The sequence below is a fragment of the Pseudomonas sp. AFG_SD02_1510_Pfu_092 genome, assembly GCF_003331055.1.
GTDB lineage: Bacteria > Pseudomonadota > Gammaproteobacteria > Pseudomonadales > Pseudomonadaceae > Aquipseudomonas.
The window spans coordinates 1-57,671 of the sequence record NZ_PUQD01000006.1 but is presented as its reverse complement, the minus strand read 5'-3'; the positions used below and the strand labels follow the sequence as shown (position 1 = coordinate 57,671).

47 protein-coding genes and 1 pseudogene are annotated in these 57,671 nt (G+C 64.2%); 32 read left to right on the top strand and 16 right to left on the bottom strand.

Going from position 1 to position 57,671, the window contains the following annotated elements:
- Positions 1-84 precede the first annotated feature (84 nt).
- Positions 85-1,338 (top strand): aspartate aminotransferase family protein, encoded by a 1,254-nt coding sequence (locus C6A77_RS04590; RefSeq protein ID WP_114168212.1) that lies wholly within the window; start codon positions 85-87, stop codon positions 1,336-1,338.
- A gap of 12 nt (positions 1,339-1,350) precedes the next feature.
- Here C6A77_RS04590 and C6A77_RS04585 read toward each other — a convergent pair whose 3' ends face one another.
- Complete coding sequence (locus C6A77_RS04585; RefSeq protein ID WP_056803283.1) at positions 1,351-1,653, bottom strand: hypothetical protein; 303 nt, start codon at positions 1,651-1,653, stop codon at positions 1,351-1,353.
- A 230-nt stretch (positions 1,654-1,883) separates the two neighbouring features.
- Between C6A77_RS04585 and C6A77_RS04580 the strand changes: the two genes are divergently transcribed.
- Positions 1,884-2,309, top strand: coding sequence for a hypothetical protein (locus C6A77_RS04580; RefSeq protein WP_114168211.1), 426 nt, complete (start codon positions 1,884-1,886; stop codon positions 2,307-2,309).
- 73 nt (positions 2,310-2,382) lie between these two features.
- Positions 2,383-4,494 carry an elongation factor G gene (fusA, locus tag C6A77_RS04575; RefSeq protein WP_114168210.1) on the top strand — a complete coding sequence of 704 codons (2,112 nt, stop codon included), beginning with the start codon at positions 2,383-2,385 and terminating at the stop codon, positions 4,492-4,494.
- Positions 4,495-4,697: 203 nt separating this feature from the next.
- Here fusA and C6A77_RS04570 read toward each other — a convergent pair whose 3' ends face one another.
- Complete coding sequence (locus tag C6A77_RS04570) at positions 4,698-6,140, bottom strand: SulP family inorganic anion transporter (protein WP_114168209.1); 1,443 nt, start codon at positions 6,138-6,140, stop codon at positions 4,698-4,700.
- Positions 6,141-6,222: 82 nt separating this feature from the next.
- A complete protein-coding gene (locus C6A77_RS04565; RefSeq protein ID WP_114168208.1) occupies positions 6,223-7,932 on the bottom strand; it encodes a S8/S53 family peptidase in 1,710 nt (569 codons plus the stop codon).
- Positions 7,933-8,104: 172 nt separating this feature from the next.
- Between C6A77_RS04565 and C6A77_RS04560 the strand changes: the two genes are divergently transcribed.
- The 16 genes and pseudogenes from C6A77_RS04560 (at position 8,105) to nuoN (ending at position 26,820) form a co-directional block, all read left to right on the top strand.
- Entirely contained in the window at positions 8,105-8,869 is a 765-nt protein-coding gene (locus tag C6A77_RS04560; protein WP_178082371.1) for a secretin N-terminal domain-containing protein, read from the top strand.
- 491 nt (positions 8,870-9,360) lie between these two features.
- Positions 9,361-10,686 (top strand): isocitrate lyase, encoded by a 1,326-nt coding sequence (gene aceA / locus C6A77_RS04555; RefSeq protein WP_114168207.1) that lies wholly within the window; start codon positions 9,361-9,363, stop codon positions 10,684-10,686.
- Positions 10,687-11,229: 543 nt separating this feature from the next.
- Positions 11,230-11,400, top strand: a pseudogene (locus C6A77_RS04545) (lysoplasmalogenase); the annotation flags it as partial.
- A gap of 463 nt (positions 11,401-11,863) precedes the next feature.
- Entirely contained in the window at positions 11,864-12,277 is a 414-nt protein-coding gene (locus C6A77_RS04540; RefSeq protein ID WP_003251427.1) for an NADH-quinone oxidoreductase subunit A, read from the top strand.
- Between the two features lie 9 nt (positions 12,278-12,286).
- Positions 12,287-12,964 (top strand): NADH-quinone oxidoreductase subunit B, encoded by a 678-nt coding sequence (locus C6A77_RS04535; RefSeq protein WP_003251429.1) that lies wholly within the window; start codon positions 12,287-12,289, stop codon positions 12,962-12,964.
- A gap of 78 nt (positions 12,965-13,042) precedes the next feature.
- Positions 13,043-14,824, top strand: a complete 1,782-nt coding sequence (gene nuoC / locus C6A77_RS04530) for an NADH-quinone oxidoreductase subunit C/D (RefSeq protein ID WP_114168206.1) — start codon at positions 13,043-13,045, stop codon at positions 14,822-14,824.
- Between the two features lie 2 nt (positions 14,825-14,826).
- Entirely contained in the window at positions 14,827-15,324 is a 498-nt protein-coding gene (gene nuoE / locus C6A77_RS04525) for an NADH-quinone oxidoreductase subunit NuoE (protein ID WP_003251433.1), read from the top strand.
- Complete coding sequence (gene nuoF / locus C6A77_RS04520; RefSeq protein WP_114168205.1) at positions 15,321-16,685, top strand: NADH-quinone oxidoreductase subunit NuoF; 1,365 nt, start codon at positions 15,321-15,323, stop codon at positions 16,683-16,685. Before nuoE ends, nuoF begins: the two co-directional genes overlap by 4 nt.
- Before the next feature lie 133 nt (positions 16,686-16,818).
- The gene (gene nuoG / locus C6A77_RS04515) at positions 16,819-19,533 is read left to right on the top strand and encodes an NADH-quinone oxidoreductase subunit NuoG (protein WP_114168204.1); all 2,715 of its coding nucleotides are present in this window, start codon (positions 16,819-16,821) and stop codon (positions 19,531-19,533) included.
- The gene (nuoH, locus tag C6A77_RS04510; protein ID WP_003251440.1) at positions 19,530-20,537 is read left to right on the top strand and encodes an NADH-quinone oxidoreductase subunit NuoH; all 1,008 of its coding nucleotides are present in this window, start codon (positions 19,530-19,532) and stop codon (positions 20,535-20,537) included. Before nuoG ends, nuoH begins: the two co-directional genes overlap by 4 nt.
- An 11-nt stretch (positions 20,538-20,548) precedes the next feature.
- The gene (gene nuoI, locus C6A77_RS04505) at positions 20,549-21,097 is read left to right on the top strand and encodes an NADH-quinone oxidoreductase subunit NuoI (RefSeq protein WP_016488223.1); all 549 of its coding nucleotides are present in this window, start codon (positions 20,549-20,551) and stop codon (positions 21,095-21,097) included.
- 10 nt (positions 21,098-21,107) lie between these two features.
- Complete coding sequence (gene nuoJ, locus C6A77_RS04500; protein ID WP_114168203.1) at positions 21,108-21,608, top strand: NADH-quinone oxidoreductase subunit J; 501 nt, start codon at positions 21,108-21,110, stop codon at positions 21,606-21,608.
- 3 nt (positions 21,609-21,611) lie between these two features.
- The gene (nuoK, locus tag C6A77_RS04495) at positions 21,612-21,920 is read left to right on the top strand and encodes an NADH-quinone oxidoreductase subunit NuoK (RefSeq protein ID WP_003251446.1); all 309 of its coding nucleotides are present in this window, start codon (positions 21,612-21,614) and stop codon (positions 21,918-21,920) included.
- The gene (gene nuoL, locus C6A77_RS04490; RefSeq protein ID WP_114168202.1) at positions 21,917-23,770 is read left to right on the top strand and encodes an NADH-quinone oxidoreductase subunit L; all 1,854 of its coding nucleotides are present in this window, start codon (positions 21,917-21,919) and stop codon (positions 23,768-23,770) included. Before nuoK ends, nuoL begins: the two co-directional genes overlap by 4 nt.
- Positions 23,771-23,810: 40 nt before the next feature.
- Entirely contained in the window at positions 23,811-25,343 is a 1,533-nt protein-coding gene (gene nuoM, locus C6A77_RS04485; RefSeq protein WP_114168201.1) for an NADH-quinone oxidoreductase subunit M, read from the top strand.
- A 7-nt stretch (positions 25,344-25,350) separates the two neighbouring features.
- The gene (gene nuoN, locus C6A77_RS04480; RefSeq protein WP_085625354.1) at positions 25,351-26,820 is read left to right on the top strand and encodes an NADH-quinone oxidoreductase subunit NuoN; all 1,470 of its coding nucleotides are present in this window, start codon (positions 25,351-25,353) and stop codon (positions 26,818-26,820) included.
- Positions 26,821-26,899: 79 nt separating this feature from the next.
- Here the strand turns inward: nuoN and C6A77_RS04475 are convergent, their stop codons facing one another.
- A complete protein-coding gene (locus tag C6A77_RS04475) occupies positions 26,900-27,163 on the bottom strand; it encodes an ogr/Delta-like zinc finger family protein (protein ID WP_114168200.1) in 264 nt (87 codons plus the stop codon).
- A gap of 200 nt (positions 27,164-27,363) precedes the next feature.
- Between C6A77_RS04475 and C6A77_RS04470 the strand changes: the two genes are divergently transcribed.
- Entirely contained in the window at positions 27,364-27,744 is a 381-nt protein-coding gene (locus tag C6A77_RS04470; RefSeq protein WP_114168199.1) for a helix-turn-helix domain-containing protein, read from the top strand.
- Here C6A77_RS04470 and C6A77_RS04465 read toward each other — a convergent pair.
- From C6A77_RS04465 to C6A77_RS04455, 3 genes are read right to left on the bottom strand one after another with little or no spacing between them, the layout of a single operon-like run.
- A complete protein-coding gene (locus tag C6A77_RS04465; RefSeq protein ID WP_114168198.1) occupies positions 27,741-28,103 on the bottom strand; it encodes a hypothetical protein in 363 nt (120 codons plus the stop codon). The genes C6A77_RS04470 and C6A77_RS04465 overlap by 4 nt on opposite strands.
- Positions 28,096-28,443 carry a head completion/stabilization protein gene (locus C6A77_RS04460; protein WP_114168197.1) on the bottom strand — a complete coding sequence of 116 codons (348 nt, stop codon included), beginning with the start codon at positions 28,441-28,443 and terminating at the stop codon, positions 28,096-28,098. The genes C6A77_RS04465 and C6A77_RS04460 overlap by 8 nt, the downstream gene beginning before the upstream one ends.
- Before the next feature lie 10 nt (positions 28,444-28,453).
- On the bottom strand, positions 28,454-28,702 hold the full coding sequence (locus C6A77_RS04455) for a helix-turn-helix domain-containing protein (RefSeq protein WP_114168196.1): 249 nt from the start codon (positions 28,700-28,702) through the stop codon (positions 28,454-28,456).
- Positions 28,703-28,919: 217 nt separating this feature from the next.
- Between C6A77_RS04455 and C6A77_RS04450 the strand changes: the two genes are divergently transcribed.
- A complete protein-coding gene (locus C6A77_RS04450; protein WP_114168195.1) occupies positions 28,920-30,983 on the top strand; it encodes a TonB-dependent receptor in 2,064 nt (687 codons plus the stop codon).
- A gap of 137 nt (positions 30,984-31,120) precedes the next feature.
- Here the strand turns inward: C6A77_RS04450 and chrR are convergent, their stop codons facing one another.
- Entirely contained in the window at positions 31,121-31,681 is a 561-nt protein-coding gene (gene chrR / locus C6A77_RS04445; protein WP_112252939.1) for a class I chromate reductase ChrR, read from the bottom strand.
- 157 nt (positions 31,682-31,838) lie between these two features.
- Between chrR and C6A77_RS04440 the strand changes: the two genes are divergently transcribed.
- Entirely contained in the window at positions 31,839-32,057 is a 219-nt protein-coding gene (locus C6A77_RS04440) for a hypothetical protein (protein WP_114168194.1), read from the top strand.
- On the opposite strand, the gene C6A77_RS04435 is transcribed toward C6A77_RS04440, so the two are convergent.
- From C6A77_RS04435 to C6A77_RS04415, 4 genes are all read right to left on the bottom strand, one after another.
- The gene (locus C6A77_RS04435) at positions 32,041-34,290 is read right to left on the bottom strand and encodes an Orn/Lys/Arg decarboxylase N-terminal domain-containing protein (protein WP_114168265.1); all 2,250 of its coding nucleotides are present in this window, start codon (positions 34,288-34,290) and stop codon (positions 32,041-32,043) included. The genes C6A77_RS04440 and C6A77_RS04435 overlap by 17 nt on opposite strands.
- Before the next feature lie 174 nt (positions 34,291-34,464).
- Entirely contained in the window at positions 34,465-35,247 is a 783-nt protein-coding gene (gene dnaQ, locus C6A77_RS04425) for a DNA polymerase III subunit epsilon (protein WP_114168193.1), read from the bottom strand.
- A 30-nt stretch (positions 35,248-35,277) separates the two neighbouring features.
- Positions 35,278-35,724, bottom strand: coding sequence for a ribonuclease HI (gene rnhA / locus C6A77_RS04420; protein ID WP_114168192.1), 447 nt, complete (start codon positions 35,722-35,724; stop codon positions 35,278-35,280).
- A 13-nt stretch (positions 35,725-35,737) separates the two neighbouring features.
- Complete coding sequence (locus C6A77_RS04415; protein ID WP_114168191.1) at positions 35,738-36,511, bottom strand: methyltransferase domain-containing protein; 774 nt, start codon at positions 36,509-36,511, stop codon at positions 35,738-35,740.
- A gap of 85 nt (positions 36,512-36,596) precedes the next feature.
- Between C6A77_RS04415 and gloB the strand changes: the two genes are divergently transcribed.
- From gloB to C6A77_RS04380, 7 genes are all read left to right on the top strand, one after another.
- Entirely contained in the window at positions 36,597-37,376 is a 780-nt protein-coding gene (gloB, locus tag C6A77_RS04410) for a hydroxyacylglutathione hydrolase (RefSeq protein ID WP_114168190.1), read from the top strand.
- A gap of 100 nt (positions 37,377-37,476) precedes the next feature.
- Positions 37,477-38,907: a lytic transglycosylase domain-containing protein gene (locus C6A77_RS04405; RefSeq protein ID WP_114168189.1), complete on the top strand. Its 1,431-nt coding sequence runs from the start codon at positions 37,477-37,479 to the stop codon at positions 38,905-38,907.
- A 222-nt stretch (positions 38,908-39,129) separates the two neighbouring features.
- Positions 39,130-40,959, top strand: a complete 1,830-nt coding sequence (locus tag C6A77_RS04400) for an extracellular solute-binding protein (protein WP_206605915.1) — start codon at positions 39,130-39,132, stop codon at positions 40,957-40,959.
- Positions 40,956-42,791: an extracellular solute-binding protein gene (locus tag C6A77_RS04395; protein WP_114168187.1), complete on the top strand. Its 1,836-nt coding sequence runs from the start codon at positions 40,956-40,958 to the stop codon at positions 42,789-42,791. The genes C6A77_RS04400 and C6A77_RS04395 overlap by 4 nt, the downstream gene beginning before the upstream one ends.
- A 1-nt stretch (position 42,792) precedes the next feature.
- Positions 42,793-43,866, top strand: a complete 1,074-nt coding sequence (locus C6A77_RS04390) for a microcin C ABC transporter permease YejB (protein WP_016488245.1) — start codon at positions 42,793-42,795, stop codon at positions 43,864-43,866.
- A gap of 1 nt (position 43,867) precedes the next feature.
- Positions 43,868-44,887, top strand: coding sequence for an ABC transporter permease (locus C6A77_RS04385; protein ID WP_114168186.1), 1,020 nt, complete (start codon positions 43,868-43,870; stop codon positions 44,885-44,887).
- Between the two features lies 1 nt (position 44,888).
- Positions 44,889-46,508 carry an ABC transporter ATP-binding protein gene (locus C6A77_RS04380; protein WP_114168185.1) on the top strand — a complete coding sequence of 540 codons (1,620 nt, stop codon included), beginning with the start codon at positions 44,889-44,891 and terminating at the stop codon, positions 46,506-46,508.
- A 113-nt stretch (positions 46,509-46,621) separates the two neighbouring features.
- Here the strand turns inward: C6A77_RS04380 and C6A77_RS04375 are convergent, their stop codons facing one another.
- The 4 genes from C6A77_RS04375 to C6A77_RS04360 form a co-directional block, all read right to left on the bottom strand.
- Complete coding sequence (locus C6A77_RS04375) at positions 46,622-47,047, bottom strand: hypothetical protein (protein ID WP_114168184.1); 426 nt, start codon at positions 47,045-47,047, stop codon at positions 46,622-46,624.
- A gap of 87 nt (positions 47,048-47,134) precedes the next feature.
- Positions 47,135-48,247 (bottom strand): PAS domain-containing methyl-accepting chemotaxis protein, encoded by a 1,113-nt coding sequence (locus C6A77_RS26070; protein ID WP_114168183.1) that lies wholly within the window; start codon positions 48,245-48,247, stop codon positions 47,135-47,137.
- Positions 48,248-48,285: 38 nt separating this feature from the next.
- The gene (locus C6A77_RS04365; RefSeq protein ID WP_114168182.1) at positions 48,286-50,067 is read right to left on the bottom strand and encodes a GGDEF and EAL domain-containing protein; all 1,782 of its coding nucleotides are present in this window, start codon (positions 50,065-50,067) and stop codon (positions 48,286-48,288) included.
- A gap of 169 nt (positions 50,068-50,236) precedes the next feature.
- Positions 50,237-52,366 carry a TonB-dependent siderophore receptor gene (locus tag C6A77_RS04360; protein WP_241507388.1) on the bottom strand — a complete coding sequence of 710 codons (2,130 nt, stop codon included), beginning with the start codon at positions 52,364-52,366 and terminating at the stop codon, positions 50,237-50,239.
- A gap of 241 nt (positions 52,367-52,607) precedes the next feature.
- On the opposite strand from C6A77_RS04360, the gene C6A77_RS04355 reads away from it, so the two are divergent.
- The 3 genes from C6A77_RS04355 (at position 52,608) to C6A77_RS04345 (ending at position 57,597) form a co-directional block, all read left to right on the top strand.
- Positions 52,608-55,535: an aminotransferase gene (locus C6A77_RS04355; protein ID WP_114168180.1), complete on the top strand. Its 2,928-nt coding sequence runs from the start codon at positions 52,608-52,610 to the stop codon at positions 55,533-55,535.
- Between the two features lie 74 nt (positions 55,536-55,609).
- Positions 55,610-56,515, top strand: coding sequence for a LysR family transcriptional regulator (locus C6A77_RS04350; protein WP_114168179.1), 906 nt, complete (start codon positions 55,610-55,612; stop codon positions 56,513-56,515).
- 122 nt (positions 56,516-56,637) lie between these two features.
- Entirely contained in the window at positions 56,638-57,597 is a 960-nt protein-coding gene (locus tag C6A77_RS04345; RefSeq protein WP_114168178.1) for a hypothetical protein, read from the top strand.
- The last annotated feature ends 74 nt before the right edge of the window (positions 57,598-57,671 follow it).

Below are 57,671 nucleotides of genomic sequence, written 5' to 3'. Positions count from 1 at the left end.
TGACCGCAATCGAATAATTCGTTTGCGGAATAACCTGCCGACACGCTTGGATAATAAGAAACTCGAACAAGGTCCCGCGTGCTCATGAACCAGGAAAGTATCAGCCAGTCCATTGCCATCGTTCACCCGATCACACTTTCCCATGGCCGTAACGCCGAAGTCTGGGACACCGACGGCAAACGTTACATCGACTTCGTCGGCGGTATCGGCGTACTCAACCTGGGCCACTGCAACCCGGCGGTGGTCGAGGCGATCCAGGCCCAGGCCAGCCGCCTGACCCACTACGCCTTCAACGCCGCCCCACACGGCCCGTACCTGGCCCTGATGGAGCAACTGAGCCAGTTCGTGCCGGTCAGCTACCCCTTGGCCGGCATGCTCACCAACAGTGGCGCGGAAGCGGCGGAAAACGCCCTGAAAGTGGCCCGCGCGGCTACCGGCAAACGCGCCATCATCGCCTTTGACGGCGGCTTCCATGGGCGCACCCTGGCCACCCTGAACCTCAACGGCAAGGTCGCCCCGTACAAGCAACGGGTGGGTGAACTGCCCGGCCCGGTGTATCACCTGCCCTACCCCAGCGCCGACAGCGGGGTTACCTGCGAGCAGGCGCTCAAGGCCATGGAGCGGCTGTTCAGCGTCGAACTGGCGGTCGAAGACGTGGCGGCCTTCATCTTCGAACCCGTGCAGGGCGAAGGCGGCTTCCTCGCCCTTGACCCAGCGTTCGCCCAGGCCCTGCGCCGCTTCTGCGACGAGCACGGCATCCTGATCATCATCGACGAAATCCAGTCCGGGTTCGGCCGCACCGGCCAGCGCTTCGCCTTCCCGCGCCTGGGCATCGAACCCGACCTGCTGTTGTTGGCCAAGAGCATTGCCGGCGGCATGCCGCTGGGTGCAGTGGTCGGGCGCAAGGCGTTGCTGTCGGCACTGCCCAAGGGTGGCTTGGGCGGCACCTATTCGGGCAACCCGATTGCCTGCGCGGCAGCCCTGGCCAGCCTGGCGCAGATGACCGACGAGCACCTCGCCACCTGGGGTGAACGCCAGGAACAGGCCATCGTGCGCCGCTTCGAGCGCTGGAAGGCCACCGGGCTGAGCCCGTTCATCGGCCGCCTGACCGGGGTCGGTGCCATGCGCGGGATCGAGTTCGTCAACGCCGACGGCAGCCCGGCGCCCGCGCAACTGGCCAAGGTGATGGAAACGGCGCGGGCCAAGGGCCTGTTGCTGATGCCGAGCGGCAAGGCGCGGCACATCATCCGCCTGCTGGCACCGCTGACCATCGAGGCCGAGGTGCTCGAGGAAGGCCTGGATATCCTCGAGCAGTGCCTGGCCGAACTGGGGGCGTAAGAAGAACGGGGTTTACAGGCCCAGTTCCTGCGGGGTGAGCATGTCGGATTCGAAGGCGATCCAGCCGCCTTCGAGTTCGGCATGGCCGTTGACGATCGGGCCGTAGTAGGTCAGGCCGTTCTCCAGGGTCACGCAGATGTGCGTGGCATTCTTTTCGGGCGCCGCGAGCGTACCGACGAAATGCACCTTCTTCAGGGTTTCGGTCACCGCCTCCAGGCCAACGCGCATGTTGGGGTTTTCCGAAGCCTCGGTATCACCGCCACGGTCTTCGGCGCTGATGGTGACGGTGGCGATGTACGGGTACTTGGTGCTCAAGCGGGGTTACCTCGGTGACTAGGTAGACGAATGGGCGCGTAGAGTACGGCAGGCGGTCTCCGTTGTCTCTAGCGGCCTCTTCGCGGGCATGCCCGCTCCCACAAAGGTTCGGCGCGATCACTGTGGGAGCGGGCGCGCCCGCGAAGAGGCCAGGCCTGCAAAAGATGATCTGCCAGGCCCGATCTGTTAGGGTGCCCGCCGATGCACGCCACACCACACGAGGATCCCCAGTGAGCGCCGAAGAACCCCTGATCGCCGACCTGTTCGATGTCGACAAACGCCTGTCCCTCAAGCCTGTGGTGGACTTCAACAACTACCTGCGCAACGCCTTCGGCGAAGGCCCGTGCCGTTGCCACCGTTGCGCCGAGGGTGGCGACGCAAGCACCTACAGCCACGCCCACAGCTTTACCTTCGACGGCCGCCAGTGGCACCGCCGCTTCGCCAGCACCTCCGGCAGCGACGTCGCCCAGGTGCTGAAAAAGGCCTGGCTGTCATACACCAAGGCCGAACTCAACCTGGTCGGCGCGCTGGACCTGGCCACCCTCAAGACCTTCACCGAAGCCGCCCTGCACACACGCCTGCTGGCCCTGTTGCCGGCCAGCGGCCTGGCCCGCGAAGTGGATGGCCAGTGGCTGCTGCAGGCCCAGGCCGACTGACGGCCGGGCGGCACGGCAGGATTCTGCCGGTCTGCTAACGTGGGAGAATCCGCCCATCCGCAGGTAGTCCGCCATGGCCCGCACAACGCCCATCGAGCTGTACCGCAATATAGGCATCGTCGCCCACGTGGACGCCGGCAAGACCACCACCACCGAGCGGATCCTGTTCTACACCGGGGTCAACCGCAAGATGGGCGAGGTCCACGACGGCGCCGCGACCATGGACTGGATGGCCCAGGAGCAGGAGCGCGGCATCACCATCACCTCGGCCGCGACCACTGCCTTCTGGCAGGGCTCGACCAAGCAGTTCGCCCACAAGTACCGCTTCAACATCATCGACACCCCGGGCCACGTCGACTTCACCATCGAGGTCGAGCGCTCGCTGCGCGTGCTCGATGGCGCGGTGGTGGTGTTCAGCGGCGCGGACGGGGTCGAGCCGCAGTCCGAGACCGTCTGGCGCCAGGCCAACAAGTACCATGTACCGCGCCTGGCCTACATCAACAAGATGGACCGCCAGGGCGCCGATTTCCTGCGTGTGGTCCGGCAGATCGACCAGCGTCTGGGCCACCACCCGGTGCCGATCCAGCTGGCCATTGGCAGCGAAGAAAACTTCCAGGGCCAGATCGACCTGGTGAAGATGAAGGCCATCTACTGGAACGACGCCGACAACGGCACCAGTTACCGCGAAGAAGCCATCCCCGCCGAGCTGCAGGCGCTGGCCGACGAATGGCGTGCGCATATGGTCGAAGCAGCGGCCGAGGCCGATGACGAACTGACCTTGAAGTTTCTCGATGGCGAAGAGCTGAGCATCGAAGAAATCAAGGCCGGGCTGCGTAAACGCACCCTGAACAACGAGATCGTACCGACCATTCTCGGGTCGTCGTTCAAGAACAAGGGCGTGCCGCTGATGCTCGATGCGGTCATCGACTACCTGCCCGCGCCGTCGGAAATCCCGGCCATCAAAGGCACCGACCCGGATGATGAAGAAAAGCACCTCGAGCGCCATGCCGACGACAGCGAACCATTCTCGGCGCTGGCGTTCAAGATCGCCACCGACCCGTTCGTCGGCACCCTGACCTTCGCCCGGGTCTATTCCGGCGTGCTCAGCTCCGGCAATGCGGTGCTCAACTCGGTCAAGGGCAAGAAGGAACGCATCGGCCGCATGGTGCAGATGCACGCCAACCAGCGCGCCGAAATCAAGGACGTGTGCGCCGGCGACATCGCCGCGCTGATCGGCATGAAAGATGTGACCACCGGCGACACCCTGTGCGACATGGACAAACCGATCATTCTCGAACGCATGGACTTCCCCGACCCGGTGATTTCCGTGGCGGTGGAGCCGAAAACCAAGGCCGATCAGGAAAAAATGGGCATCGCCCTGGGCAAGCTGGCCCAGGAAGACCCGTCATTCCGCGTGCGCACCGACGAAGAGACCGGCCAGACCATCATCTCGGGCATGGGCGAGCTGCACCTGGACATCATCGTCGACCGCATGCGCCGCGAGTTCAACGTCGAAGCCAACATCGGCAAGCCACAGGTGGCCTACCGCGAGAAGATCCGCAACACCTGCGAGATCGAGGGCCGTTTCGTCCGCCAGTCCGGCGGACGTGGCCAGTACGGCCACTGCTGGATCCGCTTCGCGCCTGGCGACGAGGGCAAGGAAGGCCTGGAGTTCATCAACGAGATCGTCGGCGGCGTGGTCCCCCGCGAGTACATCCCGGCGATTCAGAAGGGTATCGAAGAGCAGATGAAGAACGGCGTACTCGCCGGCTACCCGCTGATCAACCTCAAGGCGGCGGTCTTCGATGGTTCGTACCACGACGTCGACTCCAACGAGATGGCGTACAAGATTGCCGCTTCGATGGCTACCAAGCAGTTGTCGCAGAAAGGCGGCGCGGTGTTGCTGGAGCCGGTGATGAAGGTTGAGGTGGTGACACCCGAGGAGTATCAGGGCGACATCCTCGGCGACCTCAGCCGGCGCCGCGGGATGATCCAGGACGGTGACGAAACGCCGGCTGGCAAGGTGATACGCGCCGAAGTGCCGTTGGGCGAGATGTTCGGCTACGCCACATCGATGCGCTCGATGACCCAGGGCCGGGCCAGTTTCTCGATGGAGTTCACCCGCTATGCCGAGGCCCCGGCGAGCATCGCCGACGCCATCGTCAAGAAGAACCGCGGGGAGTAATTCAGTCGCCTGTGCCGGCCTCTTCGCGGCTAAAGCCGCTCCCACAGGTACTGCGTGAGCCCTGGGCCTGCGCGATCGCGCCAGCTTTTAGAAATTGACCAAGACAATTGCTCTCCCAGGGACAACACAGCCAGTGAATACTGTGCCGTCCCTGTGGGAGCGGCTTTAGCCGCGAAGAGGCCGGCACAGCCAACAACCAACCCTCAGTGCTGCTCCCCCGCCCGCTTCAACAGCTTCTTGCACCGCTCCGACAAATGCACCACGCGCAGATGCTTGCCCGCCTTGGCATAGCGCTCACGCAGGGTCTGCAACGCCGCAATCGCCGAATAATCGACAAAGCTCAAGTGCTGGCAGTCCAACGTGACCCTGGCCGGGTCGCTGGCCGCGTCGAACTGCTCGAGGAACGAGGCAGTCGAGGCGAAAAACAACGTGCCATGCACCTGGTAATATTTGCCGCCTTCGCCATCCTCGCGGCTGTCGGCATACAGCTCCCGCGCATGCTGCCAGGCAAAGTTCAGCGCCGCGATGATGATGCCGAACAGCACCGCCACGGCCAGGTCGGTAAACACCGTGACCACCGTCACCGCAATGATCGCCAGCACATCGTTCAGTGGCACCTTGTGCAGCACCCGCAGCGAGGCCCAGGCGAAGGTCTGCTGCGCCACCACGAACATCACCCCGACCAGCGCCGCCAGCGGAATGCGCTCGATCAGCGGCGCCAGGAACAGCACGAACAGCAACACCATGCCCCCGGCCACCACGCCCGACAGCCGGCCACGGCCAGCGGAGCTGAGGTTGATCACCGTCTGGCCGATCATCGCGCAACCGCCCATGCCGCCGCACAGGCCTGAGACCATGTTGGCCGCACCCAGCGCAACGCACTCACGGTCCGGGTAACCACGGCTCTCGGTGATTTCATCGGTAAGGTTGAGGGTGAGCAAGGTTTCCAGCAGGCCGACCATGGCCATCAGCACCGCGTATGGCGCCACGATTTTCAGGGTTTCCAGGTTCCACGGCACATCCGGCAGGGCCAGGTGCGGCAGGCCACCGGCGATGCTCGCCATGTCGCCGAGGGTGCGCGTGGGCAGGTCGAGCAGGTACACCAACAGGCCGACACCGAGGATCGCCACCAGCGCCGGCGGCACCGCGCGGGTCAGCTTCGGCAGTACGTAGACCACCAGCATGGTCAGCGCCACCAGGCCGATCATCAGGTACAACGGCATTCCAGTGAGCCAGTGTTCACCCTGCTTGAAATGCTCGAGCTGGGCCAGCGCGATCACGATTGCCAGGCCGTTGACGAAGCCGAGCATGACCGGGTAAGGCACCAAGCGCACCAGCTTGCCCAGGCGCAACAGGCCGAACAGCATCATCACCACGCCGCCCAGCAGCACGGTGGCCAGCAGGTACTGTGCGCCGTGCTGCACCACCAGCGCGACGATCACCACCGCCATCGAACCGGCGGCCCCGGAAATCATCCCCGGCCGGCCGCCGAACAGCGCCGTCAGGGTGCAGATGATGAAGGCGCCATACAGGCCCATCAGCGGGTTGAGGTGGGCCACCAGGGCGAAAGCGATACACTCGGGCACCAGGGCGAACGAGGTGGTCAGGCCGGCGAGCAGGTCGGCGCGGAGTCGGGCGGGTTTCATGAGCATCCTGGGGGCGGTCCGGGCGGACGGGACAAAAACAAGGGCCGCGATGTTACGGAATTTGCCCGTCAACAGCCACCGTTCAACGCACCCGGTCGCGACTCTGTACGGCCAGGTCCAGCGCCCGCTGCATGTCCAGCCGCGCAGAGCGGCCAAGGTCGGGGTGATGCAATTGGCCGTTGCGCTCCGACGGCAGAATCGGCGCGGTCAGGTCCTCGGCATCCATGGCTTCGAAATCCTGTTCGGCGCCCAGGGTAAGGGCGCTGCGCCGCAACAGCATGCGCACCTGCTGCGGGGTCAGGGCCGGGTTGATCGCCAGCATGGTCGCCACGGTGGCGGTCACCAGCGGGGTCGCATACGACGTACCGCAATGCGCCTCGGCGGCCGGCGCCGGGCGGATGCAGGCAGCCGCACTGATGTCCACGCGCATGTCGATGTTGGAACTGTGGCGTTTGCGCACATGGCGCGGGTCTTCGACCGGCACCGGTCTGTCACTGCGCTGGTGGCCGCCCACCACCAGCAATTGCTCGGTGATGAACGAGGACGGCAGCCGATACTCATCGGTCCCCGACCAGGACGCACCATTACCGGCCGAGTTCACCACGACCACGTCAGGATGCTTGGCCCGCAACCAGAGGAAGAACTCTTCGAGCAGTTCTTCATAGCCGCTCATCGCCAGCCCGGAACGCACCAGCGAATCGACCTCGTCACCTTTCACGTTCTTCGCCCCGACCCGGTGAATCCCCCAGCTCCAGTTCAACACCCGCACGCCGTCTTCGACCAGGTTCACCGAGGCAGCGATGTTCGCCGTGATGCCGGCATCGGAGTTGCGCTCGACGATGACATCGAAGCCGGGGTTTTGCTTGCCCAGCCCCGGCAGAAAGCCGTCGCCCTGCGCTGCCAGGATGCCGGCCACATGGCTGCCGTGGCTGGTCGGGCGGTCGCCGTCGCGGCCGTACAGGCAGGTCCGGCCCGTGTCGCAGCGGCCGCGATAGCTTTCGAACGCCGGCGCGTCGAAGTCGAGATCGCGCTCGATCACCCCCACCCGCACCGGCTGTACCGGCACAGCGGCGGCAGCGATACGCCGCTGGAAGAAGTACAGGGCGTCCATGAAGCGGTTGGCAGCCCATTCATCCGCCTGAACGATGGCCGCCTGCGCGCGCCCGCCACCCTCCTCGCCGCGCTCCGGGGCGGACTCCTCGACGATCACCGCATCCACGCTGACTTCGCTGCCCATGCGCAGGATCAGCGCGTCGCGCTGCACCAGGTCACGCACTGGCAAGCGCAGCTGGTAGACATTCAGCGGCGGGATGGCGCCGACGACCTGCGCACCGTACTTATCGGCAATACGTCGGGCCTCGGCGGCGCCATCGTGTTTTTCCTCGATCAACAGGCTGACCAGATCGAGGTAGGTGGCAAGCCCGTCCATGTTCCTGGCCACTTCGCTCGGCCCCGCGGCCACCACGTGGCTGCGCCGACGGGTCAGCCACACCGGGTTGCTGCTGCGGCCACCCGCCTCCAGCCACAGCGGCGCGCTGTGTTGCGCGCCCTTGGCGAGTTTCAGCGTCAGCCTGTCACCCTGGCGCTCGACATCCGTTGCCGGCAACTGCACCCCACCCAACCAGATCGCCGGCATGCCCGCTGTCAGCCCTTGCGCACGCAGGCACCATTGCTGCTGATCGTCATCAAGCAGGTCGCCGCAGCGCTGCAGCTGGGTGATCCGCAACGAATCGGCTGCGGCCTGCAGCCCAACGCTGTACAGGCACAGTAACAAGATCAGTGCACGCTTCATCCGTCAGCTCCCGCCGCTCCCTGTGCTTGCGACTTGCAGGGCTGATCAAAGGTTCAGCCCTGGCGCGCAGGCGCATTATCCGCAGAGCGAGAATTCATGGCTTGGCGGATAATGACAGCCAGAAGGCCAGGCGCTGATCTGGCGCCAGCAAGATGCCAGCAAATTTGCCATCATGTTGCTTCCACCTGCGGAGATCATGGACATGCCGCTACGCCCCCTTTTCGCTTCCCTGCTGCTGGTCGCCAGCCTCAGCGCCCACGCCGCCACCGAAGTCGTACCGCTACAACACCGCAGCAGCGCCGAGCTGTTGCCCGCCGCGCAGGCATTCATCGGCAAGGACGGCAGCGTCACGGCGTTCGAGAACAAGCTGATCGTCAACGCCAGCGCCGAGCGCATCGACGACCTGCGCAGCTTGCTGCAACAGCTGGACACCGCCCCCAAGCGCCTGTTGATCAGCGTCGACAACAACGACAGCAATTTCCAGGACAACCGCGGCAATGCGCGCGTCATCCACTATGGCACCAGCAACCGTGACGGCGGCATGCAGCAGGTACAGGCCAGCGAAGGCCAGCCGGCGCTGATCCAGGTTGGCCAGAGCATCCCGATCACCAGCACTAGCACCGACGGCTACGGGCGCATCCAGAGCAACACCGAATACCGCAACGTGACCCAGGGTTTCTACGTCACCCCGACGTTGACTGGCGAAACGGTTCGTCTGCAAATCAGCAGCAATAATGACCGCATCAGCCAGGAACGGGCGGATGTAGTGAAAGTGCAGAGCACCGACACAACGGTCACCGGCAAGCTTGGCGAATGGATCACCCTGGCCGGGTACAACCAGCAGAGCCAGGCCGAGCGCAGCGCGTCAAGCCACAGTTACAGCACCCAGCGCGGTGAAAATATGACTTTGCGTGTCAAAGTCGACCTTCTCGACTGAGCCCAGGCAGTTCAGGGCCTCGACCAAAGGCCTTGAAACTGACTGCCAAGTCGCATTAGACCAAAGATGTAGTAACCACAAAAAACCACTACAAAACATTTGACAGGGTCTTTTTACCGAGGGCATGATGGCCTCGCTCCCGCTAATCAGGGGCCCTGGCAAGGGCCTTCGAGGCGCGCTCCTCCCACCCCTGGAGGCGTCTCGTGTCTATACGGCCCACAAGGCGGTTCGACGGGATTGCGACTGCAACGAAGAAGTTGTCCCGAGGGACGGAAGCGCATCACCGCAGTACCGGCAATCGCGTAGCACCGCAGCAAGGCATCCACGAGCCGACCTGCCGGAGCACACCTGCGCCTGGCCCTGCACACCCTTCCCCTTCGAGCCTTCGCGTTCGCCGCCGCACTCCTGCGACCAGGACAGCCGTCAGCCCCCTGATCTGCTCCGAGCATCAGCACAATTACCCCAAGATCGATGCGACGAGGTTTATTTCCATGGCACTGACACGCGAACAGCAAATTGCAGCCCTCGAGAAAGACTGGGCCGAGAACCCGCGCTGGAAAGGCGTGACCCGTACCTACACCGCCGCTGATGTCGTTCGCCTGCGTGGCTCCCTGCAGCCGGAGCACACCCTGGCCCGCCTGGGTGCAGAAAAACTGTGGAAGCTGGTCACCGAAGGTGCCCACCCGTCCTTCCGCCCAGAAAAAGATTTCGTCAACTGCATGGGCGCCCTGACCGGCGGCCAGGCAGTGCAGCAGGTCAAGGCTGGCATCCAGGCCATCTACCTGTCCGGCTGGCAGGTTGCCGCCGACAACAACTCGGCCGAATCGATGTACCCTGACCAGTCGCTGTACCCGGTCGACTCGGTACCGACCGTGGTCAAGCGCATCAACAATGCCTTCCGTCGTGCCGACCAGATCCAGTGGAAAGCCGGCAAGAACCCGGGCGACGACGGCTACGTCGACTACTTCGCGCCGATCGTGGCTGACGCCGAAGCCGGTTTCGGCGGCGTGCTGAACGCCTACGAGCTGATGAAGAACATGATCGAGGCAGGCGCTGCCGGCGTGCACTTCGAAGACCAGCTGGCCTCGGTGAAAAAATGCGGCCACATGGGTGGCAAGGTACTGGTACCGACCCAGGAAGCCGTGCAAAAGCTGGTGGCCGCGCGCCTGGCCGCTGACGTATCGGGCGTACCGACCATCATCCTGGCCCGTACCGACGCCAACGCCGCCGACCTGCTGACCAGCGACTGCGACCCGTACGACCAGCCGTTCGTGATTGGCGAGCGCACCCGTGAAGGCTTCTACAAGGTACGCGCCGGCCTCGACCAGGCCATCGCCCGCGGCCTGGCCTACGCGCCGTACGCCGACCTGATCTGGTGTGAAACCGCCAAGCCGGACCTGGACGAAGCCCGTCGCTTCGCCGAAGCGATCAAGAAGGAGTACCCGGACCAGATCCTGTCGTACAACTGCTCGCCTTCCTTCAACTGGAAGAAGAACCTGGACGACGCCACCATCGCCAAGTTCCAGCGCGAACTGTCGGCCATGGGCTACAAGCACCAGTTCATCACCCTGGCCGGCATCCACAACATGTGGCACGGCATGTTCAACCTGGCGCACGACTACGCCCGCAACGACATGACCGCCTACGTGAAACTGCAGGAACAGGAATTCGCCGACGCCAGCAAAGGCTACACCTTCGTCGCGCACCAGCAGGAAGTGGGCACTGGCTACTTCGACGACATGACCACCGTGATCCAGGGCGGCGCTTCGTCGGTGACTGCACTGACCGGCTCGACCGAGGAAGAGCAGTTCCACTGATAGTAGGTAGCTGTTGAATGATAAAGGCCCGGGGCTTGTGAAAGCCCTGGGCCTTTCTTTTTGCGGGTACTGGCGGGCAACAGGCCAGCGCCAAACATGTGGGAGCGGCCTTGTGTCGCGAAAGGGCCGCAGAGCGGCCCCGGCAATCTTGCGCTGAAGCACCGATCCCGGGGGCGCTTTGCACCCCAATCGCGACGCAAGGCCGCTCCCACAGGAGAAATCGCGCCTGTCGGTAGTACCTCAGTGCTTCATGCCCAGCTCTGCATCGTGGCCCAGATCATCATCGGCTTCTCAGCCATCAGGCCTGTGATGGTCAGTTCGCGCGCATATCCCATCAATTCCGAAGATTGCTCGCGGGCGTCGCGGCAGGAATGCCTGGGCAGGCCTCTTCGCTGGCGCGCCCGCTCCCACAAGTACTGCACAAATATTGAAGACTGTGGTGATCCTGTGGGAGCGGGCATGCCCGCGAAGGGGCCGGCACAGGCCAAAGCAAAACCCAGGATCATGTCTATGCTTGTGACAGCACAGCCGCAAGGACCGCCCATGCTTCGTCCAAGCCACCTGATGATGCTCGCCCTAGCCGCCGCTGCCCTCTATCTATATGTACGGGCCAGCGACAACACCCTGCTTGGCCTGCTGGCCAAACCGATTCCGGTACTGGCCCTGATTGCCTGGCTACGCAGCGCTTCCGCCACACCTTATCGCGGCTGGATCGACCGCTTCATCAGCCAGCCGGCGCTCAATCGGTAAAGTATTGACCCAGAGCGGTGCGAGCAGTGTCGGAAGCTGCTAGAACAGGCATTTTTTTGCGTTTGCAAGTAGGGGGCAGCCGCAGATGAACTTTACAAGGCCCAGGGCAGACAAAATACAAGACAGCAGAGTAAACGATATCAATTATCATTACGAAACTTGCAGTTCGTTACCCGCACCAAGAAACATAATTAACAAAACCGCACGCAATCCCCGAATCTCAAGGCTTTCAGCCAGTTACAAGCAGGTTTTGTACTTAATCCTACGAATAAATTTGCGACAGAAATTTTACTTGCACGGGCTTTACCCATAAAATCAGCGCGATTGATTCAGCTGCGACATTTGGTCACTGCATGTGCGACACCAGGTCGCCGCTCTACACTTATTTCAGACTGCAGAGCTGGGTCTCTGTATAAGGATTTCTAGCATGTCCGATTCGGCAGGACTCATCGCCCACAACTGGGGCTTTGCCATCTTCCTCCTGGGTGTCGTCGGCCTGTGCGCCTTCATGCTCGGCCTGTCCAGCCTGCTCGGTAGCAAGGCCTGGGGCCGCGCCAAGAACGAACCCTTCGAATCCGGCATGCTGCCCGTCGGCAGCGCCCGCCTGCGCCTGTCCGCCAAATTCTATCTGGTCGCGATGCTGTTCGTGATCTTCGATATCGAAGCCCTCTTTCTCTTTGCATGGTCTGTGTCCGTCCGCGAAAGCGGCTGGACCGGATTCGTCGAAGCACTCGTTTTCATAGCAATTCTGTTGGCTGGTCTTGTCTACCTATGGCGCGTCGGGGCACTTGATTGGGCTCCCGAAGGTCGCCGCAAGCGGCAAGCGAAGCTGAAACAATGAGGCTTTGGCATGCAATACAATCTCACCAGAATCGATCCGGATGCGCCCAACGAGCAGTACCCGGTCGGTGAACGGGAAACCGTCACCGATCAACTGCTGGAGGACCAGGTCCACAAGAACATCTTCATGGGCAAGCTCGAAGATGTGCTGCGTGGCGCGGTCAACTGGGGTCGCAAGAACTCCCTCTGGCCGTACAACTTCGGCCTGTCCTGCTGCTACGTGGAAATGACCACGGCCTTCACGGCACCCCACGACATCGCCCGCTTCGGCGCCGAAGTCATCCGGGCCTCGCCGCGTCAGGCCGACTTTATGGTCATCGCCGGTACCTGCTTCGTGAAGATGGCGCCGATCATCCAGCGCCTGTACGAGCAGATGCTCGAGCCGAAATGGGTCATCTCCATGGGTTCGTGCGCCAACTCCGGCGGCATGTACGACATCTACTCGGTCGTTCAGGGGGTCGACAAGTTCCTCCCCGTGGACGTCTATGTGCCTGGCTGCCCGCCACGCCCTGAGGCTTTCCTGCAAGGCTTGATGCTGCTGCAGGAGTCGATCGGCCAAGAACGACGCCCGCTCTCCTGGGTTGTTGGTGATCAAGGTATTTACCGTGCCGAGATGCCAGCCCAGAAGGACCTGCGCCGCGAGCAGCGCATTGCCGTAACCAACCTGCGCAGCCCCGACGAAGTCTGATCCAGCGACCTGCCGCCCGCTCCCCCGGAGCCGGCGGCCTGGCTTCATTCTTAACGTTGACCCAAAGCGACCGAGACCATGACAGCGGACAACGCTATTTTCATTCCGCCCTACAAGGCTGACGACCAGGATGTGGTCGTCGAACTGCACAACCGTTTTGGCGCCGAAGCATTCGTCGCTCAGGAAACCCGCACCGGCATGCCCGTGCTGTGGGTCAAGCGCGAGCAACTCAAGGAAGTGCTCAGCTTCCTGCGTGGCGTCGCCAGGCCGTACAGCATGCTGTACGACCTGCACGGCGTTGACGAACGCCTGCGCACCCAGCGCCGTGGCCTGCCGGCCGCCGACTTCAGCGTGTTCTACCACCTGTTGTCGATCGAGCGTAACAGCGATGTGATGATCAAGGTGTCGCTCAGCGAAGGCGACCTGAACCTGCCGAGCGTGACCGGTATCTGGCCAAACGCCAACTGGTACGAGCGCGAAGTCTGGGACATGTTCGGCATCGACTTTGCCGGCCACCCGCACCTCAGCCGCATCATGATGCCGCCCACCTGGGAAGGCCACCCGCTGCGCAAGGACTACCCGGCCCGCGCCACCGAGTTCGACCCCTACAGCCTGACCCTGGCCAAGCAGCAGCTTGAAGAGGAATCGGCACGTTTCAACCCGGAAGCCTGGGGCATGAAGCGTCAGGGCGCCAACGAGGACTACATGTTCCTCAACCTCGGCCCCAACCACCCGTCCGCGCACGGTGCCTTCCGTATCGTCCTGCAACTGGACGGTGAAGAGATCGTCGACTGCGTACCGGACATCGGCTACCACCACCGTGGCGCCGAGAAGATGGCCGAGCGCCAGTCCTGGCACAGCTTCATCCCTTACACCGACCGCATCGACTACCTCGGCGGGGTGATGAACAACCTGCCGTACGTGCTCGCGGTCGAGAAGCTGGCCGGCATCAAGGTGCCGCAGAAGGTCGACGTGATTCGCATCATGCTGGCCGAGTTCTTCCGTATTACCAGCCACCTGCTGTTCCTGGGTACCTACATCCAGGACGTCGGCGCCATGACCCCGGTGTTCTTCACCTTCACCGACCGCCAGCGCGCCTACACGGTGATCGAAGCGATCACCGGTTTCCGCCTGCACCCGGCCTGGTACCGCATCGGTGGCGTCGCCCACGACCTGCCACGCGGCTGGGACAAGCTGGTCAAGGACTTCGTCGAATGGCTGCCCAAGCGCCTCGACGAGTACGAAAAGGCTGCCCTGCAGAACAGCATCCTCAAGGGCCGTACCATCGGCGTTGCCGCGTACAACACCAAGGAAGCGCTGGCCTGGGGTACCACCGGTGCCGGCCTGCGTGCCACCGGTTGCGACTTCGACCTGCGTAAAGCCCGCCCCTACTCCGGCTACGAGAACTTCGAGTTCGAAGTACCGCTGGCCCACAACGGCGATGCCTATGATCGCTGCATGGTCCGTGTCGAGGAGATGCGCCAGAGTATCCGCATCATCGACCAGTGCCTGCGCAACATGCCGGAAGGCCCGTACAAGGCGGACCACCCGCTGACCACGCCGCCGCCAAAAGAGCGCACCCTGCAGCACATCGAAACCCTGATCACGCACTTCCTGCAAGTCTCGTGGGGCCCGGTCATGCCGGCCAACGAGTCGTTCCAGATGATCGAGGCGACCAAGGGCATCAACAGTTACTACCTGACGAGCGATGGCGGCACCATGAGCTACCGCACCCGGATCCGTACCCCGAGCTACCCGCACCTGCAGCAGATCCCTTCGGTGATCAAAGGCAGCATGGTCGCCGACCTCATTGCGTACCTGGGCAGTATCGACTTCGTTATGGCTGACGTGGACCGCTAAGCATGAACAGCACGCTTATCCAGACAGACCGTTTCGCCCTGAGCGAAACCGAGCGCTCGGCCATCGAGCACGAAATGCATCACTACGAGGACCCGCGCGCGGCGTCCATCGAAGCCCTGAAGATCGTCCAGAAGGAACGTGGCTGGGTGCCGGACGGCGCCATCCACGCCATCGGCGAAGTGCTGGGCATCCCGGCCAGCGACGTCGAGGGCGTGGCCACTTTCTACAGCCAGATCTTCCGTCAGCCGGTCGGCCGCCACATCATCCGCGTGTGCGACAGCATGGTCTGCTACATCGGCGGCCATGAATCCGTGGTCAGCCAGATCCAGAGCGAGCTGGGCATCGGCCTCGGCCAGACCACCGCCGACGGCCGTTTCACCCTGCTGCCGGTGTGCTGCCTGGGCAACTGCGACAAGGCCCCGGCGCTGATGATCGATGACGACACCTTCGGTGACGTGCAACCGGCTGGCGTTTCCAAACTGCTGGAGGGTTACGTATGACCATTACTTCCTTCGGCCCGGCCAACCGCATCGCGCGTAGCGCCGAAACCCACCCGCTGACCTGGCGCCTGCGTGACGACGGCGAGCCGGTGTGGCTGGCCGAGTACGAGTCGAAGAACGGCTACGCTGCCGCGCGCAAGGCGCTGGCGCAGATGTCCGCCGACGACATCGTGCAAAGCGTCAAGGACTCCGGCCTCAAGGGCCGTGGTGGCGCGGGCTTCCCCACTGGCGTGAAGTGGGGCCTGATGCCCAAAGACGAATCCATGAACATCCGCTACCTGCTGTGCAACGCGGACGAAATGGAGCCGAACACCTGGAAGGACCGCATGCTGATGGAGCAACAGCCCCATCTGCTGGTCGAGGGCATGCTGATCAGCGCCCGCGCCCTGAAGGCCTACCGTGGCTACATCTTCCTGCGTGGCGAATACACCACTGCGGCGAAGAACCTCAACCGCGCCATCGAGGAAGCCAAGGCCGCCGGCCTGCTGGGCAAGAACATCCTCGGCAGCGGTTTCGATTTCGAGCTGTTCGTGCACACCGGTGCCGGCCGCTACATCTGCGGTGAAGAAACCGCGCTGATCAACTCGCTGGAAGGCCGCCGCGCCAATCCGCGCTCCAAGCCGCCCTTCCCTGCCGCCGTGGGCGTGTGGGGCAAGCCGACCTGCGTGAACAACGTCGAAACCCTGTGCAACGTGCCGGCCATCGTCGCCAACGGCAACGACTGGTACAAGTCGCTGGCCCGCGAGGGCAGCGAAGACCACGGCACCAAGCTGATGGGCTTCTCCGGCAAGGTGAAAAACCCGGGCCTGTGGGAACTGCCGTTCGGCGTCACCGCCCGCGAACTGTTCGAAGACTACGCCGGTGGCATGCGCGACGGCTTCAAGCTCAAGTGCTGGCAGCCAGGCGGCGCCGGTACCGGCTTCCTGCTGCCCGAGCACCTCGACGCGCAGATGTACGCCGGTGGCATCGCCAAGGTCGGCACCCGTATGGGCACCGGCCTGGCCATGGCGGTGGACGACAGCATCAACATGGTGTCGCTGCTGCGCAACATGGAAGAGTTCTTCGCCCGCGAGTCGTGCGGCTGGTGCACGCCGTGCCGTGACGGCCTGCCGTGGAGCGTGAAGATGCTGCGCGCACTGGAAAAAGGCCAGGGCCGCGCCGAAGACATCGAGACGCTGCTGGGGTTGGTCAACTTCCTCGGCCCAGGCCGCACCTTCTGTGCTCACGCACCGGGTGCCGTCGAGCCATTGGGCAGTGCCATCAAATACTTCCGGTCCGAGTTCGAGGCCGGTGTCGCTCCAGCTGCGGCTGGCGATGCCCTGCGCCCCAACCTGGCCGGGCCGATCGTGGTCGGCGCATAACAAGATGATTGAGGCGGGTGGTCCGTGCCACTCGCCAGCTTGCCGGCAGGCCCGAGTGATCGCGGCGTGTCGCAAGCTCACCGATTTCCATTAGCCACGCCCGCTCACGCGGGCCAACGAAGAACTTTGAACAATGGCCACTATCCACGTAGACGGCAAAGCGCTCGAAGTCAACGGTGCAGACAACCTGTTACAGGCGTGTCTGTCGCTCGGCCTCGACATCCCTTATTTCTGCTGGCACCCGGCGCTTGGTAGCGTTGGCGCCTGCCGGCAGTGCGCGGTCAAGCAGTACACCGACGAGAACGACACCCGTGGTCGTATCGTCATGTCCTGCATGACCCCTGCCTCCGACGGCACCTGGATCTCCATCGACGATGAAGAGTCCAAGGCGTTTCGCGCCAGCGTCGTCGAATGGCTGATGACCAACCACCCGCACGACTGCCCGGTGTGCGAGGAAGGCGGTCACTGCCACCTGCAGGACATGACGGTAATGACCGGCCACAACGAGCGCCGCTACCGTTTCACCAAGCGTACCCACCAGAACCAGGACCTCGGCCCGTTCATCGCCCATGAGATGAACCGCTGCATCGCCTGCTACCGCTGCGTGCGCTACTACAAGGACTATGCCGGTGGTACCGACCTGGGCGTGTACGGCGCCCACGACAACGTGTACTTCGGCCGCGTCGAAGACGGTGTGCTGGAAAGCGAGTTCTCCGGCAACCTGACCGAGGTCTGCCCGACCGGCGTATTCACCGACAAGACCCACTCCGAGCGCTACAACCGCAAGTGGGACATGCAGTTCGCCCCGAGCATCTGCCATGGCTGCTCCAGCGGCTGCAACATCAGCCCGGGCGAACGCTACGGCGAACTGCGTCGCATCGAGAACCGCTTCAACGGTTCGGTCAACCAGTACTTCCTGTGCGACCGCGGCCGCTTCGGCTACGGCTACGTCAACCGCAAGGATCGCCCGCGTCAGCCACAGCTGGCCGACGGCACCAAGCTGGGCCTGGACGCCGCCCTGGACAAAGCCGCCGACCTGCTGCGCGGGCGTACCATCGTCGGTATCGGCTCGCCGCGCGCCAGCCTCGAAAGCAACTACGGCCTGCGTGAGCTGGTCGGTGCCGAGTACTTCTACTCGGGCATGGAAGCGGGCGAACTGGCCCGCGTGCGCCTGGCCCTGAATGTGCTGAACAACAGCCCGCTGCCGGTGCCGACCCTGCGCGACATCGAAGACCACGACGCCGTGTTCGTGCTCGGTGAAGACCTGACCCAGACCGCTGCCCGCGTAGCCCTGGCCGTGCGCCAGGCCACCAAGGGCAAGGCCGAAGCCATGGCCGAAGCGATGAAAGTGCAGCCGTGGCTCGACGCCGCGGTGAAGAACATCGGCCAGCACGCGCTGTACCCGCTGTTCATCGCATCGCTGGCTGAAACCAAGCTGGACGACATCGCCGAAGAATGCGTGCACGCCGCCCCGGCGGACCTGGCCCGCATCGGTTTCGCCGTGGCCCACGCCATCGACCCGAGCGCACCGGCCGTCGCCGGCCTGGACGATGAAGCCAAAGCCCTGGCCCAGCGCATCGCCGACGCCCTGGTCGCGGCCAAGCGCCCGCTGGTGGTCGCTGGTACCTCGCTGGCCGACCCGGCGCTGATCGAAGCCGCCGCCAACATCGCCAAGGCCCTGCAGCTGCGCGAGAAGAACGGTTCGCTGAGCCTGGTGGTGCCTGAAGCCAACAGCCTCGGCCTGGCCATGCTCGGCGGCGAGTCGGTCGATGCCGCGCTGGACGCGGTCATCAGCGGCAAGGCCGACGCCATCGTCGTGCTGGAAAACGACCTGTACACCCGTGTACCGGCCGCCAAGGTCGACGCCGCCCTGGCCGCAGCCAAGGTGGTGATCGTTGCCGACCACTCGAAAACCCCGACGGTCGAGCGCGCCCACCTGGTGTTGCCGGCGGCCTCGTTCGCCGAAGGCGACGGCACCCTGGTCAGCCAGGAAGGCCGTGCCCAGCGCTTCTTCCAGGTGTTCGACCCGCAATACCTGGACAGCAGCATCCTGGTTCACGAAGGCTGGCGCTGGATGCACGCCCTGCGTGCCACCCTGCTGAACAAGCCGGTCGACTGGACCCAGCTGGACCACGTTACCAGCGCCTGCGCCGAAGCCGTCCCGCAACTGGCCGGCATCGTCAACGCCGCGCCGAGCGCCGCATTCCGCATCAAGGGCCTGAAACTGGCGCGTGAACCGCTGCGCTACTCGGGCCGTACCGCGATGCGCGCCAACATCAGCGTGCACGAACCACGTACCCCGCAAGACAAGGACACCGCGTTCGCCTTCTCCATGGAAGGCTACTCGGGTTCGGCCGAACCGCGCCAGCAGGTGCCGTTCGCCTGGTCGCCGGGCTGGAACTCGCCGCAAGCCTGGAACAAGTTTCAGGACGAGGTCGGTGGCCACCTGCGTGCCGGTGATCCGGGTGTACGCCTGATCGAATCGCAAGGCGACCGCCTGCACTGGTTCAACGCCATTCCGGGCGCCTTCAACCCGGCCCGTGGCACCTGGACTGCCGTGCCGTTCTTCCACCTGTTCGGCAGCGAAGAAAGCTCCTCGCGCGCCGCCCCGGTGCAAGAGCGCATCCCGGCAGCCTACGTGGCCCTGGCCAAGTCCGAAGCCGACCGCCTGGGGGTCAATGACGGTGCCCTGCTGAGCCTGATCGTGGCCGGTGTGGCCCTGCGTCTGCCGCTGCGTATCAATGAACAGCTGGGCGCTGGCCTGGTCGCGTTGCCGAAAGGCCTGGCTGGCATTCCGCCTGCCATCTTCGGTGCATCCGTCGAAGGTCTGCAGGAGGCAGCACAATGAGCTGGTTCACCCCCGAAGTGATCGATGTGATCCTCACCGTGCTGCGGGCCATCGTGGTCCTGCTGGCGGTGGTGGTCTGCGGCGCGCTGCTCAGCTTCGTCGAGCGGCGCCTGCTGGGCTGGTGGCAGGACCGTTACGGTCCGAACCGCGTCGGCCCGTTCGGCATGTTCCAGATCGCTGCCGACATGCTGAAGATGTTCTTCAAGGAAGACTGGAACCCACCCTTCGTCGACCGGGTGATCTTCACCCTGGCACCGGTAGTGGCCATGAGCGCCCTGCTGATCGCCTTCGTGGTCATCCCGATCACCCCGACCTGGGGCGTCGCCGACCTGAACATCGGCCTGCTGTTCTTCTTCGCCATGGCCGGCCTGTCGGTCTATGCGGTGCTGTTCGCCGGCTGGTCGTCGAACAACAAGTACGCCCTGCTGGGCAGCTTGCGTGCCTCGGCGCAGACCGTGTCGTACGAAGTGTTCCTGGGCCTGGCGCTGATGGGCGTGGTGGTGCAGGTAGGTTCGTTCAACATGCGCGACATCGTCGAATACCAGGCGCAGAACCTATGGTTCATCATTCCGCAGTTCTTCGGCTTCTGCACCTTCTTCATCGCTGGCGTCGCCGTGACCCACCGTCACCCGTTCGACCAGCCGGAAGCGGAACAGGAACTGGCCGACGGCTATCACATCGAGTATGCCGGCATGAAGTGGGGCATGTTCTTCGTCGGTGAGTACATCGGCATCATCCTCATCTCGGCGCTGCTGGTAACCCTGTTCTTCGGCGGCTGGCACGGCCCGTTCGGCATCCTGCCGCAGCTGTCGTTCCTGTGGTTCGCGCTGAAGACCGCGTTCTTCATCATGCTGTTCATCCTGCTGCGCGCCTCGATCCCGCGCCCACGCTATGACCAGGTGATGGACTTCAGCTGGAAGTTCTGCCTGCCGCTGACCCTGATCAATTTGCTGGTGACCGCTGCGATCGTGCTCTACAACACGCCAGCCGTCGCGGCCCAGTGAGGATTTGACCCATGTTCAAGTATATCGGCGACATCGTTAAGGGCACCGGCACCCAGCTGCGCAGCCTGGCAATGGTGTTCTCCCACGGGTTCCGCAAGCGCGACACCCTGCAGTACCCCGAAGAACCCGTGTATCTGCCGCCGCGCTACCGCGGCCGCATCGTCCTCACCCGCGACCCCGATGGCGAGGAGCGCTGCGTAGCGTGCAACCTCTGCGCGGTGGCCTGCCCGGTTGGCTGCATCTCGCTGCAGAAGGCCGAGACCGAGGACGGCCGCTGGTACCCGGAGTTCTTCCGCATCAACTTCTCGCGCTGCATCTTCTGCGGCCTGTGTGAAGAAGCGTGCCCGACCACCGCGATCCAGCTGACTCCGGATTTCGAAATGGCCGAGTTCAAGCGTCAGGACCTGGTGTACGAGAAAGAAGATCTGCTGATCTCCGGCCCCGGCAAGAACCCTGACTACAACTTCTACCGTGTTGCGGGTATGGCGATCGCTGGCAAGCCGAAGGGCGCTGCACAGAACGAAGCCGAGCCGATCAACGTGAAGAGCTTGCTCCCATAAGGACAGAAAGATGGAATTCGCTTTCTACTTCGCAGCCGGGATCGCCGTGGTTTCCACCCTTCGGGTGGTGACCGGCACCAACCCTGTGCACGCCTTGCTTTACCTGATCATTTCGCTGATTTCCGTGGCCATGATCTTCTTCGCCCTGGGTGCGCCGTTCGCCGGCGCCCTGGAAGTGATCGCCTACGCCGGTGCCATCATGGTGCTGTTCGTGTTCGTGGTGATGATGCTCAACCTCGGGCCGGCTTCGGTCGCCCAGGAGCGCGGCTGGCTCAAGCCCGGCATCTGGGCCGGGCCGGTGATCCTCGCCGCCCTGCTGCTGCTGGAGCTGCTGTACGTGCTGTTCGTCACCCCGAGTGGCGCTGGCATCAGCGGTACCACCGTTGGCCCGAAAGCCGTCGGCATCAGCCTGTTCGGCCCGTACCTGCTGGTGGTCGAACTGGCTTCGATGCTGCTGCTGGCTGCAGCGGTCACCGCCTTCCACCTGGGCCGCAACGAGGCGAAGGAGTAAATCATGGGTGCTATCCCTCTCGAGCATGGTCTGGCGGTCGCCGGTATCCTGTTCTGCTTAGGTCTGGTTGGCCTGATGGTCCGCCGCAACATCCTCTTCGTGCTCATGAGCCTGGAAGTCATGATGAACGCCTCTGCCCTGGCGTTCGTCGTCGCCGGTGCCCGTTGGGTCCAGCCCGACGGCCAGGTGATGTTCATTCTGGTGATCAGCCTGGCAGCCGCCGAGGCCAGCATCGGCCTGGCCATCCTGCTGCAGCTGTATCGCCGCTTCCACACTCTCGACATCGATGCTGCCAGTGAGATGCGCGGATGAACCTTCTCTTCCTGACTTTCGTCTTCCCCCTCATCGGCTTCCTGCTGCTGTCGTTCTCGCGCGGGCGGTTCTCGGAGAACCTGTCCGCGCTGATCGGCGTCGGCTCGGTAGGCCTTTCGGCGGCCACGGCCGCCTACGTCATCTGGCAATTCAACGTCGCCCCACCTGAAGGCGGCGCGTACAGCCAGCTGCTGTGGCAGTGGATGTCGGTAGACGGCTTCGCACCGAACTTCACCCTGTACCTGGATGGCCTGTCGGTCACCATGCTCGGTGTGGTCACCGGTGTCGGCTTCCTGATCCACCTGTTCGCGTCCTGGTACATGCGTGGCGAAGCCGGCTACTCGCGCTTCTTCTCGTACACCAACCTGTTCATCGCCAGCATGCTGTTCCTGATCCTGGGCGATAACCTGCTGTTCATCTACTTCGGCTGGGAAGGCGTGGGCCTGTGCTCGTACCTGTTGATCGGTTTCTACTACAGCAACCGCAACAACGGTAACGCGGCACTCAAGGCATTCATCGTCACCCGCATCGGCGACGTGTTCATGGCCATCGGCCTGTTCATCCTGTTCGCCCAGCTGGGTACCCTGAACGTGCAGGAACTGCTGGTGCTGGCACCGCAGAAATTCCAGGCCGGCGACACCTGGATGGTGCTGGCGACGCTGATGCTGCTGGGTGGTGCGGTCGGTAAATCGGCCCAGCTGCCACTGCAGACCTGGTTGGCCGACGCGATGGCAGGCCCGACCCCGGTTTCGGCGCTGATCCACGCGGCCACCATGGTGACCGCAGGCGTGTACCTGATCGCCCGGACCAACGGCCTGTTCCTGCTGGCGCCGGACATCCTGCACCTGGTCGGCGTGGTCGGTGGCGTGACCCTGGTACTGGCCGGCTTCGCCGCGCTGGTGCAGACCGACATCAAGCGTATCCTCGCCTACTCGACCATGAGCCAGATCGGCTACATGTTCCTGGCCCTGGGCGTGGGTGCCTGGGACGCGGCGATCTTCCACCTGATGACCCACGCCTTCTTCAAGGCCCTGCTGTTCCTGGCTTCCGGTGCGGTGATCGTGGCCTGCCACCACGAGCAGAACATCTTCAAGATGGGCGGCCTGTGGAAGAAACTGCCGCTGGCCTACGCCAGCTTCGTGGTCGGTGGCGCTGCCCTGGCTGCCTTGCCGATCGTGACCGTGGGCTTCTACTCCAAGGACGAGATCCTCTGGGAAGCCTTCGCCAGCGGTAACACCGGCCTGCTGTACGCCGGCCTGGTGGGCGCGTTCATGACCTCGCTGTACACCTTCCGCCTGATCTTCATCGCCTTCCACGGCGAAGCCAAGACCGAAGCCCATGCTGGCCACGGCATCAGCCACTGGCTGCCGCTGGGCGTGCTGATCGTGCTGTCGACCTTCGTCGGCGCCTGGATCACCCCGCCGCTGGCAGGCGTGCTGCCGGAAAGCGCCGGCCATGCCGGTGGCGAAGCCAAGCACGCGCTGGAGATCACTTCGGGTGCCATCGCCATCGCCGGTATCCTGCTGTCGGCCCTGCTGTTCCTGGGCAAGCGCCGCTTCGTCAGCGCTGTCGCCAACAGCGGCATCGGTCGTGTCCTGTCGGCCTGGTGGTTCGCTGCCTGGGGCTTCGACTGGATCTACGACAAGCTCTTCGTCAAACCGTACCTGCTGATCAGCCACATCCTGCGCAAGGACCCGGTTGACCGCACCATCGGCCTGATTCCGCGGATGGCGCGTGGCGGCCACGTCGCCATGAGCAAGACCGAGACTGGCCAACTGCGCTGGTACACCGCCTCTATCGCCGTGGGTGCCGTGCTGGTGCTCGGTGCCGTGGTAGTGGCTGCGGTATGACTATGAATCTTGCGACTTTGCCAAAGGAAACCAACCCGTCATGATTTTGCCTTGGCTGATCCTGATCCCCTTCATCGGCGGCTTCCTGTGCTGGCTGGGTGAGCGCTTCGGCGCCACCCTGCCGCGCTGGATCGCGCTGCTGACCATGTCCCTGCTGCTCGGCATCGGCCTGTGGCTTTGGGCTAACGGCGACTACACCCTCGCCCCTGCGCCGGGCGCCGAGCCTGCCTGGGCCATGGAATACAAAATCCAGTGGATCCAGCGCTTCGGCATCAGCATCCACCTGGCCCTCGACGGCCTGTCGCTGCTGATGATCCTGCTCACCGGCCTGCTCGGTGTGCTGTCGGTACTGTGTTCCTGGAAAGAGATCCAGCGCCATGTCGGCTTCTTCCACCTCAACCTGATGTGGATCCTCGGCGGCGTGGTCGGTGTATTCCTGGCCCTGGACCTGTTCCTGTTCTTCTTCTTCTGGGAAATGATGCTGGTGCCGATGTACTTCCTCATCGCGCTCTGGGGTCATAGCTCGTCGGACGGCAAGAAGACCCGGATCTACGCGGCGACCAAGTTCTTCATCTTCACCCAGGCCAGCGGCCTGATCATGCTGGTGGCGATCCTTGGCCTGGTGCTGGTCAACTACAACACCACCGGCGTGCTCACCTTCAACTACAGCGACCTGCTCAAGGCCGAATTGCCGGCTGGCGTCGAGTACGTGCTGATGCTGGGCTTCTTCATCGCCTTCGCGGTGAAGCTGCCGGTGGTGCCGTTCCACTCCTGGCTGCCTGACGCTCACGCCCAGGCACCGACCGCAGGCTCCGTGGACCTGGCGGGCATCTTGCTGAAGACCGCGGCCTACGGCCTGCTGCGCTTCGCCCTGCCGCTGTTCCCGAACGCTTCGGCCGAGTTCGCGCCAATCGCCATGACCCTGGGCCTGATCGGTATCTTCTACGGTGCCTTCCTGGCCTTCGCGCAAACCGACATCAAGCGCCTGGTCGCCTTCTCCAGCGTCTCGCACATGGGCTTCGTGCTGATCGGTATCTACTCCGGCAGCCAGCAGGCCCTGCAGGGCGCGGTGATCCAGATGCTGGCGCACGGCCTGTCGGCTGCCGCGCTGTTCATCCTGGCCGGCCAGCTGTACGAGCGCCTGCACACCCGTGACATGCGCGAGATGGGTGGCCTGTGGCACCGCATCGCCTACCTGCCGGCGATCAGCCTGTTCTTCGCCGCCGCCTCCCTGGGCCTGCCGGGTACCGGCAACTTCGTCGGCGAGTTCCTGATCCTGATCGGCAGCTTCGCCAGCGTGCCATGGATCACCGTGATCGCCACCACCGGCCTGGTATTCGGTTCGGTGTACTCGCTGATCATGATCCACCGCGCCTACTTCGGCCCGGCCAAGAGCGACAGCGTGCTGGCCGGCATGGACAATCGCGAACTGATCATGGTCCTGGGTCTGGCGGTACTGCTGATCCTGCTGGGCGTGTATCCGCAGCCGTTCCTCGATACTTCTGCCGCCACCATGAGTGGTGTGCAGCAGTGGCTCGGTTCCGCTTTCACTCAACTCGCTTCGGCCCGGTAAGAGCGCTATGGAATTCACCACTCAACACTTCATCGCATTGGCGCCGATGCTGATCACCACCATCACCACGGTGGTGGTGATGCTGGCGATCGCCTGGAAGCGCAACCACTCGCAGACCTTCCTGCTGTCCACCGTGGGCCTCAACCTGGCCTTGCTGTCGATCCTGCCGGCGCTGAAGGTCGCGCCGCTGGCGGTCACCTCGCTGGTGACCATCGACAAGTTCGCCTGCCTGTACATGGCGATCATGCTGGTGGCGACACTGGCTTGCGTCACCCTCGCCCACGCCTACCTCGGCGAAGGCTCCAAGGGCTTCCCGGGCAACCGTGAAGAACTTTACCTGCTGCTGCTGATGTCGGCCCTCGGTGGCCTGGTGCTGGTCAGCGCCAACCACCTGGCCGGCCTGTTCATTGGCCTGGAGCTGCTATCGGTACCGGTCTACGGCCTGGTGGCGTATGCCTTCTTCAACAAGCGCTCGCTGGAAGCCGGCATCAAGTACATGGTGCTGTCGGCTGCAGGCTCGGCCTTCCTGCTGTTCGGCATGGCCCTGCTGTACGCCGACGCCGGCAGCCTGACCTTCGACCAGATCGGCAAAGCCCTGGCCGCTACCAGCATGCCAAGCCTGCTGGCCCAGCTGGGCCTGGCCATGATGCTGGTCGGCCTGGCCTTCAAGCTGTCGCTGGTGCCGTTCCACCTGTGGACCCCGGACGTGTACGAAGGCGCCCCGGCGCCGGTCGCCGCGTTCCTGGCCACCGCCAGCAAGGTCGCGGTATTCGCCGTGGTCGTGCGCCTGTTCATGCTCTCCCCGGCTGCCAGCAGTGGCGTGCTGAGCACCGTGCTGGCGGTGATCGCCGTGGCCTCGATCCTGATCGGTAACCTGCTGGCACTGACCCAGAGCAACCTCAAGCGCCTGCTCGGTTACTCGTCGATCGCCCACTTCGGCTACCTGGTCATCGCACTGGTCGCCAGCAAGGGCCTGGCCCTGGAAGCCATGGGCGTGTACCTGGTCACCTACGTGATCACCAGCCTGGGCGCCTTCGGTGTCATCACCCTGATGTCCTCGCCTTACGGAGGCCGTGACGCCGATGCGCTGTACGAGTACCGCGGCCTGTTCTGGCGCCGCCCGTACCTGACCGCAGTACTGACGGTGATGATGCTGTCGCTGGCGGGTATCCCGCTGACCGCCGGCTTCATCGGCAAGTTCTACATCATCGCCACCGGCGTCGAGTCGCACCTGTGGTGGCTGGTCGGTGCCCTGGTGATCGGTAGCGCCATCGGCGTTTACTACTACCTGCGCGTCATGGTCACCCTGTACTTGGTCGAACCGAACCTGCGTCGCCACGACGCCCCGCTGAAGTGGGAACAACGCACCGGCGGCGTCATGCTGCTGGCCATCGCCATTCTCGCCTTCGTGCTGGGTGTGTACCCGCAACCGCTGCTGGAAATGGTCCAGCAAGCGGGCCTGCAATTGATCGGCTGATCGCCCCGGCAAAACAAGACACCCCGCTCATGCGGGGTGTTTTTTTATCTGCGCGCTTTTTCTCGGTGGGCATGAATGCTCATTCGCCGGGGCTGTCCCTGACGGCATCCGGCAGCGCAGCCTTGCGCAAATCGCCATTGGCCGAAGGCAGGTAGACTTCTGGGTTGGGCATGCCGCTGGGCGAAAGTTCGTGGGTCATTTCGAACTCGGCGCGTACTGACCAGCCACAGGCCTCGGTGGTGCATTGCAAATAAGCGATCCGCAGGAAAATATGACGGCCTTCGCTGGTGCGGATACGCATCCGGCTATGGCAATGCGGGCAAACCAGCTTGTAAGTACTCACGGCAAGTACCTGCAAGCATTGTTCAGCTCAATCTTCTGTAAGAAAGATCGTTTCGCTGTGTAAGAATCAGCTGTAAAAGTGGATCTATTATTCAGCTTGATGTTTCTCATCTCAGAAATGCTCCTAAAAACGCAGGGCTGTATTCATAACGAGTAGTTTAAGCCCATGGAATATCATTAAACCAGTCATGGATATTTGTTATGAGTACTCACGCACTTGCTGCAGTGCTAACGCGCCTCAAGCTTCTGACCGGCGTCCAGTCAGACGCTGAACTGTCGCGCAAACTGTCGGTCAGCCCGCAGACACTGAGTAGCTGGAAGGTGCGCGACAGCGTTCCGTACTCACTATGCATAGAAATCGCCAGGCAACATGCATGCTCGCTCGACTGGCTGTTGCTGGGTGACGCCGCGCAGAGCCCGGCGAGCCAGGATAAAACCGACTGGGAGGGCGACATGCTCGAACGGCTGCGTACGCTTTCGGCAAGCGATCGCCAGGCCATCCTGCTGGTCATCAAGGACAAGCAACGCATCCAGCAACTGGAACAGAAACTGAATGCGCTGCGCGGGGCGGCCAATGGTTAACCCCGATGGCGCCAGCGCTGGATAAGCTCACGCGGGTCGAGGGTATCCAGCCAGACCATGACCTTGAGGCTGATCGGGATCACCACCACGGCCGCCACGAACGCCGCCATGCCACGGGTCAGCAAAGGCACCAGTGACGAAACCAGCGGCTCGAACAGGTGGCCAACCCCCACGGTGACGAACACCAGCAAGAGCTTCTTGCCCAGCTTCAGGCGCCTGGCCGTGTTGGTGATCAACCGGTCACGCGCGGCGCTCACCAGCAACGCGCCCAGCAGGGCAGCGAACAGCACATTGCCATCCATGCCCAGCAAGCTCACCAATGCCAAGGCCAGGCTGTCGAAGACAGATTCCTCATCCATGGGCCGCCCCCTGGCGTGCAGCGGGCAAGCCGGCGGCCGCGCCCAGGCTGTGCAGGACCGCGGCTTCGACAAAGCGCAGGTAGCACACCCGCAAGGCACGCCCCTGGTCATGCCCGGCGACATCCTCGAGGCGCTTGTAGCCCCGTTCTCGCAACACCGCGCGCCAGCGCGCGAATTCGCGTGCCGCATCGATGGCGGCGCAGCGTGCGGCCACTTCCAGCGCGGCCTCGCTGACCGGCTGCGGCAGGTTCAGGCGTTCGCGCAGTGTGGCCAGGTCCAGCCGTGGCCAGAACGGGTCATGGCAATCGGCGAAGCGTGGTAACCGAGGATCGTTGCCCATGCGTCATCCCTCACTGCTCGGCCAGCATGCCGTAGCGAATGGCCTTGATCACCGCAGCCACCCGGCTGGGCACATCGAACTTGCGCAGGATGTTCGACACGTGGAAGTTCACCGTCGATTCCTTGCACGCCAGGATCTGGCCAATTTCCCACGAGCTCTTGCCGTAGGCACACCACAACAGCACTTGCTGTTCACGTGGTGTCAGGCGAACCGGGGCGTCCGCCAGGGGTTGCTGCGTGTGTCGCGCGTTGTCAGTCATGCTTGAACTCCACGGATGATGAGAGGCATCGCTGCCGATCTGCAGTCACCTTACGAAGCGCAGGCCGCCCCGCTCCACCGCTGCGGCTTGTAAAGAACTTTCGTACAGAACCGCCTGACGAAGGTTGCAGGCGAATTGCCGAATTTCTTCGTGCTCCAAGCGGCATTTCGCTCGTCTCAACGCCGTTGTCCATTCGCTTTTCGCCTGGAGTCGTACAATGCGTTGCGTTTCGCCCCTGCCATCCTGCCTCGGCCTGCTGGCTGCTTTGGCTGCCACCCAGCCCGCCCTGGCGGCACCTTCGGTCGAGCTGGAGCAGGTGCTGATCACCGACCAGGAGCAGAACGACCTGACCGCCGCCAAAGAGCGCCTGCAGCAGGTGCCGGGCGCCAGCAACCTGGTGGACATGCAGCGCGTGGCGCAAGGCCGGGTGGCCAGCAACCAGGACGTGCTGGCTTACCAGCCCGGGGTGTTCGCCCAATCGGCGGGCAACGATGGCATCAAGCTGTCGGTGCGCGGTTCCGGTATCAACCGCGCACCAGGGGCCCACGGTTCCGGGGTGTACACGATGTTCGACGGTTTGCCCCTGACCGGCCCGGGCGGCACGCCGTACGAGCTGTTCGAGCCGCTGTGGCTGAGCCGCGCCGAAGTGCTGCGCGGCGCCAACGGCTTCGACCAGGGCGCGCTGGCGCTGGGTGGCGCGATCAACTACGTCACCCATACCGGCTACGACGCTGCGCCGCTGCAGGTGCGCTACGAAGTCGGCAGCCGCGGCTACCAGCACCGGCAGATCAGCTCGGGGCAGGTGCTGGGCAACCTCGACTACTACCTGGCCCTGACCGATTCCGAATACGACGGTTACCAGGCGCACAGCAGCGGCAGCGCCAAAGGCGTGGCCGCCAACGTCGGCTACCGCTTCAACCCGAACCTGGAAACCCGCTTCTACCTGCGCTACCGGGAAACCGAGAACGAGCTTGCCGGGCGCCTGACCAAGGCGCAGATCAAGCACCATCCACGCGCGGCCAACCCGGCCTATGTGGCTCGCGACGACAGCCGTCCACAACCGGGCAGCACCTGGTTAGGCAACAAGACCACCTTCTACCTCGACGACGATGCGCGCCTGGAAGCCGGCCTGGTCTACCACGACTACCCGATGGACCTGCGCGAAGGCCCGATGCGCCTCAAGGTCGCCTACACCGACGTCAGCGGCACCTTGAACTACCTGCGCCGCGACACCCTGTTCGGCCACGAGAGCAAGACCACCGTCGGCTGGCGCACCACCAAGCACCTGCCCAACAGCGGCGCCTCGCAGTTCGCCCGCAATGGCGATGTGTTCGGCGAGCGCAGCCGTGATTTCACCTACCAGGGTTCGGATACCGTGCTGCATGCCGGCAATGACCTGGAGCTGGTGCCGAACCTGTGGCTGACCAGCGGCCTGGCGATGATCTACACCCGCCGAGAAAGCGATGTCACCTACCCGGCCGAAGGCGGTAAGGTGAGCATGCATGACTGGGACTATGCGCCTCGCCTGGGGCTGCGCTACGACATTCGCCCGGACTTGCAGGTTTACGGCAACCTGAGCCGCTCGGTCGAACCGCCCCACCCTTGGGCGCTGATCTGGAGTGCGCCCACCGCCTACCAACCGATCGAAATGCAAAACCAGACAGCCACCACGCTGGAACTGGGGGCGCGCGGCGATTCGGCGCTGGGCCATTGGGACCTGGCGTGGTACTACGCGCAGGTTCGCCACGAACTGCTGGCGGTGGAAATCGTGCAAGGCGCCCCGGCCAAGGAGTTCAACGCCAGCGCCACCGTGCACCAGGGCGTGGAAGCCGGCCTCGACAGCACCCTGTGGGAGCGTGCCGGCAGCGGCAAACTGAGCCTGCGCCAGGCCTACACCTTCAGTGACTTCCACTACCGCGACGACGACCAGTTCGGCGACAACCGCCTGCCCGGCATTCCGATGCATTATTACCAGGCCGAACTGCGCTATGACTGGCCCAGTGGGTTCTATGCGGGGGTCAACACGCAGATGGCGTCGAAGGTGCAAGTCGATTACGCCAACAGCTACCATGCCGACGAATATGCCGTGCTCGGCGCGCGCCTGGGTTGGGATTCACCGAAACAGGACTGGCAGACCTGGCTCGACCTGCGCAACCTGACCAACCAGCGCTATGCGGCGACGGTGACACCGGGTTACAACGACGCCGGCAAGGATATGGCGCGCTCGACACCGGGTGAAGGCTTTGCCGTGTATGCCGGGGTTGCCTACAGCTTCCGCTAGACCGCATCGTTCTCAGGCCATGGGAATTTCCTGTAGAAGCAAACTTGCAAAGCCAACGCGGCCCCTGTGGGAGCTGGCTTGCCGGCGATGGGCTGCGCAGCAGCCCCCTTTGAAAGCTGGCACCGAATGAACAGGCCTCAAACCGCCCGGTTCAACTTCACCCACGAAGCGAACTTGTCGACAAAAGCCTGCAAGAACGGCCGGGTCTTGTCGTTGAGCTTGCCCGCGTCATCGAACAGGCTCGCTGCGCCGCCAATGTAGGCCTCGGGCATCTGCATGCACGGCATATCCAGAAACACCAGCGACTGGCGCACCGCATGGTTGGCACCGAAACCACCAATGGCTCCCGGCGACACGCTGACCACCGCCGTCGGCTTGCCACCCCAGGCGCTCTGCCCGTACGGCCGCGAACCCACATCGATGGCGTTTTTCAGGCAGCCCGGCACCGAGCGGTTGTATTCCGGGGTAACGAACAGCACCGCATCGCTGCGGCGGATTTCGTCGCGAAAACGCTTCCAGGCCTCTGGTGGTGCGTCGGCCTCGACGTCCTCGTTGTACAACGGCAGATCGCCAATCTCGACGATCCTCAGGGCAAGGCTGGACGGCGCCAGCTCCGAGAGTGCGCGCGCAACCTTGCGGTTGTAGGAATCCTTGCGCAAGCTTCCGACGACGACCGCTACCGAATACACCTGGCTCATGGCAATTTCCAACCTTTGCTGGGTAAAGGGACGTTGTAGTTATAGATGACCGTTTCTCGGCGCTTTGGTTTTTTTTCCGCCAGTTGAAAACTTCCAGCGTTGTTCAACGGTCTATGCCTGCAGACATTCCCTACGCAATTCAGAGGTTTCCACCCAAATGGCAGCAGTAATGGTCGGCCAATTCCACGCCCGTGACGCCGAAGGCCGCATCTACCCCGTGCACGAGTTCCAGGAGTCGACCTTGCAAACCGACGGCAGCTCGCTGGGGGCGCCGATCACCACCTACCGCCTGGCCATCGGCGACAAGGTTAACCACCTGGGTGAAAACCGCTTCGAACTGGCCCGCAGCGGCGTCGAGATCATTCGCATTCCGTAATGCAATCCACCGTGTAACGGCCCTCCTCGTTCTGCAGGCCATGCACGTCGGCGACAAAACCCGGGAAACCCTGGTTGAATGCCCGGGCGAACGCCAGGTAATCGAGGATCGCGCGGGTCGCCTCGGTGAACCGCTCCCCCGGCATGATCAATGGAATGCCGGGCGGATACGGCACCAGCATCACCGCCGCCACCCGCCCTGCCAGCGCCTCGATCGGCACTGCCTGCACCTCGCCGCGCACCATCAGGTCATAGGCCCGGGCCGGGCTCACGGCCACTTCTGGCAACCGCGTGAACAGGCGCTTGAGCTGCTTGGCCGTGGCATTGCTGCGGTAGCAACCATGCAGCTGCTCGCACAGGTCGCGCAGGCCCATGCCTTGATAGCGTGAGGCATCGGCAGCCATCACGCTCGGCAGGCAGCTGCCCAAGGGTGTATTGCCATCATAGTGGCGCTTGAACTCCAGCAACTCGGTGAGCAAGGTGCTCCACTTGCCCTTGGTGATGCCCATGGAAAACAGCACGAGGAAGCTGTAAAGGCCGGTTTTCTCCACCACCAGGCCCCGTTCCCAGAGGAACTTGCTGACCACCGCCGCCGGAATGCCATGTTCGCCCAGCGCACCGTCCGCACTCAGGCCCGGCATCACCAGGGTCACCTTCAGCGGGTCGAGCAGCACGTAATCGTCTGCCAGCTCGCCAAAGCCATGCCACGCTGCCCCCGGCTGCAGCAGCCAGTCCTGCGCGGCCAGGCGGTGGATGCCGTCGGCGCTCGGCGGCTGCCAGATGCTGAACCACCAGTCGTCGGCGGCAATGTGCTCGCGCAGGTTGGCCAGGGCACGGCGAAAGCTCAACGCCTCATCGAACATTTCCTGCAGCAGCGAACGCCCGGCGGGCCCTTCCATCATGGTCGACGCCACGTCCAGCGAGGCAAGGATGCTGTACTGCGGCGAAGTCGAGATGTGCATCATGAACGCTTCGTTGAAACGGTCACGGTCCAGCTGGCGCCTGGCCCCGTCCTGCACGTGAATCATCGAGGCCTGGCTGAAAGCCGCCAGCAGCTTGTGGGTGGAATGGGTGCTGAACACCAGCGGGCTGTCTGCCGCGCACTCCGTGCCCATGGCGTAGCGCCCGCTGAAAAATTCATGAAACGCCGCGTAGGCGAACCAGGCCTCGTCGAAATGCAGCACCTCGACACTGGCGCCCAGCGCCTGCTTGATCAAGCCGGCGTGGTAGCACAGGCCGTCGTAGGTGGAATTGGTCACCACCGCCAGCTTGATGCGCTGGCCGCGATCGCGGGCCAAGGGGTTGGCCTGGATCTTCGCCTGGAGCGCCTCGGCGCTGAACTCGCTGAGCGGGATCGGGCCGATGATGCCCAGCTCGTTGCGCTCCGGGCACAGGTACAGCGGAATGGCACCGGTCATGATGATCGCGTGCACCACCGACTTGTGGCAGTTGCGGTCCACCAGGACCAGGTCGTCGCGGCCGACCATGGCGTGCCAGACGATTTTGTTGGCCGTGGAGGTGCCATTGATGACGAAGAAGGTATGGTCGGCGCCGAAGTTGCGCGCGGCCCTGGCTTCGGCTTCGGCCAGCGGGCCGGTGTGGTCGAGCAGCGAGCCCAGCTCTGGCACCGATACGGACAGGTCCGAGCGCAGGGTGTTCTCCCCGAAGAACTGGTGAAACGCCTGGCCCACCGGGCTTTTACGGTAGGCCACGCCGCCGCCGTGGCCCGGGGTGTGCCAGGAATAGTTGGACTGCGCGGTGTGCTGCACCAGGGCCTTGAAGAACGGCGGCAGCAGGCCGTCGAGGTAGGTATGGGCGGCGCGCGCCACCTGGCGGGCGAGGAACGGCACGGTGTCTTCGAACAAATAGAGAATGCCGCGCAGCTGGTTGAGCTCGCTCATCGCTTCGGCGGGGGCGTTTTCCAGGGTCACCTGTTCGCCCAAGGCGAAAATCGGCAGGTTGGGTGCGCGCAGGCGGGCCAGGCGGATCAGCTCGGCCATGTTCTGCAGCAGGTGGGTATTCTCGCCGACGCCCTCGGCAGCGATCAGCATGCAGGCCAGGCCGTGATGGGTGGCAGCGACCAGGCAGGCCTCGGCATGGTCGGCGGCGGCGAGGATGGCAAAGCCGTCCTGGCGCAGTTCTTCGGCGATGCCCCGTACGCGCTCGCCGGCGACGCTGTCGGCCTTGATCGCGCGGTGGACGATGAGGATAGGGAACTTGAGGTCCTTGTACATCAGGTGGCTACCTCCGAAGGACAGGGCGTCCATTTCAGGGTAGTAGAACCTGTGTTTTCAGGGCCGGCCTCTTCGCGGGCACGCCCGCTCCCACAGGCACCGCATTGCATTCAAGGCCAGTCGATTTCCTGTGGGAGCGGGTTCACCCGCAAAAGGGCCAGAGCAGGCGAAAGATCAGCCAGCAGGTGCCTCGGTCAGAGCCTGCCACATCGACGGCCCGCCCGCCGACTTGGCAATCGCCGCCAGGCGCTCGGCATGCGCCTCCAGTTCCTGGGCAGTGGCCATGATCACCCGCCCGGGCGCACGCCCGCTGATACGGCGGATCTCGCTGCCGCCCGCACCCTGCCCTTCATTCTCCGCATCCGCGCCATGCCCGGCCAGCGACAGGCTGGTCTGGCCACCGGTCATCGCCAGGTAGACGTCAGCCAGCAGTTCCGAGTCGAGCAGTGCGCCGTGCAGTTCACGGCCCGAGTTGTCGATGTCGTAGCGTTTGCACAGCGCATCCAGGCTGTTGCGCTGGCCCGGATGGCGCGCGCGCGCCAGCAGCAGGGTGTCGAGGATGGTGCAATGCTGCGCGATGTCCGCGCGGTCGTGCTGGCCGAGCAGGGCGAATTCGTTGTTGATGAAGCCAACGTCGAACGCCGCGTTGTGGATGACCAGCGTGGCGCCCTGGATGAACTCGAAGAATTCCTCGGCGACATCGCCGAAGCGTGGCTTGCCGACCAGGAAGGCATCGGTGATGCCGTGGACGTTGATCGCGCCCTCGTCACTCTCGCGATCCGGCTGCAGGTAGACATGGAAGTGCCGCCCGGTCAGGCGCCGGCCAATCACCTCGACACAGCCGATCTCGATGATCCGGTGGCCTTCGCTGACCGGCATACCCGTGGTTTCGGTATCGAGAATGACGAACCGTCTATCTTGTTGCTGCTGCTCCACGCGGCGCGCTCCAACTTGCATCAGTTACAAAGCCGGGGATTGTACCCCAGCTCAACGCTTGGCGCGCACCTCGTCGACCCCGCGGTTGGCCAGCTGGTCGGCGCGCTCGTTGCCGGGGTGGCCGATGTGCCCGCGCACCCACTTCCAGGTCACCTTGTGGCGGTTGACCTGCTCATCCAGCTGCTGCCACAGGTCGGCGTTCTTCACCGGCTCCTTGGCCGCGGTTTTCCAGCCGCGCTTCTTCCAGTTGACCATCCATTCGTTGATGCCCTTCATGACGTACTGCGAGTCGGTGGTCAGCACCACCTCGCATTCGCGCTTCAACGCCATCAGCCCCTGGATCGCGGCCATCAGTTCCATGCGGTTGTTGGTGGTTTCGCGTTCGCCGCCCCACAGTTCCTTCTCGACGCCCTTGTAGATCATCAGGACGCCCCAGCCACCAGGGCCAGGGTTGCCCTTGCAGGCACCATCGGTAAACATCTCGACGCTTTCGCTCATGTACCACTCATGTTCAGTGCTTTTCGGTGTCCGGGTTGGCCACCGTGCGGTTGACCTTGGCCAGTGGCAGCGGCAGCAGCTTGCCCATCGGCTCGCGGCGCTCCGGGCGCAACGGCCGCAGGCCGACCATTATCTTGCGCGCCACCAGCAGGTATACCCCGCCACCGGAGCCCTGCCAGCCGCCGGCCAGCCGTTCCCAGCCCGCCAGGCGTTGCTGCCAGGCCGGCGAGGCAAGCGGCGGACGATAGCACCCGAAGCGGCGTTTCTCCAGCGCGAAGCCCAGCAGGTTGAGCCAGTCGCCCACCCGTGACGGCGAGATGCAGCGGGCCTTGCGCAAGGCGCCATGGCTGAAGAAGTGGCGCATGCCCCAGCTGCTCCACGGGTTGATCCCGACGATCAGCAAGTGCCCGCCGGGGCGTACCGCTCCGGCAGCCTCGCGCAACAGGCCATGGGGCGACAGGCAGAAATCCAGGCCATGCTGCAGCACCACCACATCGGCAGCATGCTCGCTCAGCGGCCAGGCCTGCTCTTCGCAGACAATCTCCACCCCCGGCAACGGCGCGCCAAGGCGCACGTTGCGCTGCACCTGCGGCGCGCTGGGCGGTGCTTCGGCACTGGGCCCGTAGTGCACCAGGTAACCACCGAAGAAGCGCCCGAGCTCTTCTTCCAGCAGTTTTTGCTCTTCTTTGAGCATCAGTTGGCCGAGTGGGCCGTTGAACCACTCACGGGCCAGGCTGATCAGCTTGACCCAGTCCGGGTCGGCCTGGGCAAAGGCTTGGTCGGTCATTGCGCTCTCCCTCGAAGGTTCTCGCACCGCGCCATCGCGGCTAAGATGCCCTCATGTGCCACGCTAGGCGAATCGGATCCGCACCATGATACAGATCGATGCTCTCCCCGCTTTCTCCGACAACTACATCTGGTTGTTACAGGATACTGCCAAACGCCGCTGCGCGGTGGTCGACCCGGGTGACGCCGGCCCAGTGGAGCGCTGGCTGTCGGAAAACCCCGAGTGGGTGCTGAGCGACATCCTGATCACCCACCACCATAACGACCATGTCGGCGGGGTGGAACGGCTCAAGCAACTGACCGGCGCCCGGGTCTGCGGCCCGGCCCGCGAACGCATTCCCTGCCGCGACCTGGCGCTGGACGAAGGCGACCAGCTGAGCGTACTCGGCGTGACCTTCCAGGTGCTGGCCGTGCCCGGCCACACCCTGGGGCATATTGCCTTTTTCAGCGACCAGCCCACGACGCCGCTGCTGTTCAGTGGCGACACCCTGTTCGCTGCCGGTTGCGGGCGCATGTTCGAGGGCACTGCCGAGCAGATGCAGCCCGCCCTCGCGCGCCTGGCGGCGCTGCCAGAGCGGACCGAGGTGTACTGCGCGCACGAATACACCCTCAGCAACCTGCGCTTTGCCCAGGCGGTGGAACCGGGCAATTCGCACATTCGCCAGCGGTTCGAGGACGTTAGCCGTTTGCGCGCGGAAAATCGCATCAGCTTGCCATCAACGATTGGCCTGGAGCGCCTGACCAACCCCTTCCTGCGCACCGCTGAAACATTAGTTAAACAAAAAGCAGACGAATGGAAGGGCCATTCAAACCCCACGCATGTGGCTGTTTTTGCTGCCTTGAGGTCTTGGAAGGACGGCTTCTGATAACCTCAAGATATATCGCAAGCGATGGTCAAAGGTTGACCAGGCCCGGAGCGGTTTCTAGAATCGCCGAAATTTTTCGCCCGGAAACCTGTCTCAGCCGATGTCTTCACGTAGCCGCAGAACCTCTCATTCCGTCGCCCTGACGCGCCTGGCCCAAATCAGTGCGCTGGCCCTGGCCGCCACCCTGGTGGGCTGCCAGAGCACCCGTCAGCTCGACGAATCCGATAGCGTTCGCGCGCACAACTACCAGGCACGGCTCAAGCACAAGCCTGCGCCGCTGCTGGTCAAACCGGCCGAGCAGCCCCCGCAGGATGTGTGGGAGCGCATGCGCCAGGGCTTCGCTCTGCAGGACAGCATCGACGTCAACCCGCGCATCGAGCAGCAGCGGCTGTGGTTCGCCAGCAACCCGACCTTCATCGAAAGCGCCGGCGAACGCGGCAGCCTCTACCTGCACTACATCGTCGAACGCCTCGAAGAGCGCGACATGCCGCTGGAGCTGGCGCTGCTGCCGGCGATCGAAAGCGCCTACAACCCGATGGCCTACTCGCGCGCGCATGCTGCGGGCATGTGGCAGTTCATCCCGTCCACCGGCCGCCACTTCAACCTGCGCCAGACCAACTTCTACGATGGCCGTCGCGATGTCACCGCCTCGACCAACGCCGCGCTGGACTACCTCGGCCGCCTGCATGACATGTTCAACGGTGACTGGCTGCTGGCCCTGGCCGCCTACAACGCCGGCGAAGGCACGGTCAGCCGCGCCATCGAGCGCAACGAACGGCTCGGCCTGCCCACCGACTACTGGAACCTGCCGCTGCCGCAGGAAACCCGTGACTACGTGCCCAAGCTGCTGGCCCTGTCGCAGGTGGTGCTGACCCCGGAAGCCTACGGCGTGAACCTGAACCCGATCGCCAACGAGCCCTACTTCGAGGCGGTGGCCATCAACGACCGCCTCGACCTGTCGCGTGTGGCGGCCTTCGCCAACATCGACGAAGACGAGCTGATCCAGCTCAACCCGGCATTCAAGAAGCGCATGACCGTGGATGGCCCGCAACAGTTGCTGGTACCGACCGCCAAGGCGCAGCTGCTGAGCGACAGCCTGTCCAACCTCAAGCCCGAGCAACTGGTCAGCCTGCAGCCGAACAAGGCCGTGTTCGCCCGCGCCGTGGCCGAAGCCAAGGCACCGGTGGCGGCGCGCAGCTACCGGGTCAAGCGCGGCGACAACCTGGGCGCCATCGCCAAGGCCAACCGGGTGTCGGTCAAGGACATCAAACGCTGGAACCGCCTTTCCGGCAACAGCGTGCGCGCCGGTCAGGTCCTGGCGCTGCGCGGGGGCAGCGCGCCGAGCGCTGCCGGCAATCGGGTCGCCGCCTCGGCGCAGCGCACCACGCAGTACAAGGTGCGCAAAGGTGATTCGCTGTACCTGGTGGCCAAGCGCTTCAATGTGGAAATGAAGCACCTCAAGCGCTGGAACCCACGCAGCGGCCACGCCCTCAAGCCGGGCCAGACCCTGACCGTCTACCTCTCGCATTGATGTAGCGACAGGGGCTGCCTTGCAGCCCATTCGCGGGCACGCCCGCTCCCACATCGACCGCAATCGACTTCAGGTCCTATGCAGTTCCTGTGGGAGCTGGCTTGCCGGCGATGAGCTGCGAAGCAGCCCCTTGCAATCCTCAAGGTCGGACTCTTTTTCCAACCCCACCAAGCTGTTACTGTACCCCGATCAAAGCCCAACGCCCCTGGATCGGATGCCGACTTGATACGTCCCCTCCTGCTGTCTCTCAGCCTGGCCTTGAGCTTTCCCGCAGTCGCGATGGTGAGCGAAAGCCACGGATACGCGCAGTTCGGCACGCTCAAGTACCCAGCCACATTCAACCACTTCGACTGGGTCAACCCGCAAGCGCCCAAGGGCGGCACGTTGCGGGCCATGGCCTTCGACACCTTCGACACCCTCAACCCTTACACCTTCAAGGGGTCGAGCCCGATCACCACGCCCAATTTCCAGCAATACGGCATCAGCGAGCTGAACGAGCCGCTGATGGTCGGCACCGGCCAGTACGACCCGTCCGGCGACGAACCGACCTCCAGCTACGGCCTGATCGCACGTTCGGTGGAGTACAGCGAGGACCGCAGCTGGGTGGTGTTCAACCTGCGCCCGGAAGCCCGTTGGCATGACGGCAAGCCGATCACCTCGGCAGATGTGGCGTTCTCCTACCGCACCTTGCTCAAGGACGGCCACCCGATCTACCGCACCAACCTGCAGGAAGTGCAACGGGTGGACATTCTCGGCCCGCTGCGCATCCGCTTCGTGTTCAAGCGTGCCGGCAACCCGCTGCTGATCCTGCGCCTGGGCGAAATGCCGGTGCTGCCCAGGCACTACTGGCAAAAGCGCGACTTCAAAGCCACCACCTTCGAGCCGCCGCTGGGCAGCGGCCCCTACCGCATCACCCAGGTCCAGCCCGGGCGCCGGCTGGTGTTCGAACGGGTCAGCAACTACTGGGGCAAGGACCTGGCGGTAAACCGTGGCAAGTACAACTTCGACCGCGTGGAATACGAGTTCTACCGCGACGCCACGGTGGCCTTCGAAGCGTTCAAGGCCGGCGAGTTCGACATCTATATCGAGCACCAGGCGAAGAACTGGGCCAATGGCTACACCTTCCCGGCCGTGCGCCGGGGCGAGGTGATCAAGGCGCAGATCCCGCACCGTATCCCCACGCAGACCCAGGGGCTGTTCATGAACAGCCGGCGGGCGACTTTCAGCGACCCACGGGTACGCCAGGCGCTGGGGCTGATGCTCGACTTCGAGTGGACCAACCGCGCCCTGTTCAGCGGCGCCTACCGCCGCTCGAGCAGCTATTACCCCAACAGCGAGTTCGCCGCCACCGGCCTGCCCACCGGCAAGGAATGGCTGCTGCTGGCGCCCTTCCGCGACCAGTTGCCGGCCAGGCTGTTCAGCGAACCCTACAAGGTCAGCCAGACCGATGGCCGTGGCGTCAGCCGCCAGACCCTGCGCCAGGCCCTTGGCCTGCTCGGCGAGGCGGGCTGGAAGCTCAACGGCCAGCGCCTGGTCGACAGCAAGGGCCAGCAGCTGCGCATGGAGCTGCTGCTGGTCAACCCCAACCTCGAACGCATTCTGCAACCTTATGTCGAAAACCTGGCCAGCATCGGCATCGATGCGCGCTTGCGTACCGTGGACCGCGCCCAGTACAAACAACGCCTGGACCAGTTCGATTTCGACATGATTCTGATGACCCTTAACCAGACCCTGAGCCCCGGCCTCGAACAGTGGCTGTATTTCCATTCCAGCCAGGCCGCAACCAAGGGCAGCAAGAACTATGCTGGGGTCAAGGACCCGGTGGTCGACCACCTGCTCGACACCCTGCTCGCCGCCCGCACCCGCGATGACCAGGTCGCCGCTGCCCGCGCGCTCGACCGGGTGCTTTCATGGCAGTACTACATGATCCCCAACTGGTACCTCGACAATCATCGCCTGGCCTACCGTAACCGGTTCGCCTTCGTCACCACGCCGCCCTACACCCTCGGGCTGAACAGCTGGTGGATCAAGACTTCGGAGCAAGCCCAATGACGCCAACGCATCGCCTGCGCCGGCTGGCCGGCAGCCTGTTGCTCGCCTGCCTGAGCCTTCCCGCCCTGGCCGCACCGCAACACGCGCTGACCCTCTACGACGAGCCGCCCAAGTACCCTGCCGACTTCAAGCACTTCGCCTACGTCAACCCCGACGCGCCCAAGGGCGGCACCTTCCGCCAGTCCAGCTTCGGCGGCTTCGACAGCCTCAACCCGTTCATCAACAAGGGCGTGTCGGCCGAGAACATCAGCATCATCTACGACACCCTGATGCGCCAGAGCCAGGACGAACCGTTCACCGAGTATGGCCTGGTCGCCGGCCAGATCGAAAAGGCCCCGGACAACAGCTGGGTGCGCTTCTACCTGCGCCCCGAGGCACGCTTCCACGACGGCCAGCCGATGCGCGCCGAGGACGTGGTGTTCACCTTCAACGCCCTGATCAAGGACGGTGCGCCGCTGTACCGCCAGTACTACGCCGACGTCGCCGAAGTGGTCGCCGAAGGCCCGCTGAAGGTGCTGTTCACCTTCAAGCACAAGAACAACCGCGAGCTGCCACTGATTCTCGGCCAACTGCCGGTACTGCCCAAGCACTGGTACGAAAACCGCGAGTTCAACCGCGGCAACCTGGAAATACCGCTGGGTAGCGGCCCATACCGGGTTGCCGAGGTAAAAGCCGGGCGCTCGGTGCGCTACGAGCGGGTCAAGGACTACTGGGCCAAGGACCTGCCGATCAACCGCGGCTTCTACAATTTCGACGTCATGACGTTCGACTCCTACCGCGACACCACCGTCGCCCTCGAGGCGCTGAAGGCCGGGGCGTTCGACTATGCGTTGGAAGTCAGCGCGAAGAACTGGGCGACCGCCTACAACGTGCCCGCCGTGCGCGAAGGCCGGCTGATCAAGGAAGAGCTGCCCAACGGCAACCCTACCGGCATGCAGGGCTTCATCTTCAACATCCGCCGCCCGCTGTTCCTGGACATTCGCGTGCGCAAGGCGCTGAGCCTGCTGCTGGACTACGAGTGGACCAACAAGCAGCTGTTCAACGGCGCCTACACCCGCACCGGCAGCTATTTCGAGAACTCGGAAATGGCCGCCCGCGGCCTGCCCGGCCCCGGCGAGCTGAAGATTCTCGAACCGCTGCGTGGCAAAGTCCCCGAGCAGGTATTCAGCGAAGCCTTCCACAACCCGGTCAGCGACGGCAGCGGCATGATCCGCGAGCAACAGCGCCAGGCCTACAAGCTGCTGCAGGAAGCCGGCTGGAAAATCGTCGACGACAAGATGGTCGATGCCCAGGGCAAGCCGGTGAGCATCGAGTTCCTGCTGGCACAGACCGAATTCGAACGCATCCTGCTGCCGTTCAAGCGCAACCTCGCCGACCTCGGCATCGACCTCAACATTCGCCGGGTCGACGTTTCCCAGTACATCACCCGCCTGCGCTCGCGCGACTACGACATGATCGTCGGCGGCTACCCGCAGTCCAACTCGCCGGGCAACGAGCAACGCGAGTTCTGGTCCAGCGCCGCCGCCGACAACCCCGGCAGCCGCAACTTCATCGGCCTGCGCGACCCGGCCATCGACCAGCTGGTCGATCAACTGATCAACGCCGACTCGCGGCAGAGCCTGATCGATCACTGCCGGGCCCTGGACCGCGTACTGCTGTGGGGCTACTACGTGATCCCCAACTGGCACATCAAGACCTGGCGCGTGGCCTACTGGAACCACATCGGCCACCCGCAGGTATCGCCCAAATACGACATCGGTATCGACACCTGGTGGATCAAGCCCGGTGTGACCCCGGCCGTCAGCGCAACCCCTGCGGACGAGGCCGAATAACATGCTGGCCTACATTCTGCGCCGCCTGCTGCTGATCATTCCGACCCTGTTCGGCATCCTGATCATCAACTTCATCATCGTCCAGGCCGCCCCCGGCGGCCCGGTCGAGCAGATGATCGCCAAGCTCGAAGGTTTCGAAGGCGCCACCAGCCGCATTGCCGGTGGCGGTGCCGAAGTGTCGGTAGCCGGCTCCAACTACCGTGGCGCCCAGGGCCTGGACCCGGCGCTGATCGCCGAAATCGAGCGCATGTATGGCTTCGACAAGTCGCCGCCCGAGCGCCTGTGGATCATGATCAAGAACTACGCCCGGCTGGACTTCGGCGACAGCTTCTTCCGCGATGCCAAGGTCATCGACCTGATCGTCGAGAAGATGCCGGTGTCGATCTCGCTGGGGCTGTGGAGCACGCTGATCATGTACCTGGTGTCGATCCCGCTGGGCATCGCCAAGGCGGTGCGCCACGGCAGCCATTTCGACGTCTGGACCAGTTCGGCGATCATCGTCGGCTATGCCATTCCGGCGTTCCTGTTCGCCATCCTGCTGATCGTGCTGTTCGCCGGCGGCAGCTACTTCGACTGGTTCCCGCTGCGCGGCCTCACCTCCAACAACTTCGACGAGCTGAGCACCACCGGCAAGGTGCTGGACTACTTCTGGCACCTGGTGCTGCCGATCACCGCCCTGGTCATCGGCAACTTCGCCACCATGACCCTGCTGACCAAGAACAGCTTCCTCGACGAGATCAACAAGCAATACGTGGTCACCGCCAAGGCCAAGGGACTGAGCCGGCCACGGGTGCTGTACGGCCACGTGTTCCGCAACGCCATGCTGCTGGTGATCGCCGGTTTCCCGTCGGCATTCATCGGCATCTTCTTCACCGGCTCGTTGCTGATCGAGGTGATCTTCAGCCTCGACGGCCTCGGTCTGATGAGTTTCGAGGCGGCCATCAACCGCGACTACCCGGTGGTCTTCGGCACCCTGTTCATCTTCACCCTGCTGGGGCTGGTGGTGAAACTGATCGGCGACCTGACCTACACCCTGGTCGATCCACGTATCGACTTCGCCAGCCGGGAGCACTGACATGGCCCTCTCCCCCCTCAACCGCCGACGCTTCGAGCGCTTCAAGGCCAACCGCCGTGGCTGGTGGTCGCTGTGGCTGTTCCTGATCCTGTTCGGCCTGAGCCTGGGCGCCGAGCTGATCGCCAACGACAAGCCGATTGCCGTGCGTTACGACGGCCAGTGGTACTTCCCGGCGTTCAAACGCTATGCGGAAACCACCTTCGGTGGCGAGTTCCCGCTGGAAGCCAATTACAAGAGCCCGTACATCCGCGAACTGCTGGAGAAAAAACACAGCTTCGTGCTGTGGGCGCCGATCCCGTTCAGCTACCAGAGCATCAACTACGACCTGCGCGTGCCCGCCCCGGCGCCACCCTCGGCGGACAACTGGCTGGGCACCGACGACCAGGGCCGCGATGTGTTGGCGCGGGTGATCTACGGCTTCCGCATCTCGGTGCTGTTCGCCCTCACATTGACCCTGCTCAGTTCCGTCGTCGGCGTGCTCGCCGGCGCCTTGCAGGGCTATTATGGCGGCTGGGTCGACCTGGCCGGGCAGCGCTTTCTGGAAATCTGGTCCGGCCTGCCGGTGCTGTACCTGCTGATCATTCTCGCCAGTTTCGTGCAGCCCAACTTCTGGTGGCTGCTGGGCATCATGCTGCTGTTCTCGTGGATGAGCCTGGTGGATGTGGTGCGCGCCGAATTCCTGCGCGGGCGCAACCTGGAGTACGTGCGTGCCGCCCGCGCCCTGGGCATGCGCAACGGCGCGATCATGTACCGGCACATCCTGCCCAACGCCATGATCTCGACCATGACCTTCATGCCGTTCATTCTTACCGGCGCCATCGGCACCCTGACCGCACTGGATTTCCTCGGCTTCGGCCTGCCGCCGGGTGCACCCTCGCTGGGCGAGCTGGTGGCCCAGGGCAAGTCGAACCTGCAGGCGCCCTGGCTGGGCATCAGCGCCTTCGCCGTGCTGGCGCTGATGCTGAGCCTGCTGGTGTTCATCGGTGAATCCGCCCGCGATGCCTTCGACCCGAGGAAGTGACATGAGTGAACAGAACCTGATCGAAGTACGCGACCTGGCGGTGGAGTTCGTCACCGGCGACCAGGTCAACCGCGTGGTGGACGGCATCAGCTTCGATATCCGCAAGGGCGAAACACTGGCCCTGGTCGGCGAGAGTGGCTCGGGCAAATCGGTCACCGCGCACTCGATCCTGCGCCTGCTGCCCTACCCGTTGGCCCGCCACCCCAGCGGCAGCATCGGCTACCAAGGTAAAGACCTGCTGCAGCAGAACGAGAAGACCCTGCAGCGCATTCGCGGTAACCGCATCGCGATGATCTTCCAGGAGCCGATGACCTCGCTGAACCCGTTGCATTGCATTGAAAAGCAGATCAACGAAATCCTTCTGCTGCACAAGGGCCTGACCGGCAAGGCAGCGACCGCGCGCACGCTGGAGCTGCTGGAAATGGTCGGCATTCCCGAGCCGCGCAAGCGCCTGAAGGCCCTGCCCCACGAGTTGTCCGGCGGCCAGCGCCAGCGGGTGATGATCGCCATGGCCTTGGCCAACGAGCCGGAGCTGCTGATTGCCGATGAACCGACCACGGCGCTGGATGTGACCGTGCAGCTGAAGATTCTCGACCTGCTCAAGGAACTGCAGGCGCGCCTGGGCATGGCCCTGCTGCTGATCAGCCACGACCTCAACCTGGTGCGCCGAATCGCCCACCGCGTGTGTGTGATGCAACGCGGGCAGATTGTCGAACAGGCCGAATGCGCCAGGCTGTTCAGCGCGCCGCAGCACCACTACACACAGATGCTGATCAATGCCGAGCCTAGCGGGTTGCCGGCGCACAACCCGGTGGGCGCACCGTTGCTGGAGGTGGATGACCTCAAGGTGTGGTTCCCGATCAAGAAAGGCCTGCTGCGGCGCACGGTCGACCATGTGAAGGCGGTGGACGGGGTCAACTTCAGCTTGCCGCAGGGGCAGACGCTGGGGATTGTCGGCGAGTCCGGGTCGGGCAAGTCGACGCTGGGGCTGGCGATTCTGCGGCTGATCGCCAGCCAGGGCGGCATCCGCTTCCATGGGCAGAACCTGGAAGGTTTGAACCAGAAGGCCGTGCGCCCGCTGCGTCGGGAAATGCAGGTGGTATTCCAGGACCCGTTCGGCAGCCTGAGCCCGCGCATGTGCGTGGCGGACATCGTCGGCGAAGGGTTGCGCATTCACGGCATCGGCAGCGCACAGGAACAGCAAGCGGCGATCATTGCCGCGCTGGAGGAAGTCGGGCTGGACCCGCGCACCCGGCATCGCTACCCGCACGAGTTTTCCGGTGGCCAGCGCCAGCGCATCGCGATTGCCCGGGCGCTGGTACTGAAGCCGGCACTGATCCTGCTGGATGAGCCGACCTCGGCGCTGGACCGTACCGTGCAGCGCCAGGTGGTGGAGTTGCTGCGCAACCTGCAGCAGAAGTACAACCTGACGTATCTGTTCATCAGCCATGACCTGGCGGTGGTCAAAGCGCTGAGCCATCAGTTGATGGTGATCAAGCATGGCCAGGTGGTGGAACAGGGGGATGCACAGATGATCTTCCATGCGCCGCAGCATCCGTATACCCGGCAGCTGCTGGAGGCGGCGTTTCTGCAGGTGGATGCGGTTACCACCAAAGTCTGAGGTTTGTACCGACCCTGTGGGAGCGGCTTCAGCCGCGAAGAAGCCAACGCGGTGCATGGCACCGGCTACGCCGGTGTTCGCGGCTGAAGCCGCTCCCACAAGGCCCCGGCAGTTCAGACAACATCCGCAGTTTTTGCAGCACGGCCGCGTAAAACCGGTGCCAGTTGCGCCATGGCCCACAGCACCTCCAGCAACAGCATGCCCCAGAGCAAACCAGACGCCCCCTTGAGCAACGCATACAGCATCCACGCCGAAAACAGCACCCGCCCCGCCCCATCGTAGCGGCCAAAACGCTGCTCTGGATGGCGAATGCGCAACCACGCCCAGACACACACGATCGACCCCATCAGGTTGGCCATCAGCATGTGCACCGGCGCGAACGGCGGAATCTCCCCGGCCAGGCCCAGCCCGCCATGCAGCCCGCTCAACCCTTCATGCAGCAAGGCAAAGCTCCAGGGTGCGGCAAAGCCGAGGGTGACAACCAGGTCATAAAGCCCGCTGGCCCGCACCAGGTTGCGATACTGCGCTGTACTCCACATGTTCACTGCCCTCCCGATCATCGAAGGCAGCAGGCTAAAGCGTCGAGTATGCTCGAAGGTCAACTGCCGGCCAGCATGCGTTTCGCCCTAGCGCAAATCCTCGCTCACCCGCCCGACGGCAGCCACGACCTGCCTGGCTCCGGCCTGGATACCGCCAATCGCGTCACTGGCCTGCGTGGCGAAATGCAAGGCATCGGCAGCTTCCAGGCGGCTGCGCTCCACCTCGCTGACAGCCTGGTTGGCAAGCAGCTGGTTGTGCGCGACAACCGCATCGATCTCGGCGGTGGCCGTGCTGGTGCGCGCCGCCAGCTTGCGCACTTCATCGGCCACCACGGCAAAGCCGCGCCCTTGCTCGCCAGCGCGAGCCGCTTCGATTGCAGCGTTCAATGCCAGCAGATTGGTCTGCGCCGCAATTGCACCGATGGTCTGCACAATCGTGCTGATCACCGCCGACTGCTGGCCCAGGGCGCCAATGGTGTCCCCGGCCGAGTGCAACTGGTGCGCCACGTTGTGCATGGCCTGCTGCAACCCCTGCATCACCGTGACACCGTCGCTGGCGCTGGCATCCGTGCGCCGCGAAACGTCCAGCGCCATGCAGGCCGCCTGCCTTATCGCTTCTTCACGCTGAACCTGGGCGGTGACTACCGTGGCGAATTTGACCACCTTCACCAGCTTGCCCTGGGCGTCGTGCACCGGGTTGTAGCTGGCCTCCAGCCAGACCTCGCGGCCTTGGCTGTCGATGCGCCGGAACCTGCCGGTGACGTAGCGGCCCGCGTTCAGGGTGCGCCAGAAGGCCGCGTATTCGGCACTGGCTGCCTCGCTGGGGTCACAGAAGATGCGGTGATGCTTGCCGGCCACCTGCTCGAGCCGGTAACCCATGGCGGCGAGAAACGCCGGATTGGCTGCTTGCACGGTGCCATCCAGGCCGAACTGGATCATCGCAGTGGAACGTAGCAACGCATCGAGCAGTGCCTGGCTTTCCTGGCCCGGCGCCGCCAGCCAGTCCGTCAGCGGCTTGCCGACGACATCGCCAGGGGCAACCCCAAGCGCCTTGGCGAAGGCGTCGGTGCATTCGACGGCACGGCCCTGCCCGTCCAGGCGCAGCATCGCGCCGTGTTCGACTTCGGCCAGCCGCTGACGAAGCTGAGTGATTTCGGCCTGGTGCGCTGCCAGCGTAGCTTTGAGGTGACGGTTAAACATCGGCAAGACCTGCGGTGTAATGCATCATGTTGGAAAAATCAGGCAACCGAACCGGCCAGCTGGGTGTCGTCGAACCACGCTCGGAAAGCGGCTGCCGGCATGGGCCTGGCGATGAAATAGCCCTGCGCTTCGACGCAGCCCCAGGCGCAGACGCGCACCAGCTGTTCGGCAGTTTCGATACCCTCGGCAGCCACCCGGTAACCCAGCTCGTTGGCAAGGCCTGCCAGCGACTGCACCAGCAGCGCTTCGCGCCCGCCGGACGAAGCCCGATGGACCAGCGACTTGTCGAGCTTGACGATGCTGGCCGGGATTTGCGTGAGGTAAGCCCAGTTGCTGTAGCCGGTGCCGAAATCGTCGATGGCGATGACGATGCCGGCCTGTCGCGCGCGCAGCAGCTGCTGCTGCACTTCTTCGGGTTGCTCGATCAGCACGCTTTCGGTGAGTTCGAGCTGCACGCGCTGCGGCTCGACGGCCTGTTCCTGCAAGGCGTGCAGCAGCGCGTCCATGAAACCCGCGCTTTCCAGATCGCGCGCGGTGACGTTGAAGCTGACGCTGAAATCCAGCCCCCGGGTGCAACCGAGAATGCGCAGCACCGCGCGCATCACCCACAGGCTGAGGTTGGCCATGAGCGCTGTCTTTTCTGCCAGCGGGATGAACTCCGCCGGCGACACCTCGCCCAGCACCGGGTGCTGCCAGCGCAGCAACGCCTCCGCCGAGCGGCAACGCCCCGAAGGCAGCTCGATGCGTGGTTGCAGGTGCAGGCTCAGTTCGTCGTCACTGTGCAGCGCCCGGGACAGGGAGGCCAGTAGCATGAAGGCGCGGCGTTGGGCAGCGTCCACTTCGGGTTGATACCAGGCATGCCGGCCAGCCGTGCGCCGGGCGGTGTCGGCGGCCGCGACCGCGCGGCGCATCCACTCGAGGCTGTTGCGGTCCTCGCCCTGCGGGCTGATAGGGGCAATGCCGATACCCGCATCCAGCAGCACCGGAATCTGGTGGCACTGCGCCGGCGCCTGCAGCGCGGCGACGATGCGCTGGCACAAAGGCAGTACATTTTCCGCATCTTCCAGCAATACGGCGAAACGGGTCGGGCTGATCTTGTACAAACACAGGCCGTTGTCCAACTGGCTGGCAATGCGTGCCTTGGCCTGCAGGGTCAGGTCATGGGCGAAGTTGTAGCCCAGGCTGCGGATAATGCCGCTGAGCGCTTCGGCGGACATGATGTCCACCGCCAGCAGGGTCAGCGGCTGGCCACGCTCCAGGCCGGCGGCGACATCGCACTCGAGCTTCAGCCGATTGAACAGGCCGGTCGCCTGATCGTGAAAATTGTTCCGGCGCATGCCGGCGATGATCTGCATCGCCATTTCACCGAACGCCATCAGCATGGTGCGTTGCGCCTGGTCCAGCGGCGGCCGTGGCACGGTATCGATGATGCAGAAGCTACCAATGGCGATGCGGTTCTCGACCAGCAGCGGCGCCCCGCAGTAATAGCGGATGCCAGGCTCACCGGTGACCAGCGGGTTGTCGGCAAAACGCGGGTCACAGGTGGCGTCCAGCACCTCCAGCGGCTGCGCCTGGAGAATGGTGTGCGCACAAAACGACACATCTCGCGGCGTCGCCTGGAGGTCCAGCCCCGCCTTGGCGGAAAACCACTGTTGGCACTCGCCAACGATCGAAACCAGGCAGACCGGCACGGCGAAAAAGCTGCGTGCCATGTCCACCAGCGCAGCCAGTTCGCCGCTGTGCTGCTGATGCATGACGCACCATTCGGCCACTTTCGCCAGGCGTTCTTTTTCATTGATCGGAACGGGTGCAACCATCATCTCGATTCACCTGTCCCAATGGGACCCCGGTAGCGAAGTAATGGCACTACGCTACATCAAAAGCTGTACAAGTCAAAATCTTTGTACAACTTTTGATGACAGGTGACGACGGACGGTGGCGCAGCAGCGCTGCTATCGCTGCTGAAAAGCTGCTACGCAGGCGCGGACGTCAGAAATCAATGGTTCCGGAGAACTTCACCAGGCGCGGGTCACCTTGGGTCAGGTAGCCGCCGTTGGCCGAAGCCCAGTAGTTCTTGTCGGTGAGGTTTTCCACGTTCACCCGCAAGGTCAGGTCCTTCTCGGCCAGCTTCAGCGTGTAACGGGCACCGGCATCGAAACGGTTCCATGTCGGCAGGCTGACGTTGTTCGCCGCATCGACGAACTGGCCACCGGTGCGCAGCATCCGGGCGTTGAGCGCCAGCCCTGGCACACCCGGCACATCCCAATCGACGCTGGCATTGAGCTGGAAGGTCGGCACACCGATGGCGTGGTTGCCATCGTTGCTGCCGTTGGCCGTGTTCTTCTGCTCCGAGGTCATGCGCGTGCCGCCGGCCATCAGCCGCAGGCCCTCGACCGGCTCGCCGAACACGCTCAGTTCCAGGCCTTTGTTGACCTGTTCGCCGTCGCGGATGAAGACGTTGTTCAAGGTGTAGCCATCCGACGGTTTCTCGATGCGGAACACTGCCAGGTTGGCGCCGAATGTCTGCCGGTCGAACTTGATACCGGCTTCGAGCTGCTTGGTGCGGCCCGGCGGGAACATCTGGCTGGCGTTGACGACGGTAGCGGGCGCCGTAGCCCCTGGGGCCAGGCCTTCGATGCGGTTGGCATACAGCGAGATGCTGTCGGTGGCCTTGAACACGATGCCGTATACCGGCGTGGTGATCGCCTTGTCATACGGCTCGCCATTGCGGCTGCCATCCCTGCTTGGCCTGGCCGGCGTGGCGGGCCCGGTGCCGTCGTAGAAGTAGTTTTCCACCCGCAGTTGCTGGCGGCGCACCCCATAGGTCAGCAGCAGGCGATCGTCGAACATACCCAGCGTATCGGAGATCGCCAGGCTGCGGGCACGGGTCTTGCCGGTCACGCCCGGGTCGCCCATATCACCGCCCCAACTGCTGACCGTGCCCGGCTTGGCCTGCTGCACGGTGTCGTAGATATTGGTGCTGATCGGCGAATAGAAGGTGTAGGCGTTCCTCACCTGGGCCCACAGGGTGTTGGCACCGACGGCGATCTGGTGGCTGACCGGCCCGGTCTGCAAGCGGCCATTCAGGCCGGTACTGAAACTGCTGTTGTCCTCGCCGTGGACGATGTCGGAAGGGGTCATCGTCGCCGCACCACTGTTGCCGACCAGCACCGGCGTGCCGTAGGTGCCGTGCTCGCGGCTGTGGCGGGCGCCGCCGGCCAGGTAGGCGGTCCAGTTGTCGCTCAGGTCCCATTCGCCCCGGACCATGCCGAAGGTATCCTCCGACTCGCTGTAGCTCCAGCTCTGGCCATAGTTGTGGCTGGCATCCGGCGCGGTAGGGGCCTTGGTCGTGGTGCTGCCCAGGCGCACCGAGTTGCGCAGGTGGTTGATGCGCTGCTTCTGGTAGCCGATGTCGGTCGAGACGCGGAAGGCGTCGCCACGGTAATCCAGGCCTGCGGTGAACAGTTTGCTGCGCTGGTCCTGGTCATCGACGGCGGTTTCGCCTTCGCGCTGGCTGAGGTTCAGGCGTGCACCGAAGCGATTGTCCTCACCGAAGCGCTGGCCGATGTCCAGGTGCTCGCCAACCCGGCCATCGGCGCTGATGTCCTGGGTGTAGCGGCGGGTCGGCACATCGCCGGCGCGCTTGGGCTGCAGGTTGACGTTGCCGCCCAGGCCGGTACCGGTCGGGCTCACCCCGTTGAGAAAGGCATTGGGCCCCTTGAATACCTCGACCCGTTCGACGCCGTCGGTGGACATGATCTGCCGCGGCAGCAGGCCATACAAACCGTTGAAGGAAATGTCGTCACCCGCCAGCGGCAGGCCACGGATCACAAAGACCTTGGACTGGTTGCCGAAGCCGAAGGATTCACGCACCGAGGGGTCGTTGGCGAGCACATCGCCGATGTCCTCGGCCTGCTGGTCCTCGATCACCTTGGCGGTGTAACTGGTCAGGGTGAAGGGCACATCCATGTAGTCCTGATTGCCCAGCACACCCATCTGCCCGCCGCGGGCGACCTGGCCACCGGCGAAGGCTTCTGGCAACGCGCCAGGCTGCGCTTGCAGGGTGTCGGCGCTGATGTCGGTGGCTTCCAGCTGGATCGGCTCGGCAGCCTGCGCCATCAGCGGTACGGAACAGCAGATCGCCAGTAATGCGGGGCGTGAGGGAAAACGGGAGGGCATTGGCTAAGTCCTGACAGCGCGTAAACTCGAGAATGCAAATGGTAACGCTTATCAAAGAAAGGCATCAAGCTAATGCCCTGCTCTAGCCATCATCAAGAATTCTGATCACGATCGTCTTTCATCATCAGCCAGACCGCGCATACAGTCGCTGCTGTCACCCCCGGCATCAACGGTAGAGCCCATGTCCAGCCAACAACATTCCGCCTCCCCTGCCCTCGACCAGCTGATCCAACGCGCCAGCCTGCCCAGCCCCGAGCTCAGCGAAGCCCAGGCACACGCCCTGCTGCAGCGCCATTACGGCCTGACCGGGGCACTGTCGACGCTGGGCAGCCAGCAGGACCAGAACTTCCATGTCGATTCGGCACACGGGCAGTTCGTGCTCAAGGCCTGCCACGGCAGCTACGCCCAGGTCGAACTGGAGGCGCAGCATGCTGCCCTCGCCTACCTGCGTGCGCACGGTTTGCCGGTGCCCGCCGTGCAAGCGGCGCACGCTGGCGAAACCTTGCTGGCCGTGGACATCGATGACCAACCCTTGCGCGTGCGCCTGCTCGAGTACATCGACGGCCAACCGCTGACCCGACTCGCACACCTGCCGGCGCAGCTGATGGCCGAAATGGGCCGGCTCTGTGCCCGGCTCGACAGCGCCTTGCTCGGGTTCGACCACCCAGGCCTTGCGCGTACCTTGCAATGGGACCCGCAACACGCCCAGATGCTGATCCAGCACCTGCTACCGGTGCTGCCGCAGGCCGAGCAGCGCAGCCGCATCGAACAGGCCGCCCGCGTTGCCGCCGAACACCTGGCGCCGCTGGTCGATCAGCTGCCAAGCCAGGCCGTGCACCTGGACATCACCGACGACAACACCGTGTGGGCCCGTAACGACGCACGCCAGTGGCAGCTGCAAGGGGTGATCGATTTCGGTGACCTGGTGCGCACCTGGCGCATCGCCGACCTGTCGGTGACCTGCGCGGCGTTGCTGCACCACGCCGAGGGCGACCCGTTGCGCATCCTGCCGGCGATCACTGCCTACCAGGCGCTCAACCCGCTGACCGAGGCCGAACTGCGCGCCCTGTGGCCACTGGTGCTCAACCGCGCCGCCGTGCTGGTGCTGAGCAGCGCGCAGCAACTCGCGGTGGCCCCGGGCAACCAGTACACTCGCGCCAACGTCGCCCACGAATGGGAAATCTTCGACACCGCCAACGCCGTGCCATTCGCCCTGATGCAAGCGGCGATCCTGCAGGCCGCCGGCCTGTCGCCGACCACGCCGCAACTGAGCGCATGCGCGCCGCTGCTTCCCGAGCTGCACGGGCAGGCCGTCACCCGGGTCGACCTGGGCGTGCTCAGCGTGCATTGCGAAGGGGGCAACTGGGAACGCCCCGGTTTCGACCAGCAACTGCTGAGCACCCAGCCGGCCCCGGCGTGCAGCCTGCATGGGCAGTACCGCCTGTCGCAGACCCATATCGACCGCCCCGAGGAGCCCGCCACCTGCGCGCTTGGCGTCGAGCTGCATGTGCCCAACGGCAGCCTGGTGCAAGCGCCGCAAGCCGGCACCTGGCAGCGTCATGGCGACGGTCGCGGCTGCCTGCGCAGCGCGCACTGGGCCTTGTGGCTGCAGGGCCTGGAAGACGCGCCTGCAAATGGACAGGTGGTGGAAAAAGGCCAGGCGCTGGGCACCAGTTGCGGCTTCCTCAGCGTGCAACTGTGCCTGGACAGCGGCATCCAGCCGCCGTTCTTCGCCACCCCTTCGCACGCTGGCGCCTGGCTCGCCCTGTGCCCGTCACCCGCTGCGCTGCTGGGCTTCGATTGCGATGCCGAGCCGCTGCCCGATCCGCAGGCCCTGCTGGCCCGTCGCGACGCCAGCTTCGCCCGCTCGCAGAAGCACTACTACGCGCAACCACCGCACATCGAACGCGGCTGGCGCAACTACCTGATCGACATGCAGGGCCGCTCGTACCTGGACATGCTCAACAACGTCGCGGTACTGGGCCACGGGCACCCGCGCATGGTCGCCGAGTCGGCGCGGCAATGGTCGCTGCTCAATACCAACTCGCGCTTCCATTACGCGGCCATCACCGAGTTTTCCGAACGCCTGCTGGCGCTGGCGCCCGCAGGCTTCGACCGGGTGTTCATGGTCAACAGCGGGACCGAGGCCAATGACCTGGCCATTCGCCTGGCGTGGGCCTACAGCGGAGGGCGCGACCTGCTCAGCGTGCTGGAGGCCTACCACGGTTGGTCGGTGGCCACCGATGCCATTTCCACCTCGATCGCCGACAACCCGCAAGCCCTGGAAACCCGCCCGGACTGGGTGCACCCGGTCGAGGCGCCGAACACCTTCCGTGGTCGTTTCCGTGGCGCCGACAGCGCCAGCGACTACCTGCGCGACGTCGATGCCAAGCTGGCCGATCTCGACGCCCGTGGCCGCCAGCTGGCGGGGATCATCTGCGAGCCGGTGTACGGCAACGCCGGGGGTATCGCGTTGCCGGCCGGTTACCTGCGCGAGGCCTATGCCAAGGTCCGTGCCCGTGGCGGGGTGTGCATCGCCGACGAGGTGCAGGTCGGTTATGGCCGCCTCGGCGAGTACTTCTGGGGCTTCGAGGAACAGGGCGTGGTGCCTGACATCATCACCATGGCCAAGGGCATGGGCAACGGCCAGCCGCTGGGCGTGGTCATCACCCGCCGCGAAATCGCCGAAGCGCTGGAAGCCGAGGGCTACTTCTTCTCGTCGGCCGGTGGCAGCCCGGTCAGTTGCCGCATCGGCATGGCGGTGTTGGATGTGATGCAGGAAGAAGGCCTGTGGGACAACGCCCGCGACACCGGGCGCTATTTCAAGGCGCGCCTGCAAGCGCTGGTCGACAAGCACCCGCTGGCCGGCGCGGCGCATGGTTCGGGCTTCTACCTGGGGCTGGAACTGGTACGCGACCGCGAAACCCTGGAACCGGCCAGCGAGGAGACCATGGCCCTGTGCGACCGCCTGCGTGAGTTGGGCATCTTCATGCAGCCGACCGGTGATTATCTGAACATCCTCAAGATCAAGCCACCGATGTGCACCAGCCGGGCCAGCGTCGATTACTTCGTCGACAGCATCGACCGGGTGCTCGCCGAGGGCCTGTAGGGCATTGCGCAGTTGGCCGGGGAGTGTTCATACTTTTCGGCCACTACGCTTCCCCGTCATCAGGTTTACTGACAATGGCCTTTTCCAGCGACTCCCTGGCAATCTTCCTCGCGGTGCTGGAGGCCGGCTCGTTCTCTGCCGCCGCGCGCAAGTTGGGGCGTGTGCCTTCGGCGGTGAGCATGGCCATCGCCCAGCTGGAGGCGGAGCTCGACCTGGCGCTGTTCGACCGGGCCACGCGCAAAGCCTTGCCCACCAGCGCCGCCCTGGCCCTGGAGCCGCAGGCCAGGCAGGTGATCTGCCAGCTCAACCTGCTCGACGCCCAGGCCCTGCAGTTGCACCAGGGCCTGGAAAAGCGCCTGACCATCGCCATGGCCCCGGAACTACAGACCGGCCGCTGGAGCCAACCACTGGAAACCCTCGCCCAGGAATTTCCCAGCCTGGAAATCGAGGTGCGCTCGGCCACCCAGACCGAAGCCATCCGCCTGCTCCACGACGGCAGTGTGCAGTTGGCGCTGGTGTTCGAACGGCCCGGCATCGATGAACGCGAGTCATTCCTCGAAGCCGGCAGCCAGTTGCTGGTGGCGGTGGCCTCACCACGCCATCCCGCCGGGCAGAACGGTGGCGCGCCGTTGCCCGAAGAGGCGTTCGCCGAACAACGGCAGATCATCGTCGCCTCGGGCAAGGCCACCGGCTCGGACCCGCGCATGGTGCTGTCGCGGCGCATCTGGCTGACCGACAGCTACCTGGCCACGCTGGACCTGGTGCAGTCCGGGCTGGGCTGGGCCTACCTGCCGCAGCCATTGGTCGAGCCGCTGATTGCCTCAGGCGCGCTGGCCGAGGTGCGCTTCGACAACATGGCCAGCCGCCTGCGCCTGTGGGTCGACATCATCTGGATCAAGTCGCGGCCGTTGGGGTTGGGTGCGCGGCGTTATCTGGAGGTGATGCGCCAATGCTTCGAAACAGAATCGCCGAGGTCCTGAGCGATACGACCGCCCCGTCCGAAAGCGAAAAGTCCTACAACCGGTTAGGAAGCCGATAACTCCCTACAGCATTGATTCCTCGATAGCGTTCTGCTCGCCATTCAGAAGAAAAGGAACTTCTCATGTCGAGCCAGTCCGCGCAGGGCTATGTGCAATCGGTCGAACACTTTGCCAACCGGCACCGCCAGGCAGAAGAGGCGCTTTACCTGCTGCTGGCCCCGTTCGCCGGCTGCCCGCCCGAGCACCCGCTGAGCCTGGCGGCGCTCACCGAAACGCTGGGCAGTGATGCCGTAACGCGCGTCGACTGCAGCGGGCTGGTGCAGGACCCGGAGCGCTGGCCAGCACTGGTGCGGCTGGCCAGCCCCGGCGCTGCGCCCATGGCCGTTGTCGCATTGAGTGCGACCTGCGCCGCACGTGAGTGCACAGCCAGCTGGCACTACGTGTGCGGCTGGCTGCTCAGCGAGCAACCCGCCGATGTCATCGCCAGGCACCTCCACCAGCAATGCCATGTGTTGCATCAACCCCACCCACACGGGATCACCGCCTGGTTCGAACCCGTGCGGCTGGCGTTGCTGCGCGTAACCCTGAAGCACGCCGGCGCGGTCCTCGGGCCAGTTCGAAGCTGGCTGCATCCCGATGGTCATGGCAGTTGCAAGCTGTTCGAGCGACAACCCCTGGCTGGCGAACTGTTCGTCTCCGAGGCGGCAAGGGCGACGCAGCATGTCGCCCCTCAGATCGTTCAATTGCTCAGTGCCTGGCGTCGTCTGAATGCCGCACAGCCTGCCTACGCGCCCTGGCACCATGCCGGCTCATCCGGCTTGCCGGAGGACGCGCCCAGCCACGCCATGAACCTCATGCTCGAGGCCTTCAGGCAGGGCCTGCGCGACCGTGCCGATATCCACTGCATGTGCCTGCACATGGCCATGATCCATCCGCTGCTCCTGCAGCACCCGGGCATTCGTGACGATGTGCAGATGGCAGCTGCCGGTGAGCAACGCCTGGCGGAGCGCTTCGCCCGCTACGACGACCGCGCCTGGTCGCAGATCGTCGCCACGCTGCCGCAGGCGAGGCGCTACTCATGAGCATCAGCAAAGCCATCCGCCTCGCCATGCAGGAAGAAATCCCCAACACCTACGGCAGCTGCAACGCCTGCGGG

Coding starts and splice junctions, on each gene's coding strand:
- C6A77_RS04390 (WP_016488245.1), top strand. CDS start 42,793: ATGCTGGCCTACATTCTGCGCCGCCTGCTGCTGATCATTCCGACCCTG.
- C6A77_RS04565 (WP_114168208.1), bottom strand. CDS start 7,932: ATGAAGCGTGCACTGATCTTGTTACTGTGCCTGTACAGCGTTGGGCTG.
- gloB (WP_114168190.1), top strand. CDS start 36,597: ATGATACAGATCGATGCTCTCCCCGCTTTCTCCGACAACTACATCTGG.
- nuoH (WP_003251440.1), top strand. CDS start 19,530: ATGAGCTGGTTCACCCCCGAAGTGATCGATGTGATCCTCACCGTGCTG.
- nuoG (WP_114168204.1), top strand. CDS start 16,819: ATGGCCACTATCCACGTAGACGGCAAAGCGCTCGAAGTCAACGGTGCA.
- C6A77_RS04405 (WP_114168189.1), top strand. CDS start 37,477: ATGTCTTCACGTAGCCGCAGAACCTCTCATTCCGTCGCCCTGACGCGC.
- nuoC (WP_114168206.1), top strand. CDS start 13,043: ATGACAGCGGACAACGCTATTTTCATTCCGCCCTACAAGGCTGACGAC.
- C6A77_RS04345 (WP_114168178.1), top strand. CDS start 56,638: ATGTCGAGCCAGTCCGCGCAGGGCTATGTGCAATCGGTCGAACACTTT.
- C6A77_RS04590 (WP_114168212.1), top strand. CDS start 85: ATGAACCAGGAAAGTATCAGCCAGTCCATTGCCATCGTTCACCCGATC.
- C6A77_RS04460 (WP_114168197.1), bottom strand. CDS start 28,443: ATGGGCAACGATCCTCGGTTACCACGCTTCGCCGATTGCCATGACCCG.
- chrR (WP_112252939.1), bottom strand. CDS start 31,681: ATGAGCCAGGTGTATTCGGTAGCGGTCGTCGTCGGAAGCTTGCGCAAG.
- nuoK (WP_003251446.1), top strand. CDS start 21,612: ATGGGTGCTATCCCTCTCGAGCATGGTCTGGCGGTCGCCGGTATCCTG.
- C6A77_RS04455 (WP_114168196.1), bottom strand. CDS start 28,702: ATGACTGACAACGCGCGACACACGCAGCAACCCCTGGCGGACGCCCCG.
- nuoE (WP_003251433.1), top strand. CDS start 14,827: ATGAACAGCACGCTTATCCAGACAGACCGTTTCGCCCTGAGCGAAACC.
- C6A77_RS04440 (WP_114168194.1), top strand. CDS start 31,839: ATGGCAGCAGTAATGGTCGGCCAATTCCACGCCCGTGACGCCGAAGGC.
- C6A77_RS26070 (WP_114168183.1), bottom strand. CDS start 48,247: ATGTTTAACCGTCACCTCAAAGCTACGCTGGCAGCGCACCAGGCCGAA.
- C6A77_RS04355 (WP_114168180.1), top strand. CDS start 52,608: ATGTCCAGCCAACAACATTCCGCCTCCCCTGCCCTCGACCAGCTGATC.
- C6A77_RS04435 (WP_114168265.1), bottom strand. CDS start 34,290: ATGTACAAGGACCTCAAGTTCCCTATCCTCATCGTCCACCGCGCGATC.
- C6A77_RS04380 (WP_114168185.1), top strand. CDS start 44,889: ATGAGTGAACAGAACCTGATCGAAGTACGCGACCTGGCGGTGGAGTTC.
- C6A77_RS04375 (WP_114168184.1), bottom strand. CDS start 47,047: ATGTGGAGTACAGCGCAGTATCGCAACCTGGTGCGGGCCAGCGGGCTT.
- nuoJ (WP_114168203.1), top strand. CDS start 21,108: ATGGAATTCGCTTTCTACTTCGCAGCCGGGATCGCCGTGGTTTCCACC.
- nuoN (WP_085625354.1), top strand. CDS start 25,351: ATGGAATTCACCACTCAACACTTCATCGCATTGGCGCCGATGCTGATC.
- C6A77_RS04465 (WP_114168198.1), bottom strand. CDS start 28,103: ATGGATGAGGAATCTGTCTTCGACAGCCTGGCCTTGGCATTGGTGAGC.
- rnhA (WP_114168192.1), bottom strand. CDS start 35,724: ATGAGCGAAAGCGTCGAGATGTTTACCGATGGTGCCTGCAAGGGCAAC.
- C6A77_RS04570 (WP_114168209.1), bottom strand. CDS start 6,140: ATGAAACCCGCCCGACTCCGCGCCGACCTGCTCGCCGGCCTGACCACC.
- nuoF (WP_114168205.1), top strand. CDS start 15,321: ATGACCATTACTTCCTTCGGCCCGGCCAACCGCATCGCGCGTAGCGCC.
- dnaQ (WP_114168193.1), bottom strand. CDS start 35,247: ATGCAAGTTGGAGCGCGCCGCGTGGAGCAGCAGCAACAAGATAGACGG.
- C6A77_RS04415 (WP_114168191.1), bottom strand. CDS start 36,511: ATGACCGACCAAGCCTTTGCCCAGGCCGACCCGGACTGGGTCAAGCTG.
- fusA (WP_114168210.1), top strand. CDS start 2,383: ATGGCCCGCACAACGCCCATCGAGCTGTACCGCAATATAGGCATCGTC.
- C6A77_RS04540 (WP_003251427.1), top strand. CDS start 11,864: ATGTCCGATTCGGCAGGACTCATCGCCCACAACTGGGGCTTTGCCATC.
- C6A77_RS04395 (WP_114168187.1), top strand. CDS start 40,956: ATGACGCCAACGCATCGCCTGCGCCGGCTGGCCGGCAGCCTGTTGCTC.
- nuoM (WP_114168201.1), top strand. CDS start 23,811: ATGATTTTGCCTTGGCTGATCCTGATCCCCTTCATCGGCGGCTTCCTG.
- C6A77_RS04535 (WP_003251429.1), top strand. CDS start 12,287: ATGCAATACAATCTCACCAGAATCGATCCGGATGCGCCCAACGAGCAG.
- nuoL (WP_114168202.1), top strand. CDS start 21,917: ATGAACCTTCTCTTCCTGACTTTCGTCTTCCCCCTCATCGGCTTCCTG.
- C6A77_RS04385 (WP_114168186.1), top strand. CDS start 43,868: ATGGCCCTCTCCCCCCTCAACCGCCGACGCTTCGAGCGCTTCAAGGCC.
- aceA (WP_114168207.1), top strand. CDS start 9,361: ATGGCACTGACACGCGAACAGCAAATTGCAGCCCTCGAGAAAGACTGG.
- C6A77_RS04560 (WP_178082371.1), top strand. CDS start 8,105: ATGTTGCTTCCACCTGCGGAGATCATGGACATGCCGCTACGCCCCCTT.
- C6A77_RS04450 (WP_114168195.1), top strand. CDS start 28,920: ATGCGTTGCGTTTCGCCCCTGCCATCCTGCCTCGGCCTGCTGGCTGCT.
- C6A77_RS04360 (WP_241507388.1), bottom strand. CDS start 52,366: ATGGCGCAGGCTGCCGAGCCGATCCAGCTGGAAGCCACCGACATCAGC.
- C6A77_RS04350 (WP_114168179.1), top strand. CDS start 55,610: ATGGCCTTTTCCAGCGACTCCCTGGCAATCTTCCTCGCGGTGCTGGAG.
- nuoI (WP_016488223.1), top strand. CDS start 20,549: ATGTTCAAGTATATCGGCGACATCGTTAAGGGCACCGGCACCCAGCTG.
- C6A77_RS04470 (WP_114168199.1), top strand. CDS start 27,364: ATGAGTACTCACGCACTTGCTGCAGTGCTAACGCGCCTCAAGCTTCTG.
- C6A77_RS04365 (WP_114168182.1), bottom strand. CDS start 50,067: ATGATGGTTGCACCCGTTCCGATCAATGAAAAAGAACGCCTGGCGAAA.